This is a genomic window from Roseateles sp. DAIF2, from assembly GCF_015624425.1.
Lineage (GTDB): Bacteria > Pseudomonadota > Gammaproteobacteria > Burkholderiales > Burkholderiaceae_C > Kinneretia.
This window is the reverse complement of the sequence record NZ_CP049919.1, coordinates 3,691,355-3,744,533: the sequence shown is the minus strand read 5'-3', so window position 1 is coordinate 3,744,533 and position 53,179 is coordinate 3,691,355. Positions and strand designations below refer to the sequence as shown.

Sequence of the window (53,179 nt, the reverse complement as noted above, 5' to 3'; positions counted from 1 at the left end):
CGCAGCGGCGATGCCGAGGCCGGCGCACGCATCGCGGAGGAATTTATCGAAGCCATGCAGCAGGCGCCGCTGGCCCCGCTGCCCGAGAAGGCCAACGAGCAGCATTACGAGCTGCCGGCGGAGTTCTTCGCCGCCGTGCTGGGCCCGCAGCGCAAGTACAGCTGCTGCTGGTGGCCCGAGGGCGTGCAGACGCTGGGCGAGGCCGAAGCCGCGGCCCTGGCCGAGACCTGCGTGCGCGCCGGCCTGGCCGACGGCCAGCGCATCCTGGAGCTGGGCTGCGGCTGGGGCTCGCTGAGCCTGTGGATGGCCGAGCGCCTGCCGCACGCCCGCATCACCGCGCTGTCCAACTCCCATTCGCAGCGGCGCTTCATCGAGTCGCAGGCGGCGCTACGGGGCCTCATCAACCTCGAGGTGATGACGTGCGATTTCAACGACTTCGACACCGGCGAGCGCTTCGACCGCGTGGTGTCGGTCGAGATGTTCGAGCATCTGCGCAACTGGCCGCGCGCCTTTGCCAACATAGCCGGCTGGTTGAATACGGATGGCCGCTTCTTTCTGCATGTGTTCGCGCACCGCGAAGCACCCTATGCCTTCGAGCCGCGCGATGCCAGCGACTGGATGAGCCGGCATTTCTTCTCCGGCGGCATGATGCCCAGCGACGAGCTTGCGCTGCGCTGCCAGGACGCGCTGCGCCTGCGCCAGCGCTGGCGCTGGGACGGCCGCCACTATGCGCGCACCGCGGCCGCCTGGCTGGCCCGCATGGACGCCCGGCGCGAGGCGCTGATGCCGCTGTTCGCGGCCGTCTACGGTGAGGCGGATGCGGCCCTGTGGTGGACGCGCTGGCGGCTCTTCTTCCTTTCGGTGGAGGAGCTGTTCGCCCACGCCAGCGGCCAGCAGTGGTGGGTCAGCCACTACTTGTTCGAGAAACGCGGATGAGCCCGCTTCTTTCGCTTGCGGTGCTCGGCCTGCTGGTCTCGCTGGCCCTGGCCCTGGCGACCTGGGTCCTGAGCCTGCCGCTGCGCGATGCCAGCCTGGCCGACCGCATCTGGTCGGCGCTGATCGCTGCGCCGGCCCTTGCCTATGCCTGGTTCCTGCGGCCCGATGCGCGCGGCCTGCTGATGCTGGCCCTGCTGCTGCTCTGGGCGCTGCGGCTGGCCATCCACCTCACGCGGCGCAACCGTGGCCGGGGCGAGGACCGCCGCTACCGCGCCATGCGCGAACGTCATGGCGCGGCCTTCGGCCGCAGGAGCCTGTACCTGGTGTTCGGCCTGCAGGCCCTGCTGGCCTGGATCGTCGGCTGGCCCTTGCTGGCGGCCCTGGTCCATCCCGCGCCGCTGAACCTGCTCGACCTGCTCGGCGCGCTGCTGGCGGCCACGGGCATCGCCGTCGAGACGGTGGCCGATGCGCAACTGGCCCGCTTCCTGCGCGACCCGCGGCGCGAGGGGGCGGTGATGGACCGCGGCCTGTGGGCCTGGTCGCGCCATCCGAACTATTTCGGCGAGGCCTGCGTCTGGTGGGGGTTGGGCCTGATGGCCGTGGCCGGCGGCGGCCGGGGCGCCGCCTGGAGCCTGGCCTCGCCGCTGCTGATGACGGGGCTGCTGCTCAAGGTTTCGGGCGTGGCGCTGCTGGAGCGGGACATCGCCGAGCGCCGCCCCGCCTACCGCGACTACGCGGCCCGCACCAGCGCCTTCATTCCCTGGCCACCGCGGCGCGGGGCGCGGCCGTGAGAGGGGGCCTCCTCATGCTGCAGCTCGCCATGGTCATGCCCGCCATGGCGCAGGAGCGCGACATCGCATCCGGCCGCTGGGATTTCGTCGCCACGCTGGACGGCAAACCGATCGGCACGCATCGCTTCACGGTCGCCGGCCCGGCCGCCGCGCGCCGCGTCGAGAGCCGCGCGCAGTTCAGCGTCCGCCTGCTGGGCATTCCCGTGTACCGCTATCGCCACCGGGCCGAGGAGCGCTGGCAGGACGACTGCTTGCGCGAGCTGCGGGCCGACACCGACGACGACGGCCGGGAGCAGCAGGTGGCCCGGCGCTTCGACGACGAATGCGTGATGGCCTATGCCTACTGGAACCCGCTTCTCGTCCGGCAGACCCGGCTGGTCGACCCGCAGACCGGTCAAGCCGGCCCGGTGCGCTTCGAGCCCTTGCCGGAGGCCGCGATCGAGCTGCATGGCCGGCCCGTCGCGGCCCGCGGCTGGCGGCTCGTCAGCGAGACGCAGCGGATCACGGCCTGGTACGCCACCGAGGGCGGCCGCTGGATCGGGCTGGATGCCGAGGCCCGGGGCGGCCGCCAGCTCCGCTACCGACTCTCCGCCGAGAAGGATCCGCCATGACCACCTCGCCCCGCCGCCTGCTGCTCGCCTATGCCGCAGCGCTGCTGTGCTTCCTGCTGCTCGACGCCGCCTGGCTCACCTGGATGGGGCCGCGCCTGTACCGGCCCGCGCTCGCTGCGCTGATGGCGCCCGCGGTGGACTGGCGCGCCGTGGCGCTGTTCTATCCACTCTACCTGCTGGGCCTCTTGGTGTTCGCGATCGTGCCGGCCCTGGAACGCCGCCGGCCTGGCCAGGCCCTGGGGCGCGGTGCGCTGCTGGGGCTGGTGGCCTATGCCACCTATGACCTGACGAACCAGGCAACCCTGCGCGACTGGCCCTGGCTGATCACGGCCATCGATCTGGCCTGGGGTTCCCTGCTCAGCGGCTGCACGGCCTGGGTCAGCACCTCCCTCACATCCCGACCAGCGCGCCGAACAGGCGCGCGATAGGGCTCTCGAAGCGCAGACGACCGTCCAGCGAGGCCAGGCAGATGCACTCGCTGCCGTCCTGCACCACCGGCTGATGCTGGACCTCGCCATCGGCGGCGTCGAGATCGCCGGGGCCGAATAGCGCGCGCCCGTCGTGGAAGCGGCCATGCAGGACCTGCGTCAGCTCCAACCCGCGATGCGTATGCTGGGGCAGGTACTTGCCGGCCGCGATGCGCAGCAGAAAGACATTGGCCTCGGGCGCTCCGGGCACGCTCACCCGGCTCCAGCGCATGCCCGGGCCGATCCAGCGCCAGGGCGTGGCGCTGCAATGGGCCAGCGCCTGGGGCCAGCGGGCGCCCTCGGGCAGAGGCGGCGGCGCGCTGACCTTGAGCGGCGGGGCGGGCGCGGCTTCCCGCGCGTCAATGCGGGCCAAGGTGCGGGCCAGCGCATCCTCGGCCAGCGGCGCCGGCTCGGCCTCGTCGAGCAGCAGGCCGCCGAGCGCGTCCAGCAGGCGCAGGCGCTCGCGGCAATGGGCGCAGAGCTCCAGATGGCTGGAAAGGACCAGCCGCGTGCCCGTCTCCAGCCGGCCGGCGGACAGCGCCAGCAGCAGCTCGTCTTCGGGGTGGTGTCGGATGTCCATCATCATCGTTCCAGCAGGCGGCGCAGTTGGCTCACCGCCAGGCGCATGCGCGACTTGACCGTGCCGAGCGGGATGCCCAGCTCGGCGGCAATGTGCGCATGCGATTCATCATCGAAGTAGGAAAGCCGCAGCACCCGCTGCTGCTCGGGCGGCAACTGGGCCAGGGCACCGCGCAGACGTTCGTTGAGCCGGGTCGCGTGCAGGCGCTCCTCGGCCGCAGGTTCGTCGGCCTCCAGGCCGTCGAAATCGAAAGCCTCGTCGAGCCGCTCGTCGCCCTGATGGCGGCGCAGCAGGTCCACGCGCAGATGGCGCGCGATCGTGAAGATCCAGGTCGAGGCCGCGGCCCGCGCCGGGTCGAACAGCGCCGCCTTGCGCCAGACGGCCGCCAGGGTCTCCTGGGCCAGTTCCTCGGCCTGGGCCTCGGGGCTGCCGCCCAGCATCAGATGGCGCTTGATGCGCGGTGCGAAATGGGCGAACAGCCGCGCGAAGGCCTCGCGGTCCCGTCGCTCGGCCACGGCGCAAATCAACCCGGCCCAGTCATCGGCGGGGCGGGCGCAGCGCTCGGGATCGATCGGTACGACGGTCAAGGCGGGCGGTCGACCACCCTCGTGACCGCGGACGGCGTCGGAGGGCTTGGGTTGATGCATGGGTGCGGCCATCGGCGGGTTCCAGCCAGTTCTACGCGGCCGGACCCGATTCGGATCATCGCAGGTCGGCGGCGATCCAAACGGATCCGGTTTGCGTAGGAGCTCGGGTCACAGGAGATCGCGATGCCGCTCACCGCCATCCAGGCTTTTCCGCCCGCCGCGACGCGCCAGCGCATCGCCGTGGTCGGCACGGGCATCGCCGGCCTGTCCTGCGCCTGGCTGTTGGCCGAACACCATGAGGTCACGCTGTTCGAGCGCGAGGCGCGAGCGGGCGGACACAGCCACACCGTCGACGCCCCGGCCGCCGGCAGGGGCTTGGTGCCGGTCGACACCGGCTTCATCGTCTACAACGAGCCGGCCTACCCGAACCTGAGCGCGCTGTTCCGCCATCTCGAGGTGCCGACCGCGGCCAGCGACATGTCCTTCGCCGTCAGCCTCGACGGCGGCCGGCTCGAATATGCCGGCACCGATCTGCGCGGTCTGTTCGCGCAGAAGCGCAATCTGCTGCGGCCGCGCTTCTGGCAGATGCTGCGCGAGCTGCTGCGCTTTTACCGCGAGGCGCCGCTGGATGCCCGAGCCGCTGGCGACCAGGCGCTGGACGACTACCTGGACGCGCGGGGCTATGGCCGCGCCTTCCGCGACGATCACCTCTACCCGATGGCCGCGGCGATCTGGTCGGCGCCGGCCGCGCAGGTCGGGCGCTATCCGGTCGCCGCCTTCGTGCGCTTCTGCGAGAACCATGGCCTGCTGCAGATCAGCGGCCGGCCCGTCTGGCGCACCGTCAACGGCGGCAGCCGCGAGTATGTCGGGCGGCTGAGCCGGCGCTTCGCCGATCGGCTGCGGCTCGATCAGGCCGTGCTGGAAGTGCGGCGCGAGGCGGACGGCGTGCGCCTGCGCACGGCCAAAGGCTGGTGGCCCGAGCGCTTCGACCAGCTCGTGCTGGCCATTCATGCCGACAGCGCGCTGGCCCTGCTCGGCGACCCGACGCCCGAGGAGCGGCGGCTGCTCGGCAGCTTCGCCTACACCCGCAACCTGGCCGTGCTGCACCGCGACCCGGCCCTGATGCCTACACGCCGCGCCACCTGGTCGAGCTGGAACTACCTGGCCGCGCGCGGCAGCGGCGCCCCGCCGACGGTCAGCTACTGGATGAACCGCCTGCAGCCGCACCTGCCGCAGGGACCTGGCAGCGACCTCTTCGTCACCCTGAACCCGCCGGTGCCGCCGCGGCCCGAGCACCTGATCCGCACCGAGCTCTACGAGCATCCGTTGTTCGACGCCACCGCACTGGCCGCGCAGCGCCGGCTCTGGTCGCTGCAGGGCCGGCAGCGCAGCTGGTTCTGCGGCGCCTATTTCGGCGCCGGCTTCCATGAGGACGGCCTGCAGGCCGGCCTGGCGGTGGCCGAGGCGATCGGGGGCGTGCGCCGGCCCTGGCGGGTGCCAGGGGAGTCCGGCCGCATCCACCTGGCCGAGGCGCTGCCGGCATGAGCGATGGAAAAACCCAGCGCTCCGCGCTCTATGTCGGCCGCGTGATGCACCAGCGCCTGCGCCCGCGCCGGCATCGGCTCATCTATCGCACCTACCACCTGCTGCTCGACATTGACGAGCTGCCCGGGCTCGACGCGCGGCTGCGCTGCTTCTCGCTCGGGCGCTTCAACCTGTTCGGCCTGCATGCCGGCGACTATGGCGACGGTTCGGGTCGGGACCTGCGCGCGCAGATCGACGCTCAGCTGCGCGAGGCCGGCCTGCCCGCGGGCGGCGCGATCCGGCTGCTGACGATGCCGCGCCTGCTGGGCCATGGCTTCAACCCGCTCAGCGTCTGGTTCTGTCACGCGCCGGGCGGCGAGGCGCTGCAGGCCCTGATCTACGAGGTCAACAACACCTTCGGCCAGCGGCACCGCTACCTGATCCCGGTGCGCGATGGCGGCGCGGCGCTGATCGACCAGGGCTGCGACAAGCGGCTCTATGTCTCGCCGTTCAACGGCATGGCGCTGCATTACCGCTTTCGCGTCGCACCTCCGGGCGAGTCGGTGTCCATCGGCGTCAGCCTGCACGACGCGGACGGCCTCCTACTCAACACCCGGCTCGATGGCCGGCGCCGCCCGCTCGACGACGCCGCGCTGCTGCGCGTCTTCTTCAGCCATCCGCTGCTGACCCTCAAGGTCGTGACCGCCATCCATTGGGAAGCGCTGCGGCTGTGGCTCAAGCGGGTGCCGCTGCAGGCTCGCCCGAGCGCGCCGGCGCGCGACCTCACCATCATCGATTCAGGCAGCGAGCACCGATGAACCCGATCAGCACGCCCACCGCCGCGGCATCGCCGGCGCTCTCGCCGCTGCAACGCCTGCTCGGCCGCACGCGCTGCGGCCATCTGGCGCTGACGCTGCCGAACGGCCGCCGCATCGACGCCATCGGCACCGAGCCGGGACCCCAGGCCGGCCTGCGGCTGCGGCGCTGGCGGCCGCTGCTGCGCCTGGCCCTGCAGGGCGATCTCGGCCTCGCGCTGGCCTACCGCGACGGCGACTGGGACAGCCCCGACCTGCTCGCGCTGCTCGAGTTCGGCCTGGCGAACCAGGCCGCCTGGGGCTCGCTGCTCGACGGCCGCGGCCCGGCGCGCTGGCTGGCGCGGCTGGCCCACCGCGCACGGGCCAACACCCGGCGCGGCAGCCGCGACAACATCGCCTTCCACTACGACCTCGGCAACGCCTTCTACCGCCATTGGCTCGACGACAGCATGCTCTATTCGAGCGCGCTCTATGCGGACGCGCCGGACGACACGCTGGAGGCCGCGCAGGCCCGTCGGCTGGAGCGCATCGTCGCGCTGCTCGATGTGCCGGAGGGGGCCGAGGTGCTGGAGATCGGCTGCGGCTGGGGCACTTTGGCCGCGACCCTGGCCCGGGCCCGCGGCGCGCGCGTGACCGGCCTCACGCTCTCGACGGAGCAGCTCGCCTTCGCCCGCGAACGCGCCGCGAGCCTGGGTGTGGCCGAGTGCGTGGACCTGCGCCTGCAGGATTACCGCGAGCTGCGGGGGCGCTTCGACCGCATCGTTTCGATCGAGATGATCGAGGCCGTCGGCGAGGCCTATTGGCCAACCTACTTCGCCACCTTGCGCGAACGCCTGCAGCCCGGCGGCCTGGTGCTGCTGCAAGCCATCACCATCGCCGACGACCATTTCGAGTCCTACCGGCGCGGCGCCGATTTCATCCAGCGCTGCATCTTCCCGGGCGGCATGCTGCCGAGCCCGCGCGCGCTGCACGAGCACGCGGCCAGGGCCGGCTTCGTCATCGAGGAAACGCTGTGCTTCGGACCGAGCTATGCGCGCACCCTGGCGGAATGGCGCCGCCGTTTCCTGGCCGCCTGGCCGCAGATCGCCGCACTGGGCTTCGACGAAGCCTTCAAGCGGTTGTGGACCTACTACCTCTGCTACTGCGAGGCGGGTTTCCGGGCCGGGCGGGTGGACGTGGGGCTCTACCGGCTGAGAAGGTCGACACGGCACTGATGTCTCCTTTCGCCCCGCTGTGAGGGGGATGGCGGGACGCCAAGGGGAGCAAGCCCTGGAATGACAAAGGCCTCAGAGGTTTCCCTCTGAGGCCTGCATGAGTGGTGGAGAGGAGGAGGATCGAACTCCCGACCTCCGCATTGCGAACGCGGCGCTCTCCCAGCTGAGCTACCCCCCCGACGAAAATCAGTATAGCAACGCTTGCGGGTTTTCTGCGAGGGCGGGGCGGCGCCATCTGGCGACACTGGGCCCTTGTGTTGAAGGCTTCTTGAGGAGGATCAGGATGAGCGTCGGTGCCGGTCCGTCATCGCCCGCATGGTTCGATGCGCAGTACAACAACCGCGCCCGGGTGGCGGACAGCGCGCAGATCCTGGCGCGCTGGACCCAGGCTTCGGCTTTGGCGCGCGAGCAGCTGGCCGGCGCGCGGCTGGATCTGCCCTATGGCGAAGCGGGCGACGCTGATGATCCGGCGCTGCGCCTGGACCTGTTCCCGGCCCAGACCGAACACCGCGCGCCGGCGCCGGTGCTGGTCTTCCTCCATGGCGGCTACTGGCGAGCGCTCGACAAGTCGGACCACAGCTTTCTGGCCCCACTGTTCACCGACGAGGGCGCGCTGGTGGTCGTGCCGAACTACGGCCTGTGCCCGGCGGTCAGCATGGAGCGCATCCCGCTGCAGCTGGTGCAGGCGCTGGCCTGGGTCTGGCGCCATGCGGCCGAGCATGGCGGCGACCCCAACCATATCGTCGTCGCGGGCCATTCGGCCGGCGGGCATCTGGCGGCGATGCTGGCCTGCTGCGACTGGAAGGCGGTGGCGCCGGACCTGCCGCGCCATCTGGTCAAGGGCGTGCTGTCGATCTCGGGCCTGCATGACCTGACCCCGTTGCGCCACGCGCCCTTCCTGAACGGCGACCTGCGCCTGGATGCCGATGCGGCGCGGCGCCTGAGCCCGGTGCATTTCCCGGCCCCGGACGCGCCGGTCTACTGCGCCGCCGGCGCGCTGGAGAGCGCGGAGCTGCGGCGCCAGAACCGGCTGCTGCGCCAGGCCTGGGGCGCGCGCGCGGTGCCGGTCTGCGAGGAGGTGGCCGGCTGCCATCATTTCGATATCCTGCACGACCTGGCCGACCCGGAGGGGCGCACGCACCAGCTGGCGCGGCGCCTGCTGGACCTGCGCTGGTATAGCGGCCTGCTATGAGGTGGATTGAAGCTATGTATTGGCTGGCGGCGGGGGCTTGAGTTAGCGTGCGCCTGTGTCGCCGGGCCGGACGCCGGCGGGCGGCCGCGGATCGACAACCTCTGTTCATCACTGGAGAGCACCATGGGCTTGAAAGGATCGAAGACCGAGCAGAACCTGAAGGACGCGTTCGCGGGCGAGTCTCAGGCCAACCGCCGGTACCTGTATTTCGCGAATAAGGCGGATATCGAGGGACAGAACGATGTGGCGGCGCTGTTCCGCTCCACCGCGGAAGGGGAGACCGGCCATGCGCATGGCCATCTGGAATTCCTGGAGCAGGTCGGCGACCCCGCCACCGGCCTGCCGATCGGCCCGACGCGCGACAACCTGAAGGCCGCGGTGGCCGGCGAGACCCACGAGTACACCGACATGTACCCGGGCATGGCCAAGACCGCGCGCGAGGAGGGCCACGACGAGATCGCCGACTGGTTCGAGACCCTGGCCAAGGCCGAGCGCTCGCATGCTAACCGCTACCAGAAAGCTCTGGACGCCCTGGTGGACTGAACGGATGAGAGTTTTCTACTGCGCCACCGCCATGCGTTGTTGGCCGGATGCTCGGGATCCTCACGTACCTCCAGTACGTTCCGGTCCCTGCGCTCCGTCCGCCTAGCCTGGCGACGGCTCGCTACGAAACCTCTCATCCTCTAGACCTGAAATTTTCGAGGCGCCCGCGGGCGCCGCAGTCTTCTGCGCTTGGCCCCGCGAGCGCAGAAGACTGCGCCCAGCCAGACCGACCCCGTCTTCCAGCCAGGAGCACGCCGCATGAGCACCCGCGAAGGCAATCTCGAAGCGCCCACGCGCCATGCGCTGGACTGGCGGAACCCGGCCTTCTACGACGAGGCCCAATGCCTGCAGGAGCTGGAGCGCATCTTCGACATCTGCCACGGCTGCCGGCGCTGCGTTTCGCTGTGCCAGAGCTTCCCGACCCTGTTCGACCTGGTCGACGAGGGGCCGACCGGCGAGCTCGACGGCGTCGACAAGCGGGACTTCTGGAAGGTGGTCGACCAGTGCTATCTGTGCGACCTCTGCTACATGACCAAATGTCCCTATGTGCCGCCGCATGCCTGGAACCTGGACTTCCCGCACACCATGCTGCGCGCCAAGGCGATCAAGTTCAAGAAGAAGGGCGAGGTCGGGGCCGGCGAGAAGTTCCTGGCCGCCACCGATGTGCATGGCCAGTTCGCCGGCATCCCGATCGTCGTGCAGGCGGTCAATGCGGTGAATCGCACGGCGCCGGCGCGCCGCGCGCTCGATCAGGCGCTCGGCGTCCATCCCGAGGCCTGGCTGCCGGACCTGGCGAACTGGCGCTTTCGCTGGGGCGCGGCCAGGAGCGCGGCGCCGGTGGCGACGCAGGGCGAGCGCACGCCGGGCAAGGTGGCGATCTTCGCGACCTGCTATGTCAACTACCACGAGCCCGGCATCGGCCATGACCTGCTGAAGGTGCTGGCGCACAACGACATTCCCTATGTGCTGGTCGACAAGGAAGTCTGCTGCGGCATGCCCAAGCTGGAACTGGGTGACCTGGACGCGGTGGCGCGCCACAAGGAAGCCAACATCCCGGTGCTGGCCCGCTATGCGGAGCAGGGCTACGCGATCCTGTCGGCCATCCCCAGCTGCACCCTGATGTTCAAGCAGGAGTTGCCGCTGATGTTCCCCAACGAGGCTGCGGTGCAGCAGGTCAAGGACGCGATGTGGGACCCCTTCGAGTACCTGATCGCGCGCCACAAGGACGGCCTCTTGAAGACCGACTTCAAGCAGGCGCTGGGCAGGGTCAGCTATCACATCCCCTGCCATGGCCGGGTGCAGAACATCGGCCGCAAGACCGAGGAGATGCTGAAGCTGATCGGCAAGAGCGTGAGTTTGCAGCTGAACACGGTGGAGCGCTGCTCCGGCCATGCCGGCACCTATGGCGTCAAGACGGCCTACCACCCGCTGGCGCTGAAGATCGGCCGGCCGGTGTTCAAGGCCATGGCCAAGGACGAGCCGGACCTGATCGCCAGCGATTGCGCGCTGGCCGGCCACCATATCGCGCAGGGCATGGCCCAGGCCGGCACGCCGGCCAAGGCGCTCGCGCATCCGCTGAGCCTGCTGCGCCGCGCCTACGGGCTGGACTGACGAACCCCACCGGGACCCCTGTCGATGAGCACCACACCAATCACCCCCGAGAGCCTGATGACGCTGGAGGCCTATGCGAAGTACCGCAAGGAGCACAAGCCGGCCATCATCGCGCACCGGCGCCGCCGCAGCGTGCGGCTGGGCGAGCACCTGAATCTGCAGTTCGAGGACGAGCAGACGATCCGCTACCAGATCCAGGAGATGCTGCGCATCGAGAAGATCTTCGAGGAGGAGGGCATCCGTGGCGAGATCGAGGCCTATGCGCCGCTGGTGCCGGACGGCTCGAACTGGAAGGCGACCCTGCTGATCGAATACCCCGACCCGCATGAGCGCAAGCGCGAGCTGGCGCGGCTGATCGGCGTCGAGGACCGCCTGTTCGTTGAGGTCGAGGGCCAGGCGCGGGTCTATGCGATCGCCGACGAGGACCTGGAGCGCGAGAACGAGGAGAAGACCTCCTCGGTGCATTTCGTGCGCTTCGAGTTTCCGGCCGCGGCGCGCGAGGCGGTGCGCGCCGGCGCGCGGGTCAAGCTGGGTTGCGACCACCGTTATTACCCGGCCCATGTCGAGATCGCGCCGGAGACCCTGGCCGCGCTGGCCGGTGACCTGCGCGGCTGACGAAAGTCATGGCCCGCCCCGCCGGGCACAATCGGCCCTCCAATCAGTTCCGGGGAGCCGTGCCTCATGCGCAGCAAGAGCAAGAACCGCGGGTGGCCGCGCCTCGTCGTCGCGCTGAGCCTGCTGCTGGCCGGTGCCGCATCGGCGCAGCAGCCGCAGCCATCGGATGACGGCGCACCGCGCGCGGCACGCCAGCCGCAGGATGTCAGCGTGCATGGCGAGCGCCGGATCGACGACTATTTCTGGCTGCGCGAGCGCGACAAGCCCGAGGTGCAGGCGCATCTGCGCGCCGAGGCCGCCTATACCGCGCGCTGGTTCCAGCCGCTGGCCGGGCTGAAGGAGCAGCTCTTCCGGGAGATGGTCGGCCGCATTCAGCAGGCCGACGAGGCGGTGCCGGTGCGCGAGGGCGCCTGGTGGTACAGCACCCGCACCCTGGAGGGCGCGCAGTACCCGCTGCATGTGCGGCGCGCCGCACGCGGCGCCGAGCGGGCCTATGACGCCACGGCGCCCGAACAGCTGCTGCTGGACCTGAACCGCCTGGCCCAGGGCCGCAAGTTCCTGGCGCTGGAGGATCTGCAGGTCAGCCCCGACGCGAAGCTGCTTGCCTATTCGATCGACGAGACCGGCGCGCGCGACTTCCAGCTGCAGCTGCGTGACATCGCTGGCGGCAAGGCCCTGGCCTGGAGCGCCGCCAAGGTGCAGGGCTTCGCCTGGTCGGCCGACAGCCGGCACCTGTTCTACATCACCGCCAACGAGGCCAAGCGCGCCGACAAGCTGTGGCGCCATCGCCTGGACGGCCGCGGCCCGGACGAGCTGCTGTACGAGGAGAAGGACGAGCAGTTCGACCTCGGGCTCGACCGCAGCGCCGACCGGCGCTATCTGGTGTTGAGCAGCCGCTCCAAGGACACGGTGGAGCAGCGCGTGCTGCCGGCCACGACGCCGCTGGCGGCCTGGCGCGTCGTGCTGCCGCGCCGCAGCGGCCTGGAGTACCGCTTCGAGCATCACGCGGGCCGCTTCCTGCTGCTGGCCAATGACCGCGGTCCCAACTTCCGCCTGCTCGATCTGCCGGCGACCCGGCTGCCGCTGGCGCTGGCGGCGCTGGCGCGTGGGCGCGAGCTGGTGGCGCATGACGAGGCGGCGATGCTGGAGGACCTGCAGGTCTTCAAGCGCCACCTGGTGTTGCAGGTGCGCGAGGGCGGCTCGGTCAAGCTGCGCGTGCTGGGCGCCGGCGGGCGCGGCGGCCCGGCGCGCGAGCTGCCGTTCGACGAGGCGGTCTACACCGCCCAGCTGCAGACCTGGGGCCAGCCGGCGCTGAACCGTGAGTACGACAGCGACACCCTGCGCCTGGCCTACCAGTCGATGACGACGCCGGCCTCGGTCTACGACTACGCGCTGGGCAGCGGCGCGCTGACCCTGCGCAAGGTGCAGCCGGTGCTGGGCGGCTTCGACGCCAAGCGCTACGAGTCCAAGCGCCTGTGGGCCACCGCCAAGGACGGCACCCGCGTGCCGATCTCGCTGGTCTATGCCAAGGACCTGCGCCGCCAGGGCCCGCAGCCGCTGCTGCTGCAGGGCTACGGCAGCTACGGTATGTCGTCCGATCCGCGCTTCTCGGCGGCCAATCTGTCGCTGCTGGACCGCGGCGCGATCTTGGCGATCGCCCATGTGCGCGGCGGCGGCGACCTGGGTCGGCGCTGGTACCTGGACGGCAAGCTGGGCAAGAAGATGAACAGCTTCACCGACTTCGTCGCCTGCGCCGAGGCCCTGGTGGCCGAGGGCTACACCGATCCCGGCCGGCTGATCATCACCGGCGGCAGCGCCGGCGGCCTGCTGATGGGCGCGGTGGTGAACCTGCGGCCCGAGCTGTTCAAGGCGGTGGTGATGCATGTGCCCTTCGTCGATGTGATCAACACCATGCTGGACGAGAGCCTGCCCTTGACCACCGGGGAGTTCATCGAATGGGGCAACCCGAAGGTCGCCGAGCAGTACGCCTGGATGCGCGCCTACAGCCCCTACGACAACCTGAAGCCCGGCGCCTATCCGGCGATCCTGGCGCGCACCGGGCTGAACGACAGCCAGGTGCCCTACTGGGAGCCGGCCAAGTACGTGGCCAAGCTGCGCGGCCTGAAGACCGACGCGAACCCGCTGCTGTTCGACATCAATATGGACGTCGGCCATGGCGGCGCCTCGGGCCGCTTCGATGCGCTGAAGGAACGCGCGCAGTACTACGCCTTCATGCTGCAGCAATGGGGGCTGGCCGACGCGCTGGTCGCGGCCAGGAAGCCCTGAGCCTGCCCGGGCCGGCGCGTGGCGCCGGTCCGCTCAATCAATGCGTCGTGCGCCAGCCAATGCCCGCCGGGCTCGGGCGCGCGCCGCTGCGCTGCGTCTGTTCCAGCGCGCCCTGCAGCGTGGCCGGCCGGCCCAGCACATAGCCCTGGCCGAGCCGGATGCCGATGCGCTGCAGCGCGTTCAGCTCGGCCGAGGTCTCGACACCCTCGGCCACCAGCTTGCCGCCGGTGGTCTCGGCAAAGCGGGTCAGCGCCGCCGCCAGAGCCTGGCGGCTCGGGTCGACGTCGATGCCGCGGGTGATGCTGTTGTCGAGCTTGATGATGTCGGGGGCGAGGTTGAGGATGTGCTTGAAGCAGGCATAGCCGGCGCCCGCGTCGTCCACCGCGACCCGCAGGCCGGCCATGTGCAGCGGGTTGACCACATGGGCGATCTCGCTGTACTGCTCGACCTCCTCATGCTCGGTGACCTCCAGCACGATGCGCTCCAGCGGGTAGGCCGCCAGCATCTGGGTCAGCCGGCCGTCGATCACGGTGCGCGGCGAGGCATTGACCGCGATGTAGCAGCTCGCCGGCAGCTGCTCGAGCGCCGCCAGCGCGAGCCGGATCGCATGCAGCTCCAGCTCGACGCCGCGCTCGACCCGCGCCGCCTCCTGGAACCAAAGGTCCGGCGTGCGCTGCGGCTCGCAGTCGAAGCGGGTCAGCGCCTCGAAGCCGACGACCCGGCCCTGCGGCAGGTCGAAGATCGGCTGGTAGACCGAGCGCATCTGGCTGGGCTGCAGGGCCTGGTCGATCCGCGATGTGATGCGCTCGACCAGCTCGCGCTGCTCGAGCTCTAGCTCGAAATGGCGCGCCATCAGGTCGGCGAAGACACGCATCGTCGCGACATCCCGCTGGTTCAGCGCCGTGTTGGGCTGGCTGCGGAAGCAGCAGAAGGTGCCGAAGATCCGGCCGTCGCCCAGGCGGATCGGCACGCTCAGATGGGCGCCTACCGGCAGCGCCAGCGTGGCCGCGAGCGTCAGGGCCTCGGCGTTCTGGCAGGCGTCCGGGATCAGGGCCGGCAGCCTGCCATCCGCCACGCGCTGGCAGTAGCTGTCCTCCAGGGGATCGGAGCCGCCGACCCGGATCGGCGGATCGGCCAGGCCGGTGTCGAGGTAGCGGAAGACGCGCCGCCCCGCCTTGAACTCCGAGATGAAGGCCACGTCCATCTCCATATGCCGGCGTATCGCCTGCATGCCCTGCAGCAGCAGGGCCGGCGGCTCCAGCTGGGCCGAGGGGGCATGAGCCGGTGCCGCGGCGGGCACGCCGATGAGGGCCTTGTCCATATGACCTCCTTGAGCGCCGGTGGCTCGCGTGCCGCCGCTGCGGCCGGGCTCCGGATGACAGCCGGAGGTTGCCTGGCGCAGCGGCGCGGGCTCGGGGATCGAGGCCCGCCGCGAGCTGTCGGTGCAATCACATGTCCTGACGCGCAGCACAGTACACCGGCCGGCGCGGGAGAGCAACCGCCGTGGGGCCCGCGCCTCGGGGGCGTAGGGCCTGCGCCTAGCTGCCGACGCCGGCCAGGAAGAGCTTGATCACGCCCTTGGCCGCGAAGCCGACCAGGCCGAAGCCCAGGCCCAGCAGCAGGATGAAGGTACCGAAGCGGCCGGCCTTGGACTCGCGCGCCAGCTGCAGGATGATGAACACCATGTACAGCATGAAGGCGCCAACACCGAAGCTGAGGCCGAAGGCGGCGATCTGTTCCTCGCTGTAGCCGAACATCAGAGTGAGCGCACCATGTCGCGGTAGGCATGCCAGCTGGCATGACCCAGCAGCGGCAGGATCACGACCAGGCCCAGCATCGCGGTGGCCATGCCGATCAGGGTCAGGCTCAGCAGCAGCAGGGCCCACAGGGCCACCGGCGCCGGATGCTCGAGCACCACGCGCCAGCTGGTGTAGACCGCGCCCAGCACCGAGATCTCGCGGTCCAGCAGCAGCGGGATCGCGACCACGCTGGAGGCGAACACCGGCGCGGCCAGCAGCGCGCCCAGGCCCAGCCAGGCCTCGAACAGCAGCAGCCCGCTCTCGTCCAGCACGATGTGCTGCAAAAAGTCCTGCGGGCTGCGGATCGGCAGCGGCGCCAGCGTGGTGATCAGCGCGGCCGAGGTCAGCACCCAGCCACTGCCGGCCAGGGCCAGCAGCAGGCCGAAGCGCACCAGCCGGCCGCGGGGCCGCCAGGCCTGCCGCACGGTGGTCCAGCCGGGATGGGGCTCGCCGCGCTCCAGTGCGCGGCTCAGCGCATAGAAGCCGGTGGCCAGCACCGGCGCTACCAGCAGGAAGGCGCTGAAGGCGCCGGCCAGCAGCCAGAAGCGCTGATGCACCAGCGCGATGAGGGCCGCGCCGGCCAGCGCCAGCAGCAGGCCCTGGGTCAGCGAGGGGCCGGGGCAGGCCGCCAGGTCACGCGCGCCGCGCGCCAGCCAGCCCAGCGGGCGCAGCAGTGGCAGCGGCCGCACGCCGAAGGTGCGGGATTCCTGCAGGGCTTGATCGGTGCGGCGCATCGTGCCCGCGATGCTGCCGGCGCGCCGCGCGCCAAGAGTTGATGTGGATCAAGCGGGCTGCAGCAGCTCGCGCGCCAGGGTGCGCAGCGCGGTCTCGTCCGGGCCGCTCAGCGCCAGGCGGCGCGCCTGGGCCAGGCGGCGGTAATGGCCCTGCAGCGAGCGCTCGTAGCCGGGGTCGTAATGCTCGCGCATCAGCGCGCCGAACACCTCGGCCCAGGCGCCGGCGCGCGCCTGTGCCTGCCAGCGCTTGACGGTCTCGCGGCCGCGCAGTTCCACCAGCCCGTCCAGCAGGGTGCAGAAGGCCTCGGGCTCGGCGCGGAAATGGCCGTAGTCCTCCAGCAGCAGCTCGATGCGGCCGGCCTCGGGCATCTCGACCCAGAGGCAGTCACCGGCCTCGCGCATCTGCCGGTGCAACGCCTCGGGCACGCGCAGCTGGCCGATCTTGCGGCTCTCGCTCTCGACATAGACCGGCTGCGCCGGGTCGAGTGCGCGCAGCCGGGTCCAGAGCTGGGAGTCGAAATGCTTCTGGCTGGGCTGCGGCCGGCCGGGCAGGGCGCCCAGCACCGAGCCGCGATGGCGCGCGCAGCCCTCCAGGTCCAGCACCTGGGCACCCTCGGCGGCCAGGGCCTGCAGCAGCCGGGTCTTGCCGCTGCCGGTGCGGCCGCACAGCACCTGCAGGCTTGTCAGCGCCTGCGGCAGCCGCTCCAGGTCCTCGCGCACGCGGGCGCGGTAGGCCTTGTAGCCGCCCTGCAGCTGGCGCGAGCGAAAGCCGATCTGACCCAGGAACCAGTTCATCGCGCCGCTGCGCTGGCCGCCGCGCCAGCAGTAGACCAGCGGCCGCCAATGCTTGGGCAGGGCCTGGGCCTGCTCTTCCAGATGGCGCGCGATATTGCGCGCGACCAGCGCGGCGCCGAGCTTGCGCGCCTCGAAGGGCGATTCCTTGTAGAGCGTGCCGACGATGCGGCGCTCCTCGTTGTCCAGCACCGGCCAGTTGAGGGCGCCCGGCAGGTGGTCCTCCTCGAACTCGGCCGGCGAGCGCACATCGATGATGCCGTCGAACTGCGCCAGGTCGGCCAGCGCCTCCTCGGCCTTGATGAGGTAACCCAGGCTCATGCGGGAAGGGACACCGCGTCCAGCAGCTCGCTCTCGATCTGCAGCTGCGCCTTGTTCTGCTGCAGCGCCGGGCCGTCGACCAGGAAGGTGTCCTCGACCCGCTCGCCCAGGGTCGAGATCTTGGCCAGCTGCAGATTGATGCCGTGACGCGCCAGCACGCGAGCGATCGCGTAGAGCAGGCCGGCGCGGTCGCTGGTGCTGATCGACAGCAGCCAGCGCTGCGCGCGCTCGTCCGGGCGCAGGGCGATGCGCGGCGTGAAGGGGAAGCTCTTGACCCGGCGCGACAGGCGGCCGCGGCGCGGCTCGGGCAGCGGGCCCTCGCTGGCCAGGGCCTGGGTCAGCTTGGACTCGACCAGGGACACCAGATCGCGGTGGTTCAGGTCCTGGTCCGGGCTGATCACCTGGAAGGTGTCGAGCGCATAGCCGCTACGCGTCGTGTGTACCTTGGCGTCGAGGATGTTGAAGCCGGCGCCATCGAAATAGCCGCAGATGCGCGCGAACAGATCCTGGCGATCGGGCGCGTAGACCAGCACCTGCAGGCCCTCGCCGACCGGTGAGGGCCGCGCGCGCACGATCGGCGCGGTACTCTGCACATGGCGCCACAGCGAGCGGGCATGCCAGGCCAGGTCGCCCGCCTCGTGGCGCGCGAAATAGCTGAGCTCCAGGGTGGCCCACAGCGGCGTCTCGGTGTCGGGCAGCATCGCGTGCAGGGCCAGGATCTGGCGCGCCTCCTGCTTGCGCGCCTCGATGTCGGCGTCCAGGTTCGGCTTGGCGCCGCCCAGGGCGCGCAGCGCGAGGCGGTACAGGTCCTCCAGCAGCTTGCCCTTCCAGGCGTTCCAGACCTTGGGGCTGGTGCCGCGGATGTCGGCCACCGTCAGCAGATAGAGCGCGGTGAGGCGGCGCGCGTCGCCCATCTTCTTGGCGAAGGCGGCGATCACCTCGGGGTCCGACAGGTCCTCCTTCTGGGCCACGCGCGACAGGGTCAGGTGTTGCTCGACTAGGAACACGACCAGGTCGGCCTCGGGCCGCGTCAGGCCATGCTCGCGGCTAAAGCGCCGCGCCTCGGTGGCGCCGAGCTCGGAATGGTCGCCGCCGCGGCCCTTGGCCACGTCGTGGAACAGCGCGGCGATGTAGAGCAGGTGCGGCTTGTCGAACTGCGCGGCCAGCTGCGAGCAGAACGGGTACTCGTGCGCATGCTCGGGGATGAAGAAGCGCCGCACATTGCGCAGCACCATCAGGATGTGCTGGTCCACCGTGTAGACGTGGAACAGGTCATGCTGCATCTGGCCGACGATGCGGCGGAACACCCACAGGTAGCGCCCCAGCACCGAGGTCTGGTTCATCAGCCGGAAGGCATGGGTCTGGCCCTCGGGCTGCTGCAGGATCTGCATGAACATCGCGCGGTTCGCCGGGTCGCGGCGGAAGGCGCCGTTCATCAGCTCGCGGGCGTTGTAGAGCGCGCGCAGGGTGCGCGCCGACAGGCCCTTGATGCCGGGCGTCTGCTGGTAGACCAGGAAGGTCTCGAGGATGGCGTGCGGCTCGCGTTCGTAGAGGTCGTCGCTGGCGACCTCCAGCATGCCGGCGCGGTCCAGGAAGCGCTCGTTGATGACGCGCATCGGCGCGTTCTGCGAGCCCTGGATCTGCTCCTCCAGGTTCAGCATCAGGATCTGGTTGAGCTGGCTGACCGCCTTGGCGGCCCAGTAGTAGCGCCGCATCAGCAGCTCGGAGGCGCGCTGGCCGGCGGTCGAGGCATAGCCGAAGCTCTGCGCCACCGCGGTCTGCAGGTCGAACACCAGGCGGTCCTCGCGGCGCCCGGCCACCGCATGCAGGCGGCAGCGGATCAGGGCCAGCAATCCCTCGTTGCGCTGCAGCTGGCGACTCTCGAAAGGGGTGATCAGGCCGCGCTGGGCCAGTGCGCGCCAGGTCTTGCCCAGGTTTGCTGCGCGCGCGATCCAGATCAGCACCTGCAGGTCGCGCAGGCCGCCGGGGCTTTCCTTGCAGTTCGGCTCCAGCGCATAGGGCGTGTCGTCGTACTTCACATGGCGCTGCTGCGCCTCCAGGCGCTTGGCGCGCAGGAAGGCGCGGGCGTCCATCGCGCCCATCAGGCGCTGCTCGAAGCGCTTGAACAGCGGCTTCGCGCCGGTCAGCAGCCGCGCCTCCAGCATCGAAGTCTGCACCGTGACGTCGCCGGCCGCTTCGGTCACGCATTCCTCCAGGGTGCGCACCGAGGAGCCGATCTCCAGGCCGACATCCCAGCAGGCGGTGATGAAGGCCTCGATCGCGCTCTTCAGCGGGCCGGGGCAATGCGCCTCCAGGCCGTCGGGCAGCAGCAGCAGCACATCGACATCGGAGTAGGGGAACAGCTCGCCGCGGCCGAAGCCGCCGACCGCCAGCAGGCTGGCCTCGGCCGGCAGCCCGGCCTGGGCCCACAGCGCCAGCAGGGTCTGGTCGACCTGGCGCGCCAGCGCGCGCATCAGGCGCTGGGCCGCGGTGACGGTGGCGCGCTGCGCCAGGAAGCCGGCGATCAGCGCCTGCTTGTCCTGCTTGAAGCGACGCCGCAGCTCGGCGAGGTCCGCGCCCTGCTGGTCTTGCATCGGGGAGCGCCGCTCAGGCCTGGGTGATGAAGTCCGGCGGCGGCGGGCTGCCGGCGGAGAGCGTCATGATCTCGTAGCCGGTCTCGGTGACCAGGATGGTGTGCTCCCACTGGGCGGAGAGCGAGCGGTCCTTGGTGACGATGGTCCAGCCGTCGCCCATCTCGCGGATCTCGCGTCGGCCGGCGTTGATCATCGGCTCGATCGTGAACATCATGCCGGGCACCAGCTCCTCCAGGGTGCCGGGGCGGCCGTAATGCAGCACCTGCGGTTCCTCGTGGAACTTCTGGCCGATGCCATGGCCGCAGAATTCACGCACGACCGAGAAGCCGGCGTTCTCCGCGAAGGTCTGGATCGCATGGCCGATGTCGCCCAGTCGCGCGCCCGGTTTGACCTTCTGGATGCCCTTCCACATCGCGTCGTAGGTGAAGGCGCACAGGCGCTTGGCCGCGATCGAGCCCTCGCCGGCGATGTACATGCGGCTGTTGTCGCCATGCCAGCCGTCCTTGATGACGGTGACGTCGATGTTGACGATGTCGCCGTTCTTCAGCGGGCGGTCGTTCGGGATGCCGTGGCAGACCTGGTGGTTGATCGAGGTGCAGATCGACTTGGGGTAGGGCGTGTAGCCCGGCGGCTGGTAGTTCAGCGGCGCGGGAATCGCCTTCTGCACATTGACGATGTAGTCATGGGCCAGCTTGTCCAGCTGCTCGGTGGTGACCCCGGGTTTCACATGCGGGGTCAGCATGTCCAGCACTTCGGAGGCCAGGCGCCCGGCGATGCGCATGCCGTCGATGTCGGCGCCGGTCTTGATGGTGATCGTCATGCAGCAATTTTAAGGCCTTGCGGCCGGGCTTGCCCGACCGCGGCCCGGGCTCATTCCGCCCAGGTGACCAGACCGCTCCAGGCGGTGAGCAGCACCACGATGCCGAAGGCGATGCGGTACCAGGCAAAGGGCACGAAGCTGTGGCTGGAGATGTAGCGCAGCAGCCAGCGCACGCAGATCCAGGCGCTGATGAAGGAGAACAGCAGGCCGGTGGCGAACAGCGGGATGTCGGCCACCGAGAGCAGATGCCGCTCCTTGATCAGGCTGTAGGCGCCGGCGCCGATCAGGGTCGGGATCGCCAGGAAGAAGCTGAAGTCGGTCGCGGCCTTGCGCGACAGGCCCAAGAGCATGCCGCCGATGATGGTGGCGCCGGAGCGGCTGGTGCCGGGGATCATCGCCAGGCATTGCACCAGGCCCACCTGCAGGGCCTGCAGCGGGCTCAGGTCGTCGACGCTCTGCACCTTGACCGTGGTGGCGGGACGCTTCTCGGCCCACAGGATCACGAAGCCGCCCAGGATGAAGGTGGTGGCGACGACGGTGGGCGTGAACAGATGGGCCTTGATCAGCTTGCCGAACAGCAGGGCCAGGATCACGGCCGGCAGGAAACCGATCACGACATTGAGCACAAAGCGGCGCGAACGCGGCTCGCTGAACACGCCGGTGGCGGCCTCGGAGAGGCGCTGCCAGTAGACCAGGATCACCGCGAAGATCGCGCCGGTCTGGATCGCGATGTCGAATACCTTGCTTTTCTCGTCATGGAAACCGAGCAGGGCGCCGGTCAGGATCAGGTGGCCGGTGGAGGAAATCGGCAAAAACTCGGTCAGGCCTTCCACCACACCCATGATGGCGGCCTTGATCAACAGCAGGGGGTCCAACGCGTGCGCTCCCGGAGAACTAATGGTGATGTGGGCCGGCGATGATAACGACCCCGCGTGACTTGACCCCGAGGGACGGGCTGCATACATTACTGACCAGTCAGTCAGTACATTGTCATGCCGAACGCCGCCGTACCCGCCAGCTCTGCCGCCGCGCCCGCGCCACGCCAGCGCCGCAAGGAGGCGCGGCCGCAGGAACTGCTGGCCGCCGCGCTGGCGCTGTTCGTCGAGAAGGGCTTCGCCGCCACCCGCTCCGAGGAGGTGGCCGCCCGCGCCGGCGTCTCCAAGGGCACGCTCTACCTCTACTACCCCAGCAAGGAAGAGCTGTTCAAGGCGGTGGTGCGCGAGAACCTGGCCATCCATATCGCCGAGGGCCTGCAGATCGCGGCCCAGCATGAGGGCAGCATGGCGGATCTGCTGCGCTTCGTGATGTGCGAATGGTGGAAGCGCGTCGGGCCCGGCCCCGCCGGCGGCATCTGCAAGATCATGATTGCCGAGTCGCGCAACTTCCCCGAGCTGGCGCAGTTCTATGTCGACGAGGTGATCGCGCCGACGCACCGCCTGATCGGCGGCCTGCTGGAGCGCGGCATGGCCAGCGGCGAGTTCCGCCGCCTGCCGGTGGCCGAGACGGTGCAGGTGCTGATCGGGCCGATGCTGCAGATGACGCTGTTCCGCCAGGCCTTCGGCGCCTGCCAGATGGATCCGCCGTCGCCGCAGCCCGAGTCGGTGCTGGAGGTGCAGATGGAGCTGCTGCTGCTGGGGCTGCTGAATCGCGAACGCTGACCGACCCAGCCCATAGAATCCGCGCTGCAAGAAATTGAAGGATTGCCTCACCATGAACCTCGAACAAGCCCGCTTCAACATGATCGAACAGCAGATCCGTCCCTGGGACGTGCTGGATCAGGGCGTGCTGTCCCTGCTGGCCCTGGTCAAGCGTGAGGACTTCGTGCCCGCCGCCCACAAGAGCCTGGCCTTCATGGACACCGAAATCCCGCTGGGCCATGGCCAGAGCATGCTGGCGCCGCGCGTCGAGGCGCGCCTGCTGCAGGAGCTGAAGGTGGCCCGCCACGAGAAGGTGCTGGAGATTGGCACCGGCGCCGGCTATATGGCCGCGCTGCTGGGCCACAAGGCCCAGAGCGTGATCAGCCTGGAGACCCAGCCCGAGCTGGCCAAGCAGGCGGCTGAGAACCTGAAGCGCGCCGGCGTGCTGAACGCCAAGGTGCTGAACCAGGACGGCGCGCAGGGCCTGGCGTCCGAAGCCCCGTTCGACGTGATCCTGCTGTCGGGCTCGGTCTGTGCGGTGCCGCGCGCACTGCTGGACCAGCTCAAGCCGGGCGGCCGCCTGGCGGCCATCGTCGGCGAGCAGCCGGTGATGCGCGCGACCCTGTTCACCCGCGTCGGCAACGATTTCCCCTCGGTGGAGCTGTTCGACACCGTGGCGCCGCGCCTGGCCGGCTTCGGCGAGCCCTCCAGCTTCTCCTTCTGAGCCGGCGCCGCCGATGCCGCGCCAGCTTGCCGTCGCCGAGGTCTTGGCCCTACTGAGCGAGGCCCGGCCGCCGCTGCTGCTGGACGTGCGCGAGCCCTGGGAGGCCCAGACCGCCAGCATCCGCACGGCGGGCGAGCAGCGCCTGATCCCGATGGGCCAGATCCCGGCCCGCGCCGGCGAGCTGGATCCGGCGCAGCCCATCGTGGTTTATTGCCATCACGGCATGCGAAGTCTGCAGGTCGTCGCATTTCTGGAGCGTCAGGGCTTCGAGTCGGTCTATAACCTCGCCGGCGGCATCGACGCCTGGTCCCTGGAGGTCGACCCCTCGGTGCCCCGCTACTGATAAACCGTCCAAGAAACCGCTCAAGCAAGGAAGACTCATGCCCGCTGATCACAAGAAGACGACGACCCGGAACCCCGCCCGTGCGCGCCTCGGCCGTCGTCTTCCCCTGGCCCTCGGGCTGCTGCTGGCCGGTCTGGCCGGCGGCGCGCAGGCGCAAAGCCTGGCGGAGCTCTACGACGCCGCCCGCGCCTATGACGCCACCTACCTGGCGGCGCGCGCGCTGGCCGAGTCGGCGCAGTACAAGGCCGAGCAGGCCAATGCGTTGGCGCGGCCGACCCTGGGCCTGGGCGTGAGCGGCACGCATCAGCAGTCCGACCCGCCGACCAGCCACGCCACGGCCCCGAACGGCCAGCGCGTGCAGGTCACCGGTGACCGCGTCGGCACCACCACCTGGCAAAGCGGGCTGAACGCCAAGTACGCGCTCTACAACCGTGCCAACTCCTTGACGATCGAGCAGGCGCAGCGCTCCTTGAGCGTGGCCCAGGCCGATCTGGAGACGGCCGAGCAGGACCTGATCGTGCGTGTCTCGCAGGCCTATTTCGACGTGCTGGCCGCGGGCGATGTGCTGACCACTGCCAAGGCCAACAAGGCCGCGATCTCGGAACAGCTGGCCTCGGCCAAGCGCAATTTCGAGGTTGGCACCACGACCATCACCGATGCGCGCGAGGCGCAGGCCCGCTTCGATCTGGCCGGCGCGCAGGAGCTGGCCGCCGAGAACGATCTGCGCGTCAAGCGCGTGACCCTGGATCAGATCGTCGGCCGACTCGGCGTCGAGCCGCGGCCGCTGGCGGTGCCGGTGGCGCTGCCGGCGATTGCGCCGCTGAATGTCGAGCCCTGGGTGACCCAGGCCGATGAGCTGCACCCGGCGGTGCGCAAGGCGCGCCTGGGCCTGGAAGTGGCCCAGCTGGAAACCGGCAAGGCGCGCGCCGCCAACGGCGTGACCGTGGACCTGACCGGCACCCTGGGCGTCAACAATGTGCGCGGCTCCGGCGCCCAGCTGCCCGGCACCACGACGGCCGGCACGGTGGGCGTGCAGATGAACCTGCCGCTCTACACCGGTGGCTACAACCAGAACCGCATCAAGGAAACCCTGGTGCTGGAAGAGAAGTCGCGCAACGACCTCGAGTTTGCGCGCCGCAGCGTGGCCGAGAACACCCGCCGGGCCTTCCTCGGCGTGCAGTCGCTGCAGGCCCAGGTGAAGGCCTACGAGGCCGCGGAGACCTCCAGCAAGCTGGCGCTGGAAGCGACCCAGCTGGGCTACAAGGTCGGCGTGCGCGTCAACCTGGACGTGCTGAATGCCCAGACCCAGCTCTACACCACCCAGCGCGACCTGGCCAAGGCCCGCTACGACACGGTGCTGACCGGCCTGCGCCTGCGCCAGGCCTCCGGCCAGCTGAAGCCCGAGGATGTGGCGGCGGTGAACCAGCTGCTGGCTAAGTAGGCGCAGTACCGTCCTCGACCGCAAACCCGCCGCTCCGGCGGGTTTTTTCCTTCTGGGGGATCAGCGACCGAACAGCCGGCCGCGCGCGGCTTCGGTGATCGCGGCGACGCCGGGATGCGTGATGCGGCGTTCCACCGAGATCGCGTAGAACTCCTCGACCAGCTCCTCGCTGCGGCCCAGCGCCTCGACGCCGTACTGCGCGCAGGTCTCCTCCTCCAGCACCGAGGGCGCGGTGAAGACGCCGCGGCCCTGGCGGCCGAAGGCGTTCATCAACGCGCCGTCGTCGAACTCGGCCAGCACCTGCGGATGCAGGCCATGGCGGGTCAGCCAGGCCTCCAGCTGCGGCCGGATCGCCGCGGCCGCGCCCTGGATCAGCAGCGGCGCATCGTTCAGGCAATCGGGGAAGCGGCCCTTGAGCTTCTTGCGCAGCGCCGGCGCGGCGAAGAAGCTCAGGGTGCTGGAACCCAGCGCATGGTTGAAGGCCTTGACGCTGACCTTGCGCGGCAGCGGCTCGTCGGCCAGCACCAAATCCAGCCGGTGCACCGCCAGCTGGCCCAGCAGATCCTGGAACTTGCCCTCGTGGCAGGACAGGTGCAGATCCTCCTCGACGTCGAGCGCCGGCTCCAGCAGCCGGTAGGCCACCTGCTTGGAGACCGAATCGGCCACGCCGACGCGCAGCTCGACCTGGCGCTTGCCGGCGCGGGCCTGGCGCAGCTGGCTTTCCAGGTCCTGGCCGAGCGCGAAGATCTGGTCGGCGAAGCTCAGCGCCAGGCGGCCCTCGTCGGTCAGCTCCAGGCGCCGGCCGGCCTTGCGGAACAGCTTGCGGCCGAGCCGCTCCTCCAGCAGCTTGATCTGGCTGGACAGGGTCTGCGGTGTGGTGTTGAGCTGCTCGCCGGCGCGCACGATGCCGCCGGCCTTGGCCGTGACCCAGAAGTAATGCAGGTGCTTGAAGTTCATCGCGGGATCTCCTGATTCGATTTTATCGAAACGATGAGACTGAAAAATCGAATTTACGCGAAGTATCGGTCTGCCTAAATTACAGGCCTGTACTTCCTACCAAAGGATTTCCCTGATGAATTCCCCGCGTGATCCTTCCAATGTCAGCGTGGCCGTCCTGCCGCAGCAGGGCATGGGTCGCCGCGACACCAGCCTGCTTGCCACGCACCGCGTGCTGCGCAATACCTATGCGCTGCTGGGCATGACCCTGCTGTGGGCCGCCGTCGTCGCCGGCGGCAGCGCGGCGCTGGGTCTGCCGCGTCCGGGCATCCTGCTGACCCTGGGCGGCTATTTCGGCCTGCTGTTCCTGACCCACAAGCTGGCCAACAGCGGCTGGGGTCTGCTGTCGGTGTTCGGCCTGACCGGTTTCATGGGCTACACGATGGGCCCGCTGATCAGCCATTACCTGGCGATGAGCGGCGGCGTGCAGGTCGTGACCCTGGCGCTGGGCACGACGGCCGCGACCTTCTTCGCGCTGTCGGCCTGGGTGCTGACCAGCAAGCGTGATTTCAGCTTCATGGGCGGCTTCCTGTTTGCCGGCATGGTGATCGCGCTGCTGATGGGCCTGGCCGCGATGTTCTTCCAGCTGCCCGCGCTGTCGCTGGCCGTCTCGGGTCTGGTGGTGCTGCTGTCCAGCGGCCTGATCCTGATGGAGACCAGCCGCATCGTGCACGGCGGCGAGACCAACTACATCCTGGCCACCGTGGGCCTGTTCGTGTCGATCTTCAACCTGTTCTCCGCGCTGTTGAGCCTGTTCGGTTTCGGCAGCAGCAACGAGTAAGCAGGACTACCAGTTATGTGAGGACTCCCTGAGTCTTGGGCTGACGGCCTGAAGCGATTCAAGTCAATGAGCCACGCCGGCGCCGCTTAACCGCGGTGGCCGGCGTTTTTTCTTGGGGCGCCGCCATCGGCTCTGTTGCCAGCGCGGCGGCCGGGCGCAGCGGCGCATGCTGGCGCAGCACCTTCAGCACGATGGCGGTGGAGGTCTGGGCCAGCGCGCAGAAGCGCTGCAGCACCAGTTCCAGGTGCGCGACGTCGCGCACCGCGATCTCGAACAGCCAGCTGTCCTCGCCGGTGATGTTGTAGGCGTTCAGCACCTCCGGGCTGGCCTCCAGCGCGCGCAGCATGCGCGGCTCGTCGGCGCGGCCGACGCGGACCACTGCGCGGATCGCATAGCCCAGCGGCGCGCAGTCGACGATCGCGCGGTAGCCGCGGATCACGCCCGATTCCTCCAGCTTGCGCACCCGCTCGGTGACGGCCGGCTGGCTCAGGTGCACCCGCCGGCCCAGCTCGGCCATCGAGAGCCGGGCGTCCGCCTGCAGCTCGGCCAGGATGCGGTGGTCATGGAGGTCCAGCTCGGTATTGCTCATGACTTTGCAGGCGATGTGGCGAAATCTCCTGCAAGTTTAAGGTGGGTCAAGCATTTAATCTTGAAATGCATATTCAAGCCGGCGGCCTCCCTGCCTAGCATTGACGGCCATGAGCGGCACCACCATCACTCCCACCCAGACCGGGTTGAGCCCGCGCGTGATCGCCTGCCTGGCCGCCACCTGGCTGGTCTGGGGCAGCACCTACCTGGCGATCAAGTACGCGCTGCTGAGCTTCCCGCCCTTTTTCCAGATGGGTACGCGCTTCCTGGCGGCCGGCCTGCTGCTGGCGGCCTGGATGCGCTGGGTCAAGGGCACGCCCTGGCCGGCCGCGCGGCAATGGGTCAACGCGCTGGTGGTCGGCGCGCTGATGCTGGGCGGCGGCATGGGCGGCACCGCGACCGCCGAGCAGACCGTGGGGTCGGGTCTTGTCGTTGCCTTCATCGCGGTGATGCCGCTGATGATCGCGGCGCTGAACCTGATCTGGAAGGTGATCCCGAGCCGGCTCGAGCTGCTGGGCATCGCGCTGGGTCTGGCCGGCGTGCTGATGCTGACCCAGGGGCAGGGCTTCGGCGCCTCGCCGACCGGCCTGGTGGCGATCACCACCGCCTGTGCCTGCTGGGCGCTGGGCAGCGTGCTGTCGCAGCGCTACTTCCAGCTGGCGCCGGGCCCGATGGGCTTCGCCAGCGAGATGCTGGCCGGTGGCGTGGTGCTGATGGGCCTGAGCCTCATGAGCGGCGAGTCGGTGCAGACCCCGCTGCGCAGCGAGGCCGTGCTGGCCTGGGTCTATCTGGTGGTGTTCGGTTCGCTGATCGCCTTCAATGCCTATATGGTGCTGCTGGCGGAGGCCTCGGCCGGGCTCGCCTCCAGCTACAGCTTCGTGAACCCCGTGATCGCGATGCTGCTGGGCGTGGTGATCGCTGGCGAGCACATCAGCGGCTATGAATGGCTGGCGGCTCTGGTTGTCTTGGGCGGCGTGGTCCTGCTGCTGCTCGGCCGCAGCAAGACCTGACCCCGCGCGAGGGCAGGGCGAGCACGGGCACAATTCCGCCCCATGCTCTATCTGTTGTCGCCCGCCAAGTCCCTCGACTATGAAACCCCCGTGCCGGCCGCCGTCGCCGGGATGGCCACCGAGCCGCAGTTCCTGCCGCGTTCGGCCGAGCTGATCAAGGTGCTGAAGACCAAGAGCCCGGCGGCGATCGCCGAGCTGATGGACCTCTCGGAAGCGCTGTCCACCTTGAATGTCGAGCGCTACCGCGCCTGGCAGCCACAGTCCACCGAGGCCAACAGCCGCCCGGCGGTGCTGGCCTTCAACGGCGATGTCTACGAGGGCCTGCAGGCGGCGAGCCTGGACCTGGAACAGCTGCAATGGGCGCAGCAGCATCTGGCGATCCTGTCGGGTCTGTACGGCGTGCTGCGCCCGCTGGACCGGCTGCAGCCCTACCGGCTGGAGATGGGCACGCGGCTGGCCACCAAGCGCGGCAAGAGCCTGTACGAGTTCTGGGGCGACGAGCTGGCCGAGCATTTGAACCGCCGCATCGCCGAGCAGCGCGTGCCGGTGATCGTCAACCTGGCCTCGCAGGAATATTTCCGCGCGGCCGATCGCAAGGCGCTGCAGCCGCGCGTGCTGGAATGCCAGTTCGAGGATTGGAAGAACGGCCAGTACAAGATCATCAGCTTCTTCGCCAAGCGCGCGCGAGGCCTGATGGCACGCTACTGCATCGAGCACAAGGTGGACCGGCCCGAGGGCCTGCTGGACTTCAAGGTCGACGGCTATGCCTACGAGCCGGCGCTGTCGACGCCGGAGCGGCTGTTGTTCCGGCGCCGCCTGGCCTAGTTGGGGTAGAGGGCAAAATCGCGCCTCATGAGTGCCACCCAGACCATCACCCCCGAACTGCGGCAGTGGATCCTCGAGCAGGCCCGCGCCGGCGTTGCGCCGGAGCAGGTGCTGCAGGCGATGCGCGGCAGCGGCTGGGACGAGGCCATCGCGGTGCAGGCACTGGAGCAGACCCTGCAGGGCTATCTGCACGAGCATGCCGCGGCCGAGGGCCTGCCGGCGCCGGTGCGTGTGCCGCAGCCGGACCTGGCTGGCGCGCCCTCGGTGCTGACGGTCGACGGGCATCGGGTCCAGGTCTTGCTGACACTGAAGAGCCCGCAGCTGGTGGTGTTCGGCAATCTGCTGTCGGAGGCCGAATGCGATGCGCTGCGCGCCGCCGCGGCGAGCCGGCTGGCGCGCTCGGAGACGGTGGCGGCGGCCAACGATGGCAGCGAGGTCAATGCCGCGCGCACCAGCGAGGGCATGTTCTTCGAACGCGGCGAGAACGAGATCTGCGCCCGCATCGAGGCGCGCATCGGCGCGCTGCTGGGCTGGCCGGTGGACCATGGCGAGGGCCTGCAGATCCTGCGCTACCGGCCCGGCGCCGAGTACCTGCCGCATTACGACTATTTCGATACCCGCCACGCCAGCACGCCGGCGATCCTGAAGCGCGGCGGCCAGCGCGTCGCGACCCTGGTGATGTACCTCAACACGCCCGATGGCGGCGGCGGCACGATCTTCCCGGACGTGGGCCTGGAGGTGGGGCCGATCAAGGGCAATGCGGTGTACTTCGCCTATGAGCGCCCGCATCCGGTGACGCGCAGCCTGCATGGCGGTTCGCCGGTGCTGGCCGGCGAGAAATGGGTGGCGACCAAATGGCTGCGCGAAGGCCGCTTTGAATAGGGCCGCGGCCTAGAATCCGCAGCCACCATCGCCCGCATAGAACGGGCGGCATAAGGAAGAAAGAAAACTCACATGATCATCAAGAAGAACCTGCTGACGATCCTGGCCCTGTCGGGCCTGCTGTCCCTGGGCCTGGCCGACACGGCCGCCGCGCAGCAGCCGGCGGCGCCGCAGAGCTGGACCGAGACCGCCGATGGCCAGGTGCTCAAGCAGCAGCCCAAGGCCGTGGCGACCAAGAAGAAGGCCGCCGCCAAGAAGGCCAAGAAGGCCGGTGCCAAGAAGACCGCCGCCAGCGGCAAGAAGTCGGGCAAGAAGGGCGCCCTGGCCGCCAAGAAGGGCGGCAAGATCAAGGCCAAGAAGGCCTCCCGCCCGGCGCTGCACTGAGCCGCGGCTCAAGGCCGATCACGCCGCTCAGCGCCGCAGCGGCAGCTGGCTCTGCTTGAGCTGGCGCAGCACGAAGCTGCTCTTGCTGTGGCGGATGCCGGGGATCTTGTAGAGCCGCTCGCGCAGCAGTCGCTCGTAGTCGCGCGTGTCGGCCACCGCGATGCGCACGTAGTAGTCGTAGTCGCCCGACACCAGGAAGGCCTCCAGCACCTCGGGGATCTGCTCCAGCGCACGGCCGAACTCGAACAGGGCCTGGTCCGAATGGTCGTTCAGCGTGACCTGCACGATCACCGTGTCGGCCAGGCCGATCTTGGCGGCGTTGACGCGCACCGAGTAGCCCTCGATCACCCCCGCTTCCTCCATGCGCTTGATGCGGGTCCAGCAGGGCGAACTGGTCAGGCCCACCTGCTCGCTGAGCGCCTGCAGGCTGATGCGCGCGTCCTGCTGCAGCGCCTCCAGGATCGCGAGATCGAATTTGTCGAGCTTCATGCGGCGATATTCTAGATTTGCAGAAGAATTTTCCGGGTTCTAGAAAAACTCTGGGAAATTCGGCAGCCTTTGCTGCGCGGCCTTGGGCACAGTGTCGGCATGAACGCATTCGCCGAACCGCAGCTCCTGGACCTTCCTCCCGCCCGGCAACCCCGCAACGGCGCCGAGGCCCTGATCGCGACCCTGCTGGCGCTGGGCGTGGACACCGTGTTCGGCTATCCCGGCGGCGCGGTGCTGCCGCTCTACGACGCGCTGTACGCCGAGCCGCGCCTGCGCCACGTGCTGGTGCGCCACGAGCAGGCGGCCGTGCATGCGGCCCAGGGCTATGCACGCACGACCGGCAAGGTCGGCGTGGTCTTCGTCACCTCGGGCCCGGGCATGAGCAACACCACCACCGGCCTGCTCGACGCGCTGTGCGACTCGATCCCGGTGCTGTGCATCAGCGGCCAGGTGGCGACCACGGCGATCGGCACCGACGCCTTCCAGGAATGCGATGCGCTGGGCATCTCGAAGCCGGTGACCAAATGGAATGTGCAGGTGCGCGCGGTGGCCGAGGTTGCGCCGCGCCTGGCCGAGGCGCATCGCCGCGCCGCCGAGGGCCGGCCCGGGCCGGTGCTGCTGGACTTCCCGAAGGATGTGCAGCTGGCGCCGCTGGCTGAGCCCTGGGCGCCGCCCGCGGCGCAGCCGCGCGCGGCGATCGAGCCGCCGGCCGAGCGGGTGGCGGCCGCGCTGGCCCTGCTGGCCGCGGCGCGGCGGCCGGTGTTCTACGGCGGCGGCGGGCTGATCAATGCCGGGCCGGCGGCCTGTGCCGATTTCGCGCGCTTGCTGCGGGCCTGCGGCGCGCCCTGCACCCTGACCCTGATGGGCCTGGGCGCCTATCCGGCCGACGATCCGCTGTTCCTGGGCATGCTGGGCATGCATGGCAGCCTGGAGGCGAACCTGGCGATGCATGAGGCGGACCTGGTGGTCTGCGTCGGCGCGCGCTTCGACGACCGGGTGACCGGTCGGCTGGACGGCTTCTGCCCCTCGGCCCAGGTGATCCATCTCGACATCGATCCGCGCTCGATCGGCAAGGTGGTGGCGACCGCGGTGGGCCTGCCGGGCGACTGCGGTGCCAGCCTGCGCGCGCTGCTGCGCGGCTGGCGCGGCGGCCAGGATCTGGAGGCCTGGTGGGCGCGCATCGAGGGCTGGCGCGCCGCACGCTCGCTGGATTTCGAGGACCGGGCCGACGTGATCCTGCCGCAGGTCCTGCTGCGGGCGCTGGACGTGCGCCTGGCCGGCCGCGACGCGATCGCCGCCACCGATGTGGGCCAGCACCAGATGTGGGCCGCCCAGCATCTGCGCCAGCGCCGGCCGGGCCGCTGGCTCAGCTCGGGCGGGGCGGGCACGATGGGCTATGGCCTGCCGGCGGCGATCGGCGCCCAGATCGCGCATCCCGAGGCCCTGGTCGTCTGCGTCAGCGGCGATGCCTCGGTGCTGATGAACATCCAGGAGCTGTCCACCGCGGCCCAGCACCGCACGCCGGTCAAGCTGGTGCTGTGCAACAACGGCCGTATGGGCATGGTGCGGCAATGGCAGCAGCTGATCCACGGCAACCGGCTCAGTCACAGCTACACCGAGGCACTGCCGGACTTTGTTGCGCTGGCGCGTGCCTTCGGCTGGGCTTCGCGTCGGGTCGAGCGGCGCGAGGAGCTGGAGGGCGCGTTGGCGGAGTGCCTGGATAGTGAGGGGCCGTTCTTCCTGGATGTGGTGGTCGCGGCCGAGGAGAACTGTTTTCCGATGATGCCGGCCGGCGCCGCGCACAGCGAGATCTGGCTCGGGGCAGGGCGGCGCTACGACTACCGGCCGGCCTGAAATGACAAAAGGCACCCGAGGGTGCCTTTTTCGTGGGTCAAGCCGGAGGGCTTATGCCTGCCGCCCTGCATGGCGGCAGTCCTTCGTTCGGCGTCGGACAAGCCATTGGGCTTGTCCTCGGTCCGAACTCAGACGCGCTTGCGGTACTCGTGCGTACGGGTATCGATTTCGATCTTGTCGCCGTTTTCGACGAACAGCGGCACGGGGATCTCGAAGCCGGTGCCCTTCAGGCGGGCGGGCTTCATGACCTTGCCCGAGGTGTCGCCCTTGACGGCCGGCTCGGTTTCGATCTCGCGCACCACGCTGGTGGGCAGTTCGACCGAGATGGCCTTGCCGTCGTAGAAGGTCACTTCCACGGGCATGCTGTCTTCCAGGTAGGACAGGGCGTCACCCATGTTCTCGGACTCGACCTCGTACTGGTTGTACTCGGTGTCCATGAACACATACATTGGGTCGGCGAAGTAGGTGTAGGTGCAGGCCTTCTTGTCCAGAATGATCTGGTCCATCTTGTCGTCGGCCTTGAAGACGGTTTCCGTACCTGCGCCGTTCAGCAGGTTCTTCATCTTCATGCGCACGGTCGCCGCGCCGCGGCCGCCGCGGCTGTATTCGGTCTTCAGCACGACCATCGGGTCCTTGCCCTGCATGATCACGTTGCCGGCGCGGATTTCTTGAGCGATCTTCATAGAGGTTCCGAGTCTGGTGGGATGGTGGGGTCCGCATGCCCCGCATGCGATAAAGACCCTAGCGCGCGCCCTGTCCCTGTATACCTAACGGTCAAATTTACCCGGCGCGGCAAAGCCCGTCATTCTAGCCGTTTTTGGCGATGAAATGCCGCAGCTGCGCCAGCAGATCGGCTTCCCCTGCCAACTGCACACGCCAGGCACGGGCCTGGATCGCGGCCGCGGCGGCGTCCGGCAGGACGATTTCTCCGCCCTCCGCCAGGCCGTTCCAGGCCCGCCACAGGCGCCGCGAGGCCGCCGCCAGCGCCGGCTCGGCGCCGGCCAGCCAGCGGTCCATGAAGGCCTCCAGCTTCGGGCCATGGGCGCCGTCATGCTGCGGGTAGATCTGCCAGACGAAGGGCCGGCCGGCCCATTGGGCGCGCACGAAGGAATCCTCGCCGCGCACGAAGTTCAGCTCGCAGGCCCACAGCAGCCGGTCGTAGTCGTCCTGGCTCAGGTAGGGCAGGGGCTGCCAGCGCAGCGCCGGCGGCAGCGGCAGGTCCGACAGCGCCTGCTGGGCCGCGCCGGGGCAGGCCAGCAGCAGGGTGGGGCGCTCGCCCAGCGCCTCGAGCAGCCGCGGCAGGGCCGCATTGGCATAGGCAAACAGGCTGACCAGGCGCTCGGCGGGGCGGGGGGTGATGCCCTGGGCGCGCAGCCAGGCCGGCGCGTCCAAGGCCTCGGCCGCCTCGATCAGCCCCGGCTCGCGCAGCAGCCCGCCGGTGCGCGGCGTGAAGCCGGGGTAGAAGAAGAACTTCTTCAGCCCGCGGCCCGGGCCGCTGAACTGCGGCGAGGCTAGGCCATGGCTGCGCTCGACATAGTCCTCGGCGCTCAGGTATTCCAGATTGATCCAGGCCGGCGCGGGCTGGCGCGCGGCCATGCGGGCGATGAAGGGCTCGGGCAGCTCGCAGCCGAAGGCCTCGATCACGACCTCGCCGCAGTCCGCGGCGTTGTTCGCGGCCTCCCAGGGCAACACCTCGATACCTTGCGGCGCGCCGCCCGGCGCCATCCAGGCCAGGGCGGCGGCATCATCCACCCACAGCCGCACGGCCAGGCCCGCCGTGGCCAGCTGGCGCGCCAGGCGCCAGCACACGCCGAGGTCGCCATGGTTGTCGATCACCCGGCAGAACAGGTCCCAGGTCTGCTGCTTCACTACTGTCATCCGATGAATTATCTGGCGGCACAATCCCGCCCCATGCAAGCCAGCAGCGTTCCGCCCGCCACCGATCCGACCGACACCGCGCAACTCGGCGCCCAGCAGCAAGCCCAATGGGCCGAGGAGCGCGCGCAGATCGAGGCGGCCGAGGCGCAGCGCGTGGCCGAGGTGGAGGCGGCGGCGCGCGCGGTGCGTGACAAACTGCTGGCCGAGGTGGCGGCGCTGCCGGGGCTGCCGGGCGTCTACCGCTACTTCGACGCGCAGGACCAGGTGCTGTATGTCGGCAAGGCCAAAAGCCTGAAGAAGCGCGTCTCCAGCTATTTCCAGAAGGACCATGGCGGCACCCGCATCGGCCTGATGGTGGCGCGCATCGCGCGGCTCGAGACCACGGTGGTGCGCACCGAGGCCGAGGCCCTGCTGCTGGAGAACAACCTGATCAAGGCGTTGAACCCCAAGTTCAACATCCTGTTCCGCGACGACAAGAGCTATCCCTATCTGCGCCTCTCGGGCCATGCCTGGCCGCGGGTCAGCTACTACCGCGGCGCGGTCGACAAGCGGCACCGCTACTTCGGCCCCTTCCCGAGCGCCTGGGCGGTGAAGGAGTCGATCCAGCTGATCCAGAAGGTGTTCCGCCTGCGCACCTGCGAGGACACGGTCTTCAACAACCGCAGCCGGCCCTGCCTGCTGTACCAGATCCGGCGCTGCTCCGGCCCCTGCGTGCCCGAGGGGCAGACCGAGGAATACCGGCGCGATGTCAGCAATGCCGAACGCTTCCTGCTGGGCGAGACCCAGGAGGTGATGGATGGCCTGCAGGCGCTGATGATGTCGCATGCCGAGAAGTTCGAGTACGAGTTGGCGGCCGAGGTGCGCAACCAGATCCAGTCGCTGGCCAAGGTGCTGCAGCAGCAGGCGGTGGACGAGAACAGCGCCACCGGGCGCGACCGCGATGTCGACATCCTGGCCGTCAAGGTGCAGGGCGGCCGCGCCTGCGTCAACCTGGCGATGGTGCGCGGCGGCCGGCATCTGGGCGACCGCGCCTACTTCCCCAAGCATGTGGAGGAGGCCACCGCGGTGCGGCTGGCCGATGTGGAGGACGAGGGCAATGAGGGTGATGAGGGCGCTGAGGCACCGCGCAGCTCGCCCGAGCGCCAGGTGCTGGAGGCTTTCATGGCCCAGCATTACCTGGATGCGCAGGTGCCCTCGCTGATCGTCGTCAGCGAGCCGGTCGACGAGGGCCTGGCCGAGGCGCTGACCGCCCAGGCCGGCTACAAGATCACGACCCAGGCCCAGCCGCGCGGCCAGCGTCGCATCTGGCAGGAGATGTGCGTCAAGGGGGCCGAGCTGGCGCTGGCGCGTCTGCTGTCCGAGGAGGGCTCGCAGCAGGCCCGCACCCAGGCGCTCTTGGACGCGCTGGACCTCAGCGTGGCCGAGCCGGATGCTTTCCGCGTCGAGTGTTTCGACATCAGCCACACGGCCGGCGAGGCGACGATGGCCTCCTGCGTGGTGTTCGAAGGGCATCAGATGCAGAGCAGCCAGTACCGGCGCTACAACATCGAGGGCATCACCGGCGGCGACGACTATGCGGCGATGCGCCAGGTGCTGACGCGCCGCTACAGCAAGCTGGCCGAGGCGGCGCAGCTCGGCACCGGCCGGCTGCCGGATCTGGTGCTGGTGGACGGCGGCAAGGGCCAGGTCGCGATGGCGCGCGAGGTGTTCGAGGAGCTGGGCCTGGACCTGTCGCTGATCGTCGGCGTCGAGAAGGGCGAGGGCCGCAAGGTCGGCCTGGAGGAGCTGGTGTTCGCCGACGGGCGCGAGAAGGTCTATCTCGGCCGCGACTCGGCCGCGCTGATGCTGGTGGCGCAGATCCGCGACGAGGCGCACCGCTTCGCGATCACCGGCATGCGCGCCAAGCGCGCCTCGGCCCGCACCGGCGGCTCCAGGCTGGAGGATGTGCCGGGCGTCGGGCCGAAGAAGCGCGCCCAGCTGCTGCAGCGCTTCGGTGGTGTCCGCGGCGTGGCCGCCGCCAGCGTTGATGAGTTGTGCAGCGTCAAGGGCATCTCGCGCGAGCTGGCTGAAGAAATTTACCGCGCGCTGCACTGAGCGGCGCGCATGAAGAATGTTTGAGACTCAGGAAAGAAGATCCCCGTGACCCGTTTCGAGACCACCCTCGGCCGCCTGGCCACCTGGCTCAGCCTCGGCGCCCTGGCGGCGCTGGCCGGCTGTTCGGTGCCGCGCCCCGGCGCGCAGGGGCCGACGGCCCAGCCCGCGCCCAGCCCGACCCAGCCCTCCGGCGAGGGGGCGCGACCCGGCGCGCCGGCGCCCGAGCCGGCGCAGCCCAAGCTGGGGCCACCGCGGCCGGTGCGCAATGCGCTGGAGCTGCGGGTGCAGGCGGCCGAGCGCCTGGTCGCGGCCAACCCGGGCCGGGTCTATCTGGGCGAGGTGCCGGAGCCGCTGCTGGCGATTCCGGTGCTGGAGGTCGAGCTGCATGCCAACGGCAGCATCAAGCACATCCATGTGCTGCGCTACCCCGGCCAGGCGCGCGACACGGTGCAGCTGGCGATCGACGCGTTGCACCGCGCCGCGCCCTTCGGCGATGTGTCGCGCATGCCCAAGCCCTGGAAGTTCAGCGAGACCTTCCTGTTCAACGACCAGCGCCATTTCAAGCCGCGCACGCTGGACCAGTGAGGCCGGGCGCCACACCGGCGTTGGCATGAAAGCGACATCGCCTGGAGAGGCTCCAGGCTCGGGCACAATGCCCGCATGTTTTTCACCCTGCCAACCCTGCTGACCTGGGCCCGCATCGTCGCGATTCCGCTGATCGTCGGGGTGTTCTATCTGGAACTGGCGCCGGCGCATCAGAATCTGTTCGCCACCGTGCTGTTCATCCTGGTGGCGCTGACCGACTGGCTGGACGGCTATCTGGCGCGCAAGCTGAACCAGACCTCCTCCTTCGGCGCCTTCCTCGATCCGGTGGCCGACAAGTTCCTGGTCTGCGCGGCGCTGCTGGTGCTGCTGGAGCTGGGGCGGGTCAATGCGCTGGTGGCCTTCGTGATCGTCGGACGCGAGATCGCGATCTCGGCGCTGCGTGAATGGATGGCGCAGATCGGCGCCTCGCGCAGCGTCGCGGTGCACATGGTCGGCAAGCTGAAGACCACCGCACAGATGGTGGCGATTCCCTTCCTGCTGTTCGACGGCCGCCTGTTCGGCCTGATCGACACCCGGCTGTGGGGCACCTGGCTGCTGTACGCGGCGGTGGTGCTGACCATCTGGTCGATGGTGTACTACCTGCAGAAAGCGCTGCCCGAGATCCGCGCCAAGGCCAAGTGAGCGCGCCCGCCGGTGCGGCGCCGGCGCGCTGGGTGGCGCTGATGCCGGCGCTGTTCGTCGCGATCTGGTGCACCGGTTTCGTGGCGGCCCGGCTGGGCATGCCGCATGCGCCGCCGATCGGCTTCCTGGCCCTGCGCTTCGCGATCTCCAGCGCCTGCTTCGGCCTCTGGGTCTGGCTGGCCGGCGCCGCCTGGCCGACCGAGCCGCGCCAATGGCTGCATCTGGCGGTGCTGGGCTTCACCACCCATGCGCTCTATCTGATCGGCGGCTGGGCCGCGGTCAAGCAGGGCATGGGCGCCGGCACGATGGCCCTGATCGCCGGGCTGCAGCCGCTGCTGACCGCGCTGTGGCTGAACAAGCGCGGCGAGCCGCTGCGCGGCCTGCAATGGTGGGGCTTGCTGCTGGGCTTTGCCGGGCTGGTGCTGGTGGTCGGCGGCAAGCTCGGCGCGGGCGGGTTGAACGCGGCGAATCTGGCGCTGGCCTGCGCCGCGCTGGCGGCGATCACGGTCGGCGCGCTGTATCAGAAGCGCTTCGTCAAGCCCTGCGATGCGCGCAGCGCGCTGCTGATCCAGCTGCTGGCCGCGACCCTGCTGAGCGCGCCGCTGGCCTGGGGGCTGGAGCATGAGCCCATGGTCTGGCACCGCGACCTGATGCTCGCGCTGGCCTGGTCGGTGCTGGTGCTGACCCTGGGCGGCAGCTCGCTGCTCTACCTGCTCTTGCAGCGCGGCGCGGCGACGCGCGTGACCAGCCTGATGTACCTGACCCCGCCCTGTGCGGCGCTGCTGGCCTGGCTGCTGTTCGGCGAGCCGGTTGGGCCGCTGGCCTGGTGCGGCATGGGGCTCAGCGCGCTGGGCGTGTTCTGGGTGGTGCGGCGCGCATGAAGCGACGGGGGTTGAAATCGCCCGGCGCGGGCGACCGGCGAGCCCCGTCTTTGTATCGGGACTTGTCCCTGCTCAGCGGGCGCTGCGAATACGTCTAGAATCCGCTTCCCCGAGCCCAATGCCATCACGGCGCGGAACGCCAAGCGAGCCATCTCCAAATCCTTTTGAGGGGGTTATTTGTGAACAAGTCCGAACTGATCGAGCACATCGCCAAGCAGGCCGATATTTCCAAGGCCGCCGCCGGGCGTGCGCTGGAGGCGCTGATTGGCGGCGTCAAGACGACGCTGAAGAAGAGTGGCAGCGTGTCCCTGGTGGGTTTCGGAACGTTCAGCGTCAGCAAGCGCGCGGCTCGCAGCGGCCGCAACCCCCGCACCGGCGACACGATCAAGATCAAGGCCGCCAAGGTGCCGAAGTTCCGCCCCGGCAAGGCGCTCAAGGACGCGGTCAACTAAGGCTTGCGTCTTCCTACCGGTTTCGACCGGGTGCTTAGCTCAGTTGGTAGAGCGGCTCCCTTACACGGAGTAGGTCAGCGGTTCGAGCCCGTTAGCACCCACCATACCTGGCTAGAATGCCAGCACGCAAAGGCGAACCGCGAGTTCGCCTTTGTCGTGTTTGAGCGCGGCGCCGTCCGGCGCGTCGCGGCCCCATCTGAGGTTCTCGATGTTTGATTTCGTTCGCAAGCACAATCGCCTGTTCCAGCTCATCCTGCTGATCCTGATCCTGCCCGCCTTCGTGCTGGTCGGCGTCGAGGGCTACAGCAGTTTCATCGATGGCAGCAACAAGGGTGTGGCCACGGTCGACGGCCGCAAGATCACCCAGGCCGAGTGGGATGCCGCGCATCGCAACCAGGTGGAGCGCATGCGCTCGCAGATGCCGAACCTGGATGCCAAGCTGCTGGACTCGCCGGAGGTGAAGCGCGAGGCCCTGGACCAGCTGGTGCGCGAGCGCGTGATGCTCGCCGCCGCCAACGGCCAGCACCTGACGATCAGCGACGAGCGACTGCAGCAGCTGTTCCGCGCCGATCCGCAGTTCGCCTTCCTGCGCAACCCGGACGGCACCGTCAACAAGAACATGCTGCAGGCCCAGGGCATGAGCTCGGAGATGTTCGCGCAGCGCCTGCGGCAAGACCTGACCCTGCGCCAGGTGATGCTGGGCGTGGCCGGCACCGCGGTGGCCAGCAAGGCCAACGCCGCGGCCGCCTTCGACGCGCTGCTGCAGCAGCGCGAGTTGCAGCTGCAGGTCTTCGATGCCAAGAACTTCCTGGCCCAGGTGAACCCGAGCGATGCGGAGGTCGAGGCCTTCTACAAGGAGCCCGCCAACAGCGCGCGCTTCCAGCTGCCCGAGACCGCGCAGATCGAGTACCTGGTGCTGGACCTGGAGTCGCTGAAGGGCGGCGTCACGGTCAGCGACGAGGACCTGAAGAAGTACTACGAGGAAAACCAGTCGCGCTACACGGTCGCCGAGGAGCGCCGCGCCAGCCATATCCTGATCAAGGCCGACAAGGACGCGCCGGCCGCCGACAAGAGCAAGGCCAAGGCCCGCGCCGACGAGCTGCTGGCCGAGGCGCGCAAGAACCCGGCCGGCTTCGCCGAGCTGGCCAAGAAGAACTCGCAGGACGAAGGCTCGGCCACCCGCGGCGGCGACCTGGACTTCTTCCCGCGCGGCGCGATGGTCAAGCCCTTCGAGGACGCGGCCTATGCGCTGAAGCAGGGCGAGATCAGCAATGTGGTCGAGTCCGACTTCGGCTATCACATCATCCAACTGACCGGCGTGCGCGGCGGCGAAAAGAAGAGCTTCGACGCGGTGCGCGCCGAGCTGGATCAGGAGGTGCGCAAGCAGCTGGCCCAGAAGCGCTACTCCGAGGCCGCCGAGCAGTTCAGCAATATGGTCTACGAGCAGTCCGACAGCCTGAAGCCGGCCGCCGACAAGCTCAAGCTGACGATCCAGACCGCCGTCGTGCAGCGCCAGGCCGCACCCGGCGCGACCGGCCCGCTGGCCTCGGCCAAGCTGCTGGAGGCGGTGTTCGGCAACGACGCGCTGCGCAACAAGCGCAACACCGAGGCGGTCGAGACCAGCCCCAACCAGATCGCGTCCGCCCGCGTCGTGCAGCACAACCCGAGCCGCCTGCCGGCCCTGGCCGACGTGAAGGCGCAGGTGCGCGCCCAGCTGATGCAAAAGCTCGCCGGCGAGGCCGCCATCAAGCAGGGCAAGGAGCGCCTGGCCGCGCTGCAGAAGAGCGGCGACGCCGCGGGCCTGGAGGCGCCGCTGGTGGTGTCGCGCGCCAAGCCAGCCAATCTGCCGCCCAAGGTGCTGAACGAGCTGCTGCGCGCCGATGTCGCGAAGCTGCCGTCCTATGTCGGCGTCGACAGCGGCGAAGGCCTGTATGTCGTGGCCCGCATCAACAAGCTGCTGCCGCGCGATCCGGCCGTGATCGACGAGGCGCGTGCGACCCAGCAGTACGCCCAGGCCTGGGCCGCGGCCGAGTCGATGGCCTACTACAACGCACTGAAGACGCATTACAAGACCAAGATCACCGCGCCCGCCAGCGCGGCGGCATCGGGCGTCGCGCCCTGATCGGCGCGCGTGGCCGAGAGGGTAGGCAGAACTTTTTAAGCGCAAATTGCAGAAATCTCTTTGCAGCGCTTAAATTCTGTTTATAATCATAGGCTCTGCGGTGGCTATAGCTCAGTTGGTAGAGTCCCAGATTGTGATTCTGGTTGTCGTGGGTTCGAGTCCCATTAGCCACCCCAAAACATAAAGGGCCGGTGTCGAAAGACACCGGCCCTTTTCCTTTTTGGCTTGCTTGAGTTTGGCGTTGCGGTGTTCTCAAGGGCGCAGGCATTGCAGCTGGTTGCTGCCGTAGGCGACGCATTGCAGGGCGCCGCATTGACAGTTCGAGATCGGCGCATAGCTCGAGCCGCCGATCTTCAGCTCGCTGACCGTGCATTGGCAGGCCGCCGGGGCTCCCAGCGGAGCCGGCTGTGCCTGCGCGGGCGCCGGGCGCAGCAGCCAGGCGCCGGCGGCTGCTAGCAGGGCGAGGCCGGCGCCGGCAGCGGCTAGCTTGGTGACGAGGGTGGTGGTGAATGCAAAAGAGGGCATGGCAGGCGCTCCGTGGTGGGTGGCAAGGCCTGCCCAGCATAAAGCGCCCGGGCCCAACGTACGCCCCAAGCAAAAGGCCCGCGGCGAGCGATCGCGGCGGGCCTTGTTGGGCGAGATTTAGCGTCAGGGTCTCAGACCAGGCCCTGCTTGCTGGCCAGCACCGCGGCCTCGGCGCGGCTCGAGACATTGAGCTTCTTGTAGATCGACTTGATGTGGTCGTTGACGGTGAACCACTTGATGCCCATCAGGTTCGCGATTCTTGTTTGGAATCAACAGCTTGGCGGCATCGATGGCGCCCGGAAATTGACCGCAGAAGGCTGTTTTTGGCGCTTGTGCCACCAATGTTCCAACGACTTGATCGAGAAGGAACATTGGCATGGCATCAATCGTCGAACGGGGAGGGAGATTCCTCGCGCGCGTCCGCGTCCAGGGCGCCCCGGCGGTCTCCAAGACGTTTCAGCGGCGCAGCGATGCGGAGCGCTGGGGGCGCAAGACTCAGGCGGAGCTTGAAGCGGGCCTATGGGTGCCCGAGAAAGCGCCTGCACCGACCCTCCGGGAAGCAGTCCAGGAGTACCGTAAGACCGTTGGGGCGAAGCTGCGTGGGGCGCCGTACTACGAACGGCATTGGGACGCCTACGAGGCACTCCCGTGGGCCACCAAGGCCATCGACCACGTTACCCCGCATGACCTGGCTACATGGCGCGATGGCCTCCTGGAGCGCGGCCTGAGTGCGGGGACCGTCCGCAAGGACATCACGCTGTTGTCTTGCGTGTTCACCTATGCGGTGAAGCAGCGACAGTGGCTCGACCGCAACCCTACCAGCCTAATCGTGTGGCCGAAGCCGGCGCCTGCGAGGACCCGAGTGGTGTCGGACGACGAAATGCGCTACCTGCTGGCCGCAGCCGACCGTAGCAAGGCGGTGTGGATTAGGCCCGCTATCGTGCTGCTTGCGCGCAGTGCTATGAGGCGAGGCGAACTGTTCGGCCTGCGGCGTTGCGACGTGGACCTTGAGGCCCGGGTGGCGCACCTCAGCGTGACCAAGAACGGCAGCGCTCGTGATGTCCCGTTGTGCCCGGTTTCGGTCGAGGCGCTACGCCGTCTGCTGGTGCTGGCGCCGAAGGAAGACGATGCGCAGTTGCTTCCGCTGAACTCGGCGGTGTACGTCAGCATCCGATTCATTGCCACGGTGAAGCGGGCGCGAGCAATGTACGAAGACGATTGCAAGACTGAGGGGATTGAGCCTGACGAGTCCTTCGCGGTGGACTTGCCGCTGCATGCGTTGCGACACACGGCCGCGACGTTTTGGGCCTCGTCCGGGCAACTCGGCGTTCAGCAACTCCAGGCCATAACGGGCCACAAGAGCTTGTCTATGCTGAGTCGGTACACCCATCTCTCGGCCTCACAACTCGCGCAGCGCCTTGCGTCCTTGGTGCTTCCGGGCTGTAGTGAGGAACTAGGCCGATCTGAGCTGTAGGAGCTGCGACGAGCTGTCGTTGCTGTTTGGTAGTGCCCTTGGCCGGTCGAAAAGGGCTACGGTCGGTCAAGCAAGAGCAGCCGCTTCAAGTCACCACATCAATGACGCGTGCGACAGCTTCCGGGACGGCAGAGACCGCAAACCACTTCATGGACACTGCGTCCGCCTCGTTTTCGATTTCTGCCCGATTGATTTTTAGCTGTTCACGCTGCTTGGGCCCGAGGGTAGGGTCGTCATCGCGGGGCACGGCAGCGATGAGCGCTGCGCTTCCTATTCCTGCAACGTCGCGGGCGCGTTGTAGCTCAAACAGGCGTGCACGTGCGTCACGGACACCTGCTGGCTGTCTTACGGCATTGAGGACCGTGAAGTGCAAGACGGCTTTGGGGCTGAAGTACCCGAATCTAACGATTTGGCCTCCAGGGACTAGCCGCCCGCCTTTGCCAAAGTACATCAGCAAGTCGGGCCTCAAGGCACCTACGCCCCCACGGACCTCCGTACTGAATCGTCGGTTCACGTCTTCCTGTTGAGGTGCATCAGTCTCTTCCAGCTCGTCCAATTTGTCGACACTGGCGAGGCTGCTGTATAGCAGTGCCGCGACATGAAGTAGCTCGGTTAGGGACTTGACCTCGGTCTCCTTCAGTTCGCCGGGATGCAGGCCCATCATGCTGATGCCAACATCACCAATTGTGCTGGCTTGAGCGGCAGCAACGTACGTCTTGAGGGCATGCTCTAAAAGCCGTTGCACGCCTTCTGCTGCTTTGCCATAGAGCCCTTCTAGAACATCGTCGCGAATAAGCCGAGCTGCACCGACTTCTCCTCCGAAGTTGTGGATCAATCCAATCATGAGCCGTTCGCCAGTGCCGGCAACGGGCTCCCAGAACAGCGGTCTCCACGCACAGCGCGGAGGCGCCTTTGTAAGCTCAGGCTGGCTGATTTGCATTGGTCAAAAGGTCCGCTGGCTTCGGAAACCGATCCAGTACACGAGCGGCTAAGTTGTTGAGGCGTGCCGCGACATACGCGGCGTGGTTTCTTCCTTGCAGTGCGGTTGGCATCGCATCGTTTGCCGGTACCAACGGAGAGGCGCTGACGGCCAAGGCTTGGCCCACTGCTGCTCGGCTCACGCGGTCGTGGTCCCCGGCCATGCATGCCATTTCGGCGAGCTTGTTTCTATCTGGATAGCCTTCTGGGTGCTCGCCGAGCGCGAGCGCGTGGTCAATCCACGCTTCTGATTGCCCGTCCCAGAGGATGTTTCCCAGATTCCTATCGCGGTTGTTGATGGCTTCATCAGCCACCACAGCAAGAGGAGTGCTCGGCAGTTGGACGGCGAGCTGCACCGCAATCTGTAGGGCAGCAGCTTTGGCAGGTCCATCAGGGAGCGAGTCCAGGCCGAGCCTCTTTTTGAGATTAGGGTATCCAACGTCAGCGGTGGCGAACGCGGGGCCCGTCGCCTCGTCGATGAGAAATGGTTCAGGAACGGGAAGTCCCCAAGCGGCCAGCACGAGCGCGCCAAACGCCTCTGCGGCAATTTCTCCAACAGGTCCGCGTTTAATGACTGCTGCGCGCCGACTTCCATCAGGCAGGGTAATGACGCAGCGCATAGCTCCGAACTGCCCATCTCCGGCTGGAGTCTCCGATCCGGCAATCACCGTTGCGGTCTGAAGCTGCATTCACCCCCCTTGCCGTGCTGGTCTTGTGCGGCCGATTATGCCTTCGGTGCTAGCGCGCTACACCCAGGTTTGCCAGCGTGTCTGCGCGCTCATTCCCAGGGTCCCCTGCGTGCCCCTTGACCCAGCGCCAAGACACGTCATGCTGCGCTGCAAGTGTGTACAGCCGCTGCCAAAGGGCTAGGTTTTCGACGGTGTCGCCCTTCGCCTTCTTCCATCCCCTAGCGACCCAGCCGGGAAGCCATTCAGTCATCCCTGAAATGAGGAGCTTGCTGTCTGAATGGATGGTCAGCCGGCGCCGTGTGGGAAAGAACTCCAGCGCCTTGATGGCCGCCATCAACTCCATGCGGTTGTTCGTGGTCGCAGCCTCCCCTCCCCACAGCTCTTTGGCCTTCGTGCCGTTGTGCATGTAGACGCCCCAGCCACCCGGGCCGGGGTTGCCCTTGCAGGCGCCGTCTGTGTAGATGGTGACGGGTGGCTTTTCAGTCATGTTGGTGGTCATGGTCAGTTCAGTAGGTAGGTTGGTTGCCTGGTGCGGCTGGTGGCTGCGGTGGCCCGACCACGCGCGCCAAGGGGGCGGCCCAAAGCTCTCCCGCGCGGGACTTGGCCACGCGGACGGTGAGGTGATCCCCGAGGCTCATGTGGACCAGCGCAGGGCGCCGGGTGTAGATGGCGTAGCCTGAGGGCAGGTGACCGATGCAGAGCGCGTGTGCGTGGATGGCCGAGACCAGCGCGACAGCCTGGACGCGGCCGGCGACCGCATCGCCCCAGTCCTCCGGTCGGATGACCTGTGCGGGCGTTGCGGGTCCGAGGCGCAGGCAGCGGCCCGCCGCCGCCCACTGCATACCAGCGGGTAGGGGCCAGCGCAGGTCTCGCGGGACCTCCCAGGGGACCTCCGGGTCCCAGCGATTGCGCCTAGTACCGCTCATCGCAGCGACCTCACGGCATCGGCCATCGTGCGGGCCTCCGTGGCCTCCAGCTTCGGCCGTGACTTCGCGTGATCCCGCAGCAGCATGCCGGCCTCGCCAAAGACGGCCCCAAGGTAGGCATGTAGGCGGAGAACTGCGCGTGGGGGAAGGTCCCGGTACACGCTGCGCATCGACCGGCGCTTGTTGTTCCAGGTCTTGCCGATGGCGAGGTCGTCCAGGCCGCGGACCTTGCGCACGACCTGAAAGCGGAAGGCATCGTCGCTCTTAAAGCGATACGGCTGGTCGGCGGCGTAGACGTACAGCGCCAGCGCAGTTGAGGCGAGATCCTCGAAAGGGACGTTGCTGTCCAGGCGCAGCAGCTCATCGGCAGCCTGGACCTCGTGCCGGTTGCAAGCGACCCCGCGGGCGTAGTCGCCGAGGATGGCCTGCGCATGGCCCAGGCAGCGGCCCCAACGGGCCTTCACGACCTCCCAGAGTGGAGACGCATCGTTGGCCCGCCAGAGGCGCCGGATGGTGTCCCGGTAGGGGCCGAACTCGGTGACCTTGATGCCGGTCTGAAGCGGATGCCCGTGGCGACGAAGGGCCAGGCGGTGGGCGTTGCACTTGTTCGACCGCCCAGAGGTGGGCTGGTCGCAGTGGGGAACGGTGCAGTGGTGTGTCATAGGAATGGAGTGGGTAGGGGTGATTCAGCCGAGTTCCCCGTGTGGGGCTGGCTGAACGTGGTTGCAAAGGGATGGGAGTGAGGTCGGCCGATGGCCTGATGACCCGGAAACAGACCGCATCCCCCCGCACGCACAGGCGCGGAAGCATTCGGCCGTGCCACTGGTTGCCCTTCAGGGGTCAACGGGGCCTGAACCTCGAAGAGGCTCGTTCGATGGCGGTGCCGGTGTGGCTGCGTAGTAAGTCGCCACAAGGATGGAACCCTCTAGGTACTGCGCCCTTAAGGCGGCTGGTCAGTACGGAACCTCATACGCGGGAATGGTTGGGGATGCGCACCAGTCACTGTTTTCGCTCTCTGTCCGCCGATACAGGGCATTCAGCAGTGCAGCGGGGTCGACGTTGGCGGGTCGGCGGCGGTAGCAGTGCACGGCCTGCACACGGCCTTGGCCCAGGACGGCCTGCTTCTTAAAGGTGACGCCGGCCTGGTCCATCTGCCCGAGGATGGTCCGCATGACCTTCTCGGTAGCGAAGCTGGTCCTCGTATTCATCTCAAGCAGGTAACCGAACTGCTCGGCGTGAGCCTGGTTGCCCAGGACGACGCGCATGGCATTCAGGTACTTTTGCGAGCAGCGGACGGCCCCGAAGGTGTCGCTGGCAATCTCTCGGAGCAACTCGTCAGACACCCGTGCGGATAGGCCGTCTCGCAGTCGCCGGCCAGCACTGCCTCGGATGCTGCGGTCGGAGTCCCGGGATGGTTGCTCGCAGTAGTCCCTCCAGGAAGGCAGGCTTGCAAGGAAGGCGTCAACGTCGAAGGATTCGAGGTCGGCGGCGGTGGGCGAAGTGCGGCCAGTGCAGGTGGCCTGGAGGTGCGCTATGGGCTGACAGGGCAGGAACCGCGGCGGAGCGGGGTCACGGCTTGCACCCTGCTGCGTGTCGGTGGGGGTCATCGCGTTTCGGAATCTCCTTGTCGGTTGGGGTTGCTGGTGGGGCGTCGAGGACGCGGATGCGCAATCGCGCAGTCCCGCCTTCTCTAGTAATAGGTGCTGAAGGGGAGGGTTTTGCATGGGGCGTGACGGGAGAGCCCAGTGTTCATGGGGTCTTCCGCTGATTGGCGAGTCCGTGAAAGTGTTCAGTACCTCGGCAGGACAAAGTGGGTCTTCATATACAGGTTCAGCGCGTGTCGCGCCTGAAGATGCGGAGTCGGCCGTTTTCCCAGTGTTAGTGTGGGCTGGCGGCGTGTTGGGTGTCACGCGAAAGTGTTCAATTAATTCCGTACACTGACCGCATGGCGAGTGAACCGAAATCGAAGCGGCCAGGTCGGCCGGCTGGCTCCATGGTTGCCCTTACTGGGAGGGGCTGGCTCAACTTGATGACCGAACTGCGCAGTCCCGTTGGGCCTGTCAACCTGGCGGCGACGGCCAAGAAGTACGGCATCAGCCGAGGGACGTTGCTGAAGTACATCAAGGAAGAGCCGGGCCTGTTCGAAGCCCTCCAGGCGCGACGTATGGAGCAGGGGCGAGGCTATGTGCCGGTGAAGCGCGGTACGCGGAAGACGCGGGTAGCGGCCAAGCAGCGACTGGCCGAGCAGATGGCGCAGCCTCGACCGGGTGTGGAAGACCCACCAATCAATCCGGTTGTCATGCGGAAACTGGATGAGTTCCTCGCGAGCATGGATGTGGATGAACGATTCCAAGCCGAAATGGAAGGCGAGGGGCGAGTGTGCGTTCCGTCATCCGGTACTGAGCGACCAGCTCTGCGCCTCGGGCTATGCGGGCAACCCTGGATGCACCTCTTGGGAAGGCGCTGTGCTTGTGGCTGGGAGCCCGGGGCATAGCTGAGAAGCAAGCGGGCGCTCGTAGCAACAGTGGCTGCCTTTCGGTTCGCTTTCGGTATGCCTTGACGACACCAGCCAGCGCAGCTTCCCAGGGGCGCCAAACTGGTTCCGTTTCCGTAATTGATTTACTCAAACGAAACTTGCATAATGCGAACCAGTTAAACGAAACTGAATGGGTTCCGCATGTCGCACGTCCGCGCCTACCTGCGTGCCAGCACTGAAGACCAAGACGCCCTGCGCGCCCGCCAGCCACTGGCGCAATTCGCCGCAGGGCATGGCCGCGTGGTGGCTTCTTGGTATGCGGAGAACGAGTCAGGGGCGAAGCTGCACCGGCCTGAGCTGTTCCGGTTGTTGGCTGACTGCCATCCCGGCGACGTGCTGCTGGTGGAGCAAGTGGACCGCCTGTCGCGCCTTAGCGTGGACGATTGGGAGGCCCTGAAGGATGCCATCAAGGCCAAGGGTGTCAGGGTGGTTGCCTTGGACCTGCCGACCAGCCACGGGGCCATGCGGGCCTCGCCGGCACGTCGGGCGGGCCAGGAGGCCGACCCCACAGAGCTGATCCTTCAGGCCGTCAACGCGATGCTGCTGGACATGCTGGCCGTGATGGCCCGCAAGGACTACACCGACCGCCGCCGCCGTCAGGCGGAGGGCATTGCGAAGGCTCAGACCCAGGGGCTGTATAGGGGCCGCCAAGTGGACCAGAAGCGGCACGAGAACATCGTTGCACTGCTCGGCGCAGGCAAGACCTGGAACCAGGTGCAGGAATTGACCGGCGCCAGCCGCTCGACCATCCTGCGCGCGGTCAAGCTGCGGGACACGAAGGGCGCCGAAGGCTGAAGCCGCAGGGCCTCGCGGTCCTACGCACCTCGGCACTGATTCAGACCGCCACAGTCGCCGGCAAGCGCGGAATGCCCGCGAAGGCGCCCGGTGACACGCTCAGGTCCAGAGCTACCCCGTTGCTCTCGTTCACGATGCGGGCAAGCACCTCAGTCCGCCCTTGGTCCATCTTGATGATGCAGTCCTCCTTGCTGATCCAGACGCAGTGCAGGACAAGCATCAGACCGGCCATCCGATAGCGCGCCACGAAGGGACACGCGCGGGCCATTTCTCGGTCCATCGTGTACGCCAGGCCGTCTTCATTGAAACCCGCGTCGTAGCCTCGCCAAGCCGGAAGCCATTCCGGCAGGTCTTGCCACGTCCGGGCCTCATGGCGCCGCATCATCGGTCGCCAGTCGTCGTAGGTTCGCAGCAGGCCCACTAGCTCGCGCTTGCCGCCCTCGGTGGTCGCCCAGAACTCTCCGGCCAGCCAGAGCCACATGAGACTGTCCATGTGGCCATGCAACCTCACCAGCGCAGCAGCGCGTGTAAAGGCGGTGGCTTTGAACGTCTCCAGTTGCGCCACCGGTGTGCTGGTCTTTGCGGGCTGGCGCTCGGTTATGCCGTGTGCTTCGTCAAGCGGTCGGTTTGCAACTCCACGCGGCTCATGCGAATGATGAAGCCGTCAGAGTCGATCCAGACCGCCCGGCGCGGACGATAGCGCCGCCAGACAGCCCGGCCGAGCAATGTCTGCGGCTGGGGATGCACGGCCGGGCAACTCGCCAATGTACCTGACCATGCGGTCAGCACGAACCACGATGCGACCCACGAAGTCGTCCCATAGACTCCAGTCGTCAAGCTTCATTCTCATGATTCGCTCCTTGCCGCTGTGGCCAGACAGAGGGCTCCTCTCGGGAGGGCTGACGGGAGAGACTTTCGCGAGTCCTGACGTTGCGCGGAAGCCCGGAGATTCCTGGGCAGACGGGGCGCTGTATCATTGTCTGCGGCTGCCGTAGAACGGACCGTCCCGCGTGTGGAACCGTTCCGAGAATGGAACGATCCGGTGATATGGGCATACGTCCGGGAGCGCCGCGCAGCTAGGTCATCTCGTTGGGAAACGAGGGGGCACGGGGGTAAATTGCGCTTTGGGCTTGTCCAGAACCCGCAGGAAAATTCGAGGCAAAACATCGCGCGCGAGTCGCCGCTAGACAGACGATCCGGGAAGCGTCGCGGATTGCATGGTGTTCAGGCGCAAGGGAGGCAAGACGTGGAAGATTTGACTGGTCTCGGCAAGCCTGCTGAGAAGTTGATTGACGCGGTAGTAAGGGGTGTCGGTACGCTGTACCGGCCACGCGCCATTCGAAACGAGGCTGACGCCAAAGCCTACGAAGCGAAGGTGCTAGGCGTGGCTGCCATTGAGGTCGAGGAAGCCAAGGCGAGGGCTCAGGTTGCGTCAGCTATCGAAGCCAAGATTGCGTTGGCAGATGCAGATGAACAACTCGCTCGCCGAACCCGAGAGCGCCTCATTCAGTCCGAACTACAGCGCCAGCAGAACATTGAAGCGATTGCCGAGCTCGCAATTGAAAATGGCCCTTCGACAGCGTCCGATAGTCCTGTTGCTGACGATTGGTGTCGCGCTCTGTTTCGCTTCGGTGCGGATGTGTCAGATGCTGAAATGCAGTTGTTATTCGCGCGAGTCCTCGCTGGTGAGGTCGAACAGCCTGGGTCGTATTCCCTTCGGGCTCTTTCCGTGATGGCGAGCTTGACCAAGGATGACGCACATGCATTTCAGACGCTTTGCAGCATATGTGTGGACGCAAAGGGACATATCCTGCAAACGCCTAGACGAGGATTCGAAGCGGTCGATTGGCTTAAGCCAATAGGGCTGCCACATTCAACGCTGTATGCGCTTCAAGAAGCGGGACTGCTCCATGATGTTGATGGCGCAATGCCTTACGCTGCAATGTGGAATGGCAAGGCTGAAGCCGAGGCGATGTCAATGGTTCTTGTCTTTCCTGGTGGAAGGTTCCGACTGACTCAACGTCACAAGTCCAATGCACTTGAATTTTTCGCACTGCGCCTGACCTCGGTCGGTGCACAACTCTCTAGGCTGGTCCGTCCCGAATTCGATCGGCGCGTGTTGGACTTGATCGCCAAGGCGTATAACGCCGACATAGAGGTGACCCTCGACGATCCGGCGCCTGCTGACAAGTAAGGACTGAAGGGTTGTTGACCGGCCGGATTCGTGTGCCAAATCTGTGCCAATCTTGTGCCAAATCCGCGCCACGAAAGGCCCCTTGCAGGCCCCTAAAGGCTGTGTTTCAATCCGTTCCGCCTCATCCGAGGCAGACATTGGTGGCACAGAAATCGAGAGGTCGAAGCGGAGCTATATCGTTGCCCCTAAACGGGAATCAGACCAGGCCCTGCTTGCTGGCCAGCACCGCGGCCTCGGCGCGGCTCGAGACATTGAGCTTCTTGTAGATCGACTTGATGTGGTCGTTGACGGTGAACCACTTGATGCCCATCAGGTTCGCGATCTCCTTGATCGTGAAGCCCTTGCTCAGATAGGTCAGCACTTCGTTCTCGCGCGGGGTCAGGCGTTCCCATTCGGGCGGCGGGTCCAGCACGACACCGCGGCCGGCATGGCCGCTGGCGCTGGACGAGAGCGGGCTGAAGCCGGAGTTCAGGCCGCCGGAGAGGCTCATCGGCCCGCTGTCGCCGGAGGAGCCGGGGCGGAAATGCGAGAGCAGGCGGCGCGCGATCGCGGGCGACAGCGGCGGCTGGCCGCGCACGATGCGCTGCAGCTCCTCCACCAGCACCTCGAAGCGGTCCTCCTTCAGCAGGTAGCCGTCGGCGCCGCATTGCAGCGCGGGGAACAGATGGTCGTCGTCGGAATAGAGGGTGGTGACCACCTTGACGGCGGGCGAGCCGGCCAGCTCGGCCAGGAATTCCATGCCATTGCCGTCGGGCAGTTCCAGGTCCACCAGGATCAGCTTGAAGCCCTGCTCGGGGCTCTCGTGGCCGAGGCGGGCCACATGCCGGCGGGCGCCTTCCAGATCGCCGGCCTCGGTGATCTCCATCGCGTCGCTGAAGCTCTCCCGCACGACTCGGCAGAGAAAGCTTCGGGCAACCGGGTTGTCTTCGATGATCAGTACTTTGACGGCCATGGTGTGAGGGGCTCCGCGCAGCGGCTCATCCTAGCGTACAACGGGCACGCCGAATGCCCCGCGAAAGTAGGGCATGCGTAGCCAGATGTTGCGCAGAGCGCCCCGGGGCGGGCTCAGCCGGTCGTCAACACCACCTTGCCCACCACCTGGCGACTGCTCATGTGCGCGAAGGCCGCGGGCAGTTCCGCCAGCGGCAGCACGCGATCCAGCACCGGCCTGATCTTGCCCTGGGCATACCAGGCGGCCAGCTGCGCGAGCATCTCGGCATTGCGGCGCGGCTCGCGCTTGGCGAACTCGCCCCAGAACACGCCGACCAGCGCTGCGCCCTTCAGCAGCGCCAGGTTCAGCGGCAGCGCCGGGATCTGCCCCTGCGCGAAGCCGACCACCAGATGCCGGCCGCGCCAGGCGATCGAGCGGAAGGCGGCCTCGCTCAGCTCGCCGCCGACCGGGTCGTAGATGACGTCCGGCCCCTTGCCCTCGGTCAGGGTCTTCAGGGCCTCGCGCAGCTGGCCGCGGCCGTAGTTGATCGCGGCATCGGCGCCGAGCGCGAGGCAGCGCTCGTTCTTCTCATCGGACGAGGTGGCGGCGACCACGCGCGCGCCGGTCGCCTTGGCGATCTGGATCGCGGCCGTGCCGACGCCGCCGGCCGCGCCCAGCACCAGCACGGTCT

The 53,179-nt window shown here is 68.1% G+C and carries 55 protein-coding genes, 3 tRNA genes and 1 pseudogene (2 of these 59 cut by a window edge); 34 read left to right on the top strand and 25 right to left on the bottom strand.

Annotated elements, in window-relative coordinates; genetic code table 11:
• The 4 genes in view from G8A07_RS17375 to G8A07_RS17360 are tightly spaced (at most 14 nt apart) and all read left to right on the top strand, a layout consistent with a single transcriptional unit that may run on beyond the window.
• Window positions 1-936, top strand: partial view of a cyclopropane-fatty-acyl-phospholipid synthase family protein gene (locus tag G8A07_RS17375; RefSeq protein ID WP_195793271.1) — the 3' portion only. 117 nt of this gene lie to the left of the window's left edge; only the last 936 of its 1,053 coding nucleotides appear in the window; the start codon falls outside the window, past its left edge; it ends in the stop codon at window positions 934-936.
• Window positions 933-1,727, top strand: coding sequence for a DUF1295 domain-containing protein (locus G8A07_RS17370; protein WP_195793270.1), 795 nt, complete (start codon window positions 933-935; stop codon window positions 1,725-1,727). The genes G8A07_RS17375 and G8A07_RS17370 overlap by 4 nt, the downstream gene beginning before the upstream one ends.
• 14 nt (window positions 1,728-1,741) lie before the next feature.
• Window positions 1,742-2,338: a DUF6134 family protein gene (locus G8A07_RS17365; RefSeq protein WP_195793269.1), complete on the top strand. Its 597-nt coding sequence runs from the start codon at window positions 1,742-1,744 to the stop codon at window positions 2,336-2,338.
• Window positions 2,335-2,766: a DUF2177 family protein gene (locus G8A07_RS17360; RefSeq protein WP_195793268.1), complete on the top strand. Its 432-nt coding sequence runs from the start codon at window positions 2,335-2,337 to the stop codon at window positions 2,764-2,766. Before G8A07_RS17365 ends, G8A07_RS17360 begins: the two co-directional genes overlap by 4 nt.
• Here G8A07_RS17360 and G8A07_RS17355 read toward each other — a convergent pair.
• Together G8A07_RS17355 and G8A07_RS17350 are read right to left on the bottom strand one after the other, a co-directional pair.
• Window positions 2,729-3,391 (bottom strand): ChrR family anti-sigma-E factor, encoded by a 663-nt coding sequence (locus G8A07_RS17355; RefSeq protein WP_249937033.1) that lies wholly within the window; start codon window positions 3,389-3,391, stop codon window positions 2,729-2,731. The two genes, G8A07_RS17360 and G8A07_RS17355, sit on opposite strands and share 38 nt — an antisense overlap.
• Window positions 3,388-3,972, bottom strand: a complete 585-nt coding sequence (locus G8A07_RS17350; protein WP_195793267.1) for a sigma-70 family RNA polymerase sigma factor — start codon at window positions 3,970-3,972, stop codon at window positions 3,388-3,390. Before G8A07_RS17350 ends, G8A07_RS17355 begins: the two co-directional genes overlap by 4 nt.
• Window positions 3,973-4,155: 183 nt before the next feature.
• Here G8A07_RS17350 and G8A07_RS17345 point away from each other — a divergent pair, with 183 nt between their 5' ends.
• The 3 genes from G8A07_RS17345 to G8A07_RS17335 are packed head-to-tail and all read left to right on the top strand — an operon-like array spanning window position 4,156 to window position 7,525.
• The gene (locus tag G8A07_RS17345) at window positions 4,156-5,517 is read left to right on the top strand and encodes an NAD(P)/FAD-dependent oxidoreductase (RefSeq protein WP_195793266.1); all 1,362 of its coding nucleotides are present in this window, start codon (window positions 4,156-4,158) and stop codon (window positions 5,515-5,517) included.
• Window positions 5,514-6,314, top strand: a complete 801-nt coding sequence (locus G8A07_RS17340) for a DUF1365 domain-containing protein (protein WP_195793265.1) — start codon at window positions 5,514-5,516, stop codon at window positions 6,312-6,314. Before G8A07_RS17345 ends, G8A07_RS17340 begins: the two co-directional genes overlap by 4 nt.
• The gene (locus G8A07_RS17335) at window positions 6,311-7,525 is read left to right on the top strand and encodes a cyclopropane-fatty-acyl-phospholipid synthase family protein (RefSeq protein WP_195793264.1); all 1,215 of its coding nucleotides are present in this window, start codon (window positions 6,311-6,313) and stop codon (window positions 7,523-7,525) included. The genes G8A07_RS17340 and G8A07_RS17335 overlap by 4 nt, the downstream gene beginning before the upstream one ends.
• 102 nt (window positions 7,526-7,627) lie before the next feature.
• Here G8A07_RS17335 and G8A07_RS17330 read toward each other — a convergent pair.
• Window positions 7,628-7,703: transfer RNA gene (locus G8A07_RS17330), tRNA-Ala, on the bottom strand.
• Between the two features lie 105 nt (window positions 7,704-7,808).
• On the opposite strand from G8A07_RS17330, the gene G8A07_RS17325 reads away from it, so the two are divergent.
• The 5 genes from G8A07_RS17325 to G8A07_RS17305 all read left to right on the top strand — a co-directional run bounded on the left by G8A07_RS17325 (window position 7,809) and on the right by G8A07_RS17305 (window position 13,772).
• On the top strand, window positions 7,809-8,717 hold the full coding sequence (locus G8A07_RS17325) for an alpha/beta hydrolase (RefSeq protein ID WP_195793263.1): 909 nt from the start codon (window positions 7,809-7,811) through the stop codon (window positions 8,715-8,717).
• Between the two features lie 123 nt (window positions 8,718-8,840).
• The gene (locus tag G8A07_RS17320; protein ID WP_195793262.1) at window positions 8,841-9,260 is read left to right on the top strand and encodes a rubrerythrin family protein; all 420 of its coding nucleotides are present in this window, start codon (window positions 8,841-8,843) and stop codon (window positions 9,258-9,260) included.
• A gap of 258 nt (window positions 9,261-9,518) precedes the next feature.
• Window positions 9,519-10,871 carry a (Fe-S)-binding protein gene (locus G8A07_RS17315; RefSeq protein WP_195793261.1) on the top strand — a complete coding sequence of 451 codons (1,353 nt, stop codon included), beginning with the start codon at window positions 9,519-9,521 and terminating at the stop codon, window positions 10,869-10,871.
• A 24-nt stretch (window positions 10,872-10,895) separates the two neighbouring features.
• Window positions 10,896-11,486, top strand: a complete 591-nt coding sequence (locus G8A07_RS17310) for a DUF3501 family protein (protein ID WP_195793260.1) — start codon at window positions 10,896-10,898, stop codon at window positions 11,484-11,486.
• A gap of 66 nt (window positions 11,487-11,552) precedes the next feature.
• Window positions 11,553-13,772, top strand: a complete 2,220-nt coding sequence (locus tag G8A07_RS17305) for a S9 family peptidase (protein WP_195793259.1) — start codon at window positions 11,553-11,555, stop codon at window positions 13,770-13,772.
• Between the two features lie 37 nt (window positions 13,773-13,809).
• Here G8A07_RS17305 and G8A07_RS17300 read toward each other — a convergent pair whose 3' ends face one another.
• The 7 genes from G8A07_RS17300 to G8A07_RS17270 all read right to left on the bottom strand — a co-directional run bounded on the left by G8A07_RS17300 (window position 13,810) and on the right by G8A07_RS17270 (window position 21,707).
• Window positions 13,810-15,093 (bottom strand): EAL domain-containing protein, encoded by a 1,284-nt coding sequence (locus G8A07_RS17300; protein WP_195793258.1) that lies wholly within the window; start codon window positions 15,091-15,093, stop codon window positions 13,810-13,812.
• Window positions 15,094-15,310: 217 nt separating this feature from the next.
• Window positions 15,311-15,529, bottom strand: coding sequence for a DUF2788 domain-containing protein (locus G8A07_RS17295; RefSeq protein ID WP_195793257.1), 219 nt, complete (start codon window positions 15,527-15,529; stop codon window positions 15,311-15,313).
• A complete protein-coding gene (locus tag G8A07_RS17290) occupies window positions 15,529-16,305 on the bottom strand; it encodes a DUF2189 domain-containing protein (RefSeq protein ID WP_195793256.1) in 777 nt (258 codons plus the stop codon). Before G8A07_RS17290 ends, G8A07_RS17295 begins: the two co-directional genes overlap by 1 nt.
• Window positions 16,306-16,353: 48 nt before the next feature.
• Window positions 16,354-17,418, bottom strand: a complete 1,065-nt coding sequence (gene mnmH, locus G8A07_RS17285) for a tRNA 2-selenouridine(34) synthase MnmH (RefSeq protein ID WP_195793255.1) — start codon at window positions 17,416-17,418, stop codon at window positions 16,354-16,356.
• Window positions 17,415-20,012: a [protein-PII] uridylyltransferase gene (locus G8A07_RS17280; protein ID WP_195793254.1), complete on the bottom strand. Its 2,598-nt coding sequence runs from the start codon at window positions 20,010-20,012 to the stop codon at window positions 17,415-17,417. Before G8A07_RS17280 ends, mnmH begins: the two co-directional genes overlap by 4 nt.
• 13 nt (window positions 20,013-20,025) lie before the next feature.
• Window positions 20,026-20,832 (bottom strand): type I methionyl aminopeptidase, encoded by an 807-nt coding sequence (map, locus tag G8A07_RS17275; RefSeq protein WP_195793253.1) that lies wholly within the window; start codon window positions 20,830-20,832, stop codon window positions 20,026-20,028.
• A gap of 50 nt (window positions 20,833-20,882) precedes the next feature.
• Window positions 20,883-21,707: an undecaprenyl-diphosphate phosphatase gene (locus tag G8A07_RS17270; RefSeq protein ID WP_195793252.1), complete on the bottom strand. Its 825-nt coding sequence runs from the start codon at window positions 21,705-21,707 to the stop codon at window positions 20,883-20,885.
• A 117-nt stretch (window positions 21,708-21,824) separates the two neighbouring features.
• Here G8A07_RS17270 and G8A07_RS17265 point away from each other — a divergent pair, with 117 nt between their 5' ends.
• From G8A07_RS17265 to G8A07_RS17250, 4 genes are read left to right on the top strand one after another with little or no spacing between them, the layout of a single operon-like run.
• The gene (locus tag G8A07_RS17265; RefSeq protein ID WP_195793251.1) at window positions 21,825-22,490 is read left to right on the top strand and encodes a TetR/AcrR family transcriptional regulator; all 666 of its coding nucleotides are present in this window, start codon (window positions 21,825-21,827) and stop codon (window positions 22,488-22,490) included.
• 52 nt (window positions 22,491-22,542) lie between these two features.
• Window positions 22,543-23,193 carry a protein-L-isoaspartate O-methyltransferase gene (locus tag G8A07_RS17260; RefSeq protein WP_195793250.1) on the top strand — a complete coding sequence of 217 codons (651 nt, stop codon included), beginning with the start codon at window positions 22,543-22,545 and terminating at the stop codon, window positions 23,191-23,193.
• Between the two features lie 13 nt (window positions 23,194-23,206).
• Window positions 23,207-23,536 (top strand): rhodanese-like domain-containing protein, encoded by a 330-nt coding sequence (locus G8A07_RS17255; RefSeq protein WP_195793249.1) that lies wholly within the window; start codon window positions 23,207-23,209, stop codon window positions 23,534-23,536.
• Window positions 23,537-23,573: 37 nt separating this feature from the next.
• Window positions 23,574-24,977, top strand: a complete 1,404-nt coding sequence (locus G8A07_RS17250) for a TolC family outer membrane protein (RefSeq protein WP_195793248.1) — start codon at window positions 23,574-23,576, stop codon at window positions 24,975-24,977.
• Between the two features lie 60 nt (window positions 24,978-25,037).
• Here the strand turns inward: G8A07_RS17250 and nhaR are convergent, their stop codons facing one another.
• The gene (gene nhaR, locus G8A07_RS17245; RefSeq protein WP_195793247.1) at window positions 25,038-25,934 is read right to left on the bottom strand and encodes a transcriptional activator NhaR; all 897 of its coding nucleotides are present in this window, start codon (window positions 25,932-25,934) and stop codon (window positions 25,038-25,040) included.
• Between the two features lie 115 nt (window positions 25,935-26,049).
• Here nhaR and G8A07_RS17240 point away from each other — a divergent pair, with 115 nt between their 5' ends.
• A complete protein-coding gene (locus G8A07_RS17240) occupies window positions 26,050-26,754 on the top strand; it encodes a Bax inhibitor-1/YccA family protein (protein ID WP_195793246.1) in 705 nt (234 codons plus the stop codon).
• Window positions 26,755-26,812: 58 nt separating this feature from the next.
• Here G8A07_RS17240 and G8A07_RS17235 read toward each other — a convergent pair whose 3' ends face one another.
• Window positions 26,813-27,343 carry an Lrp/AsnC family transcriptional regulator gene (locus tag G8A07_RS17235; protein WP_195793245.1) on the bottom strand — a complete coding sequence of 177 codons (531 nt, stop codon included), beginning with the start codon at window positions 27,341-27,343 and terminating at the stop codon, window positions 26,813-26,815.
• Window positions 27,344-27,452: 109 nt separating this feature from the next.
• Here G8A07_RS17235 and G8A07_RS17230 point away from each other — a divergent pair, with 109 nt between their 5' ends.
• The 4 genes from G8A07_RS17230 (at window position 27,453) to G8A07_RS17215 (ending at window position 30,443) form a co-directional block, all read left to right on the top strand.
• The gene (locus tag G8A07_RS17230; protein WP_195793244.1) at window positions 27,453-28,352 is read left to right on the top strand and encodes an EamA family transporter; all 900 of its coding nucleotides are present in this window, start codon (window positions 27,453-27,455) and stop codon (window positions 28,350-28,352) included.
• Window positions 28,353-28,394: 42 nt separating this feature from the next.
• Window positions 28,395-29,177 (top strand): peroxide stress protein YaaA, encoded by a 783-nt coding sequence (gene yaaA, locus G8A07_RS17225; protein WP_195793243.1) that lies wholly within the window; start codon window positions 28,395-28,397, stop codon window positions 29,175-29,177.
• A gap of 27 nt (window positions 29,178-29,204) precedes the next feature.
• Window positions 29,205-30,059 (top strand): 2OG-Fe(II) oxygenase, encoded by an 855-nt coding sequence (locus tag G8A07_RS17220; RefSeq protein WP_195793242.1) that lies wholly within the window; start codon window positions 29,205-29,207, stop codon window positions 30,057-30,059.
• Window positions 30,060-30,131: 72 nt separating this feature from the next.
• The gene (locus G8A07_RS17215) at window positions 30,132-30,443 is read left to right on the top strand and encodes a hypothetical protein (RefSeq protein WP_195793241.1); all 312 of its coding nucleotides are present in this window, start codon (window positions 30,132-30,134) and stop codon (window positions 30,441-30,443) included.
• 27 nt (window positions 30,444-30,470) lie between these two features.
• On the opposite strand, the gene G8A07_RS17210 is transcribed toward G8A07_RS17215, so the two are convergent.
• Window positions 30,471-30,932, bottom strand: a complete 462-nt coding sequence (locus G8A07_RS17210) for an Lrp/AsnC family transcriptional regulator (RefSeq protein WP_195793240.1) — start codon at window positions 30,930-30,932, stop codon at window positions 30,471-30,473.
• A 99-nt stretch (window positions 30,933-31,031) separates the two neighbouring features.
• On the opposite strand from G8A07_RS17210, the gene ilvB reads away from it, so the two are divergent.
• Window positions 31,032-32,786 (top strand): biosynthetic-type acetolactate synthase large subunit, encoded by a 1,755-nt coding sequence (ilvB, locus tag G8A07_RS17205; protein WP_195793239.1) that lies wholly within the window; start codon window positions 31,032-31,034, stop codon window positions 32,784-32,786.
• 128 nt (window positions 32,787-32,914) lie between these two features.
• Here ilvB and efp read toward each other — a convergent pair whose 3' ends face one another.
• Both efp and earP read right to left on the bottom strand, forming a co-directional pair.
• Window positions 32,915-33,469, bottom strand: coding sequence for an elongation factor P (gene efp / locus G8A07_RS17200; protein ID WP_195793238.1), 555 nt, complete (start codon window positions 33,467-33,469; stop codon window positions 32,915-32,917).
• Window positions 33,470-33,593: 124 nt separating this feature from the next.
• Window positions 33,594-34,664 carry an elongation factor P maturation arginine rhamnosyltransferase EarP gene (gene earP / locus G8A07_RS17195; protein ID WP_195793237.1) on the bottom strand — a complete coding sequence of 357 codons (1,071 nt, stop codon included), beginning with the start codon at window positions 34,662-34,664 and terminating at the stop codon, window positions 33,594-33,596.
• A 33-nt stretch (window positions 34,665-34,697) separates the two neighbouring features.
• On the opposite strand from earP, the gene uvrC reads away from it, so the two are divergent.
• From uvrC to G8A07_RS17155, 8 genes and pseudogenes are all read left to right on the top strand, one after another.
• Window positions 34,698-36,758 carry an excinuclease ABC subunit UvrC gene (uvrC, locus tag G8A07_RS17190; protein ID WP_195793236.1) on the top strand — a complete coding sequence of 687 codons (2,061 nt, stop codon included), beginning with the start codon at window positions 34,698-34,700 and terminating at the stop codon, window positions 36,756-36,758.
• Between the two features lie 45 nt (window positions 36,759-36,803).
• A complete protein-coding gene (locus tag G8A07_RS17185; RefSeq protein WP_195793235.1) occupies window positions 36,804-37,343 on the top strand; it encodes a hypothetical protein in 540 nt (179 codons plus the stop codon).
• A 75-nt stretch (window positions 37,344-37,418) separates the two neighbouring features.
• Window positions 37,419-37,985, top strand: a complete 567-nt coding sequence (gene pgsA / locus G8A07_RS17180; protein ID WP_195793234.1) for a CDP-diacylglycerol--glycerol-3-phosphate 3-phosphatidyltransferase — start codon at window positions 37,419-37,421, stop codon at window positions 37,983-37,985.
• Window positions 37,982-38,866, top strand: a complete 885-nt coding sequence (locus G8A07_RS17175) for a DMT family transporter (protein ID WP_371816376.1) — start codon at window positions 37,982-37,984, stop codon at window positions 38,864-38,866. The genes pgsA and G8A07_RS17175 overlap by 4 nt, the downstream gene beginning before the upstream one ends.
• Window positions 38,867-39,015: 149 nt before the next feature.
• A pseudogene (locus G8A07_RS17170) lies at window positions 39,016-39,318 on the top strand (HU family DNA-binding protein); the annotation flags it as partial.
• 28 nt (window positions 39,319-39,346) lie between these two features.
• Window positions 39,347-39,422: transfer RNA gene (locus G8A07_RS17165), tRNA-Val, on the top strand.
• 104 nt (window positions 39,423-39,526) lie between these two features.
• Entirely contained in the window at window positions 39,527-41,440 is a 1,914-nt protein-coding gene (locus G8A07_RS17160; protein ID WP_195793233.1) for a SurA N-terminal domain-containing protein, read from the top strand.
• A gap of 100 nt (window positions 41,441-41,540) precedes the next feature.
• A tRNA-His gene (locus tag G8A07_RS17155) sits at window positions 41,541-41,616 on the top strand.
• 76 nt (window positions 41,617-41,692) lie between these two features.
• On the opposite strand, the gene G8A07_RS17150 is transcribed toward G8A07_RS17155, so the two are convergent.
• Entirely contained in the window at window positions 41,693-41,965 is a 273-nt protein-coding gene (locus G8A07_RS17150; protein ID WP_195793232.1) for a hypothetical protein, read from the bottom strand.
• Window positions 41,966-42,096: 131 nt separating this feature from the next.
• Window positions 42,097-42,210, bottom strand: coding sequence for a helix-turn-helix transcriptional regulator (locus G8A07_RS17145; RefSeq protein ID WP_371816375.1), 114 nt, complete (start codon window positions 42,208-42,210; stop codon window positions 42,097-42,099).
• 131 nt (window positions 42,211-42,341) lie between these two features.
• Here G8A07_RS17145 and G8A07_RS17140 point away from each other — a divergent pair, with 131 nt between their 5' ends.
• Complete coding sequence (locus G8A07_RS17140; RefSeq protein ID WP_195793231.1) at window positions 42,342-43,439, top strand: site-specific integrase; 1,098 nt, start codon at window positions 42,342-42,344, stop codon at window positions 43,437-43,439.
• Window positions 43,440-43,524: 85 nt separating this feature from the next.
• Here the strand turns inward: G8A07_RS17140 and G8A07_RS17135 are convergent, their stop codons facing one another.
• The 5 genes from G8A07_RS17135 to G8A07_RS17115 form a co-directional block, all read right to left on the bottom strand.
• The gene (locus tag G8A07_RS17135; protein WP_195793230.1) at window positions 43,525-44,283 is read right to left on the bottom strand and encodes a hypothetical protein; all 759 of its coding nucleotides are present in this window, start codon (window positions 44,281-44,283) and stop codon (window positions 43,525-43,527) included.
• A gap of 76 nt (window positions 44,284-44,359) precedes the next feature.
• Complete coding sequence (locus G8A07_RS17130) at window positions 44,360-45,106, bottom strand: hypothetical protein (protein ID WP_195793229.1); 747 nt, start codon at window positions 45,104-45,106, stop codon at window positions 44,360-44,362.
• A 49-nt stretch (window positions 45,107-45,155) separates the two neighbouring features.
• Window positions 45,156-45,605: a ribonuclease HI gene (rnhA, locus tag G8A07_RS17125; protein WP_249937031.1), complete on the bottom strand. Its 450-nt coding sequence runs from the start codon at window positions 45,603-45,605 to the stop codon at window positions 45,156-45,158.
• Window positions 45,606-46,028: 423 nt separating this feature from the next.
• Window positions 46,029-46,694: a hypothetical protein gene (locus G8A07_RS17120; RefSeq protein ID WP_195793228.1), complete on the bottom strand. Its 666-nt coding sequence runs from the start codon at window positions 46,692-46,694 to the stop codon at window positions 46,029-46,031.
• Between the two features lie 291 nt (window positions 46,695-46,985).
• Window positions 46,986-47,639, bottom strand: a complete 654-nt coding sequence (locus G8A07_RS17115) for a hypothetical protein (RefSeq protein WP_195793227.1) — start codon at window positions 47,637-47,639, stop codon at window positions 46,986-46,988.
• 422 nt (window positions 47,640-48,061) lie between these two features.
• On the opposite strand from G8A07_RS17115, the gene G8A07_RS17110 reads away from it, so the two are divergent.
• Both G8A07_RS17110 and G8A07_RS17105 read left to right on the top strand, forming a co-directional pair.
• Entirely contained in the window at window positions 48,062-48,526 is a 465-nt protein-coding gene (locus G8A07_RS17110; RefSeq protein ID WP_195793226.1) for a hypothetical protein, read from the top strand.
• Between the two features lie 183 nt (window positions 48,527-48,709).
• Window positions 48,710-49,363 carry a recombinase family protein gene (locus G8A07_RS17105; RefSeq protein WP_195793225.1) on the top strand — a complete coding sequence of 218 codons (654 nt, stop codon included), beginning with the start codon at window positions 48,710-48,712 and terminating at the stop codon, window positions 49,361-49,363.
• A 40-nt stretch (window positions 49,364-49,403) separates the two neighbouring features.
• Here the strand turns inward: G8A07_RS17105 and G8A07_RS17100 are convergent, their stop codons facing one another.
• Window positions 49,404-49,844: a hypothetical protein gene (locus G8A07_RS17100; RefSeq protein WP_195793224.1), complete on the bottom strand. Its 441-nt coding sequence runs from the start codon at window positions 49,842-49,844 to the stop codon at window positions 49,404-49,406.
• A 765-nt stretch (window positions 49,845-50,609) separates the two neighbouring features.
• Here G8A07_RS17100 and G8A07_RS17095 point away from each other — a divergent pair.
• Window positions 50,610-51,557 (top strand): DUF2806 domain-containing protein, encoded by a 948-nt coding sequence (locus G8A07_RS17095; protein ID WP_195793223.1) that lies wholly within the window; start codon window positions 50,610-50,612, stop codon window positions 51,555-51,557.
• Window positions 51,558-51,753: 196 nt separating this feature from the next.
• Here the strand turns inward: G8A07_RS17095 and G8A07_RS17090 are convergent, their stop codons facing one another.
• The gene (locus G8A07_RS17090; protein WP_195793222.1) at window positions 51,754-52,509 is read right to left on the bottom strand and encodes a response regulator transcription factor; all 756 of its coding nucleotides are present in this window, start codon (window positions 52,507-52,509) and stop codon (window positions 51,754-51,756) included.
• A gap of 113 nt (window positions 52,510-52,622) precedes the next feature.
• A protein-coding gene (locus tag G8A07_RS17085; protein ID WP_195793221.1) for an NADPH:quinone oxidoreductase family protein crosses the window boundary here: on the bottom strand, window positions 52,623-53,179 show its 3' portion. Its footprint extends 421 nt past the window's final position; the window shows 557 of its 978 coding nt (coding positions 422-978); the start codon falls outside the window, past its right edge; the stop codon is at window positions 52,623-52,625.

Bases quoted from the DNA above. Each gene is read 5' to 3' on its own strand.
- G8A07_RS17260 (WP_195793250.1), top strand. From the start codon at position 22,543: ATGAACCTCGAACAAGCCCGCTTCAACATGATCGAACAGCAGATCCGT.
- G8A07_RS17220 (WP_195793242.1), top strand. From the start codon at position 29,205: ATGAGTGCCACCCAGACCATCACCCCCGAACTGCGGCAGTGGATCCTC.
- G8A07_RS17110 (WP_195793226.1), top strand. From the start codon at position 48,062: ATGACCGAACTGCGCAGTCCCGTTGGGCCTGTCAACCTGGCGGCGACG.
- uvrC (WP_195793236.1), top strand. From the start codon at position 34,698: ATGCAAGCCAGCAGCGTTCCGCCCGCCACCGATCCGACCGACACCGCG.
- G8A07_RS17360 (WP_195793268.1), top strand. From the start codon at position 2,335: ATGACCACCTCGCCCCGCCGCCTGCTGCTCGCCTATGCCGCAGCGCTG.
- G8A07_RS17335 (WP_195793264.1), top strand. From the start codon at position 6,311: ATGAACCCGATCAGCACGCCCACCGCCGCGGCATCGCCGGCGCTCTCG.
- G8A07_RS17305 (WP_195793259.1), top strand. From the start codon at position 11,553: ATGCGCAGCAAGAGCAAGAACCGCGGGTGGCCGCGCCTCGTCGTCGCG.
- earP (WP_195793237.1), bottom strand. From the start codon at position 34,664: ATGACAGTAGTGAAGCAGCAGACCTGGGACCTGTTCTGCCGGGTGATC.
- yaaA (WP_195793243.1), top strand. From the start codon at position 28,395: ATGCTCTATCTGTTGTCGCCCGCCAAGTCCCTCGACTATGAAACCCCC.
- nhaR (WP_195793247.1), bottom strand. From the start codon at position 25,934: ATGAACTTCAAGCACCTGCATTACTTCTGGGTCACGGCCAAGGCCGGC.
- G8A07_RS17345 (WP_195793266.1), top strand. From the start codon at position 4,156: ATGCCGCTCACCGCCATCCAGGCTTTTCCGCCCGCCGCGACGCGCCAG.
- G8A07_RS17230 (WP_195793244.1), top strand. From the start codon at position 27,453: ATGAGCGGCACCACCATCACTCCCACCCAGACCGGGTTGAGCCCGCGC.
- G8A07_RS17265 (WP_195793251.1), top strand. From the start codon at position 21,825: ATGCCGAACGCCGCCGTACCCGCCAGCTCTGCCGCCGCGCCCGCGCCA.
- G8A07_RS17120 (WP_195793228.1), bottom strand. From the start codon at position 46,694: ATGACACACCACTGCACCGTTCCCCACTGCGACCAGCCCACCTCTGGG.
- G8A07_RS17290 (WP_195793256.1), bottom strand. From the start codon at position 16,305: ATGCGCCGCACCGATCAAGCCCTGCAGGAATCCCGCACCTTCGGCGTG.
- G8A07_RS17325 (WP_195793263.1), top strand. From the start codon at position 7,809: ATGAGCGTCGGTGCCGGTCCGTCATCGCCCGCATGGTTCGATGCGCAG.
- G8A07_RS17355 (WP_249937033.1), bottom strand. From the start codon at position 3,391: ATGATGATGGACATCCGACACCACCCCGAAGACGAGCTGCTGCTGGCG.
- G8A07_RS17310 (WP_195793260.1), top strand. From the start codon at position 10,896: ATGAGCACCACACCAATCACCCCCGAGAGCCTGATGACGCTGGAGGCC.
- G8A07_RS17145 (WP_371816375.1), bottom strand. From the start codon at position 42,210: ATGGGCATCAAGTGGTTCACCGTCAACGACCACATCAAGTCGATCTAC.
- G8A07_RS17320 (WP_195793262.1), top strand. From the start codon at position 8,841: ATGGGCTTGAAAGGATCGAAGACCGAGCAGAACCTGAAGGACGCGTTC.
- G8A07_RS17250 (WP_195793248.1), top strand. From the start codon at position 23,574: ATGCCCGCTGATCACAAGAAGACGACGACCCGGAACCCCGCCCGTGCG.
- efp (WP_195793238.1), bottom strand. From the start codon at position 33,469: ATGAAGATCGCTCAAGAAATCCGCGCCGGCAACGTGATCATGCAGGGC.
- G8A07_RS17365 (WP_195793269.1), top strand. From the start codon at position 1,742: ATGCTGCAGCTCGCCATGGTCATGCCCGCCATGGCGCAGGAGCGCGAC.
- G8A07_RS17295 (WP_195793257.1), bottom strand. From the start codon at position 15,529: ATGTTCGGCTACAGCGAGGAACAGATCGCCGCCTTCGGCCTCAGCTTC.
- G8A07_RS17240 (WP_195793246.1), top strand. From the start codon at position 26,050: ATGAATTCCCCGCGTGATCCTTCCAATGTCAGCGTGGCCGTCCTGCCG.
- G8A07_RS17300 (WP_195793258.1), bottom strand. From the start codon at position 15,093: ATGGACAAGGCCCTCATCGGCGTGCCCGCCGCGGCACCGGCTCATGCC.
- G8A07_RS17135 (WP_195793230.1), bottom strand. From the start codon at position 44,283: ATGATTGGATTGATCCACAACTTCGGAGGAGAAGTCGGTGCAGCTCGG.
- G8A07_RS17210 (WP_195793240.1), bottom strand. From the start codon at position 30,932: ATGAAGCTCGACAAATTCGATCTCGCGATCCTGGAGGCGCTGCAGCAG.
- G8A07_RS17215 (WP_195793241.1), top strand. From the start codon at position 30,132: ATGATCATCAAGAAGAACCTGCTGACGATCCTGGCCCTGTCGGGCCTG.
- pgsA (WP_195793234.1), top strand. From the start codon at position 37,419: ATGTTTTTCACCCTGCCAACCCTGCTGACCTGGGCCCGCATCGTCGCG.
- G8A07_RS17370 (WP_195793270.1), top strand. From the start codon at position 933: ATGAGCCCGCTTCTTTCGCTTGCGGTGCTCGGCCTGCTGGTCTCGCTG.
- G8A07_RS17105 (WP_195793225.1), top strand. From the start codon at position 48,710: ATGTCGCACGTCCGCGCCTACCTGCGTGCCAGCACTGAAGACCAAGAC.
- G8A07_RS17340 (WP_195793265.1), top strand. From the start codon at position 5,514: ATGAGCGATGGAAAAACCCAGCGCTCCGCGCTCTATGTCGGCCGCGTG.
- rnhA (WP_249937031.1), bottom strand. From the start codon at position 45,605: ATGACCACCAACATGACTGAAAAGCCACCCGTCACCATCTACACAGAC.
- G8A07_RS17235 (WP_195793245.1), bottom strand. From the start codon at position 27,343: ATGAGCAATACCGAGCTGGACCTCCATGACCACCGCATCCTGGCCGAG.
- ilvB (WP_195793239.1), top strand. From the start codon at position 31,032: ATGAACGCATTCGCCGAACCGCAGCTCCTGGACCTTCCTCCCGCCCGG.
- G8A07_RS17130 (WP_195793229.1), bottom strand. From the start codon at position 45,106: ATGCAGCTTCAGACCGCAACGGTGATTGCCGGATCGGAGACTCCAGCC.
- G8A07_RS17255 (WP_195793249.1), top strand. From the start codon at position 23,207: ATGCCGCGCCAGCTTGCCGTCGCCGAGGTCTTGGCCCTACTGAGCGAG.
- G8A07_RS17280 (WP_195793254.1), bottom strand. From the start codon at position 20,012: ATGCAAGACCAGCAGGGCGCGGACCTCGCCGAGCTGCGGCGTCGCTTC.
- mnmH (WP_195793255.1), bottom strand. From the start codon at position 17,418: ATGAGCCTGGGTTACCTCATCAAGGCCGAGGAGGCGCTGGCCGACCTG.
- G8A07_RS17150 (WP_195793232.1), bottom strand. From the start codon at position 41,965: ATGCCCTCTTTTGCATTCACCACCACCCTCGTCACCAAGCTAGCCGCT.
- G8A07_RS17100 (WP_195793224.1), bottom strand. From the start codon at position 49,844: ATGTGGCTCTGGCTGGCCGGAGAGTTCTGGGCGACCACCGAGGGCGGC.
- G8A07_RS17140 (WP_195793231.1), top strand. From the start codon at position 42,342: ATGGCATCAATCGTCGAACGGGGAGGGAGATTCCTCGCGCGCGTCCGC.
- G8A07_RS17115 (WP_195793227.1), bottom strand. From the start codon at position 47,639: ATGACCCCCACCGACACGCAGCAGGGTGCAAGCCGTGACCCCGCTCCG.
- G8A07_RS17090 (WP_195793222.1), bottom strand. From the start codon at position 52,509: ATGGCCGTCAAAGTACTGATCATCGAAGACAACCCGGTTGCCCGAAGC.
- G8A07_RS17315 (WP_195793261.1), top strand. From the start codon at position 9,519: ATGAGCACCCGCGAAGGCAATCTCGAAGCGCCCACGCGCCATGCGCTG.
- map (WP_195793253.1), bottom strand. From the start codon at position 20,832: ATGACGATCACCATCAAGACCGGCGCCGACATCGACGGCATGCGCATC.
- G8A07_RS17160 (WP_195793233.1), top strand. From the start codon at position 39,527: ATGTTTGATTTCGTTCGCAAGCACAATCGCCTGTTCCAGCTCATCCTG.